Source organism: Neisseria mucosa, assembly GCA_003028315.1.
Lineage (GTDB): Bacteria > Pseudomonadota > Gammaproteobacteria > Burkholderiales > Neisseriaceae > Neisseria > Neisseria mucosa.
The window spans coordinates 1,038,086-1,094,578 of the sequence record CP028150.1 but is presented as its reverse complement, the minus strand read 5'-3'; the positions used below and the strand labels follow the sequence as shown (position 1 = coordinate 1,094,578).

At 49.0% G+C, this 56,493-nt stretch carries 58 protein-coding genes, 2 tRNA genes and 8 pseudogenes (2 of these 68 only partly in view); 34 read left to right on the top strand and 34 right to left on the bottom strand.

Features of this window, described 5'->3' with window-relative positions; genetic code table 11:
- From recA to NM96_05390, 6 genes and pseudogenes are all read right to left on the bottom strand, one after another.
- Positions 1-73: the start of a recombinase RecA gene (gene recA / locus NM96_05415; GenBank protein ID AVR78847.1), read on the bottom strand. Its footprint begins 974 nt before the window's first position; only the first 73 of its 1,047 coding nucleotides appear in the window; it begins with the start codon at positions 71-73; its stop codon lies beyond the left edge, outside the window.
- 234 nt (positions 74-307) lie between these two features.
- On the bottom strand, positions 308-1,120 hold the full coding sequence (gene pflA, locus NM96_05410) for a pyruvate formate lyase 1-activating protein (protein AVR78846.1): 813 nt from the start codon (positions 1,118-1,120) through the stop codon (positions 308-310).
- A gap of 292 nt (positions 1,121-1,412) precedes the next feature.
- Positions 1,413-3,698, bottom strand: coding sequence for a formate C-acetyltransferase (gene pflB / locus NM96_05405; GenBank protein AVR78845.1), 2,286 nt, complete (start codon positions 3,696-3,698; stop codon positions 1,413-1,415).
- Between the two features lie 417 nt (positions 3,699-4,115).
- On the bottom strand, positions 4,116-4,589 hold the full coding sequence (bfr, locus tag NM96_05400; protein ID AVR78844.1) for a bacterioferritin: 474 nt from the start codon (positions 4,587-4,589) through the stop codon (positions 4,116-4,118).
- A 22-nt stretch (positions 4,590-4,611) separates the two neighbouring features.
- Complete coding sequence (gene bfr / locus NM96_05395) at positions 4,612-5,076, bottom strand: bacterioferritin (GenBank protein ID AVR78843.1); 465 nt, start codon at positions 5,074-5,076, stop codon at positions 4,612-4,614.
- 333 nt (positions 5,077-5,409) lie between these two features.
- Positions 5,410-5,523 (bottom strand): annotated as a pseudogene (locus NM96_05390) (IS5/IS1182 family transposase).
- 187 nt (positions 5,524-5,710) lie between these two features.
- Between NM96_05390 and typA the strand changes: the two are divergent.
- On the top strand, positions 5,711-7,522 hold the full coding sequence (gene typA, locus NM96_05385; GenBank protein AVR78842.1) for a translational GTPase TypA: 1,812 nt from the start codon (positions 5,711-5,713) through the stop codon (positions 7,520-7,522).
- Between the two features lie 158 nt (positions 7,523-7,680).
- Here the strand turns inward: typA and lipA are convergent, their stop codons facing one another.
- The 3 genes from lipA to NM96_05370 are packed head-to-tail and all read right to left on the bottom strand — an operon-like array spanning position 7,681 to position 9,552.
- The gene (lipA, locus tag NM96_05380; protein ID AVR78841.1) at positions 7,681-8,667 is read right to left on the bottom strand and encodes a lipoyl synthase; all 987 of its coding nucleotides are present in this window, start codon (positions 8,665-8,667) and stop codon (positions 7,681-7,683) included.
- A complete protein-coding gene (locus tag NM96_05375; protein AVR78840.1) occupies positions 8,667-9,284 on the bottom strand; it encodes a lipoyl(octanoyl) transferase LipB in 618 nt (205 codons plus the stop codon). The genes lipA and NM96_05375 overlap by 1 nt, the downstream gene beginning before the upstream one ends.
- Before the next feature lies 1 nt (position 9,285).
- Positions 9,286-9,552 (bottom strand): DUF493 domain-containing protein, encoded by a 267-nt coding sequence (locus NM96_05370; GenBank protein AVR78839.1) that lies wholly within the window; start codon positions 9,550-9,552, stop codon positions 9,286-9,288.
- A 199-nt stretch (positions 9,553-9,751) separates the two neighbouring features.
- On the opposite strand from NM96_05370, the gene NM96_05365 reads away from it, so the two are divergent.
- On the top strand, positions 9,752-12,214 hold the full coding sequence (locus NM96_05365) for an endopeptidase La (protein AVR78838.1): 2,463 nt from the start codon (positions 9,752-9,754) through the stop codon (positions 12,212-12,214).
- Here NM96_05365 and NM96_05360 read toward each other — a convergent pair.
- Positions 12,188-12,370 (bottom strand): hypothetical protein, encoded by a 183-nt coding sequence (locus NM96_05360; GenBank protein AVR78837.1) that lies wholly within the window; start codon positions 12,368-12,370, stop codon positions 12,188-12,190. The genes NM96_05365 and NM96_05360 overlap by 27 nt on opposite strands.
- A 28-nt stretch (positions 12,371-12,398) precedes the next feature.
- On the opposite strand from NM96_05360, the gene NM96_05355 reads away from it, so the two are divergent.
- On the top strand, positions 12,399-12,668 hold the full coding sequence (locus NM96_05355) for an HU family DNA-binding protein (GenBank protein ID AVR78836.1): 270 nt from the start codon (positions 12,399-12,401) through the stop codon (positions 12,666-12,668).
- Between the two features lie 89 nt (positions 12,669-12,757).
- On the opposite strand, the gene NM96_05350 is transcribed toward NM96_05355, so the two are convergent.
- The 5 genes from NM96_05350 to NM96_05330 all read right to left on the bottom strand — a co-directional run bounded on the left by NM96_05350 (position 12,758) and on the right by NM96_05330 (position 14,716).
- Positions 12,758-13,141, bottom strand: coding sequence for a hypothetical protein (locus NM96_05350; protein ID AVR78835.1), 384 nt, complete (start codon positions 13,139-13,141; stop codon positions 12,758-12,760).
- Positions 13,138-13,344 (bottom strand): dioxygenase, encoded by a 207-nt coding sequence (locus tag NM96_05345; protein ID AVR78834.1) that lies wholly within the window; start codon positions 13,342-13,344, stop codon positions 13,138-13,140. The genes NM96_05350 and NM96_05345 overlap by 4 nt, the downstream gene beginning before the upstream one ends.
- 27 nt (positions 13,345-13,371) lie before the next feature.
- Entirely contained in the window at positions 13,372-13,950 is a 579-nt protein-coding gene (locus NM96_05340) for an aminoacyl-tRNA hydrolase (GenBank protein AVR78833.1), read from the bottom strand.
- A 66-nt stretch (positions 13,951-14,016) separates the two neighbouring features.
- Positions 14,017-14,292, bottom strand: coding sequence for an RnfH family protein (locus tag NM96_05335; protein ID AVR78832.1), 276 nt, complete (start codon positions 14,290-14,292; stop codon positions 14,017-14,019).
- The gene (locus tag NM96_05330; protein AVR78831.1) at positions 14,285-14,716 is read right to left on the bottom strand and encodes a type II toxin-antitoxin system RatA family toxin; all 432 of its coding nucleotides are present in this window, start codon (positions 14,714-14,716) and stop codon (positions 14,285-14,287) included. The genes NM96_05335 and NM96_05330 overlap by 8 nt, the downstream gene beginning before the upstream one ends.
- 227 nt (positions 14,717-14,943) lie before the next feature.
- On the opposite strand from NM96_05330, the gene NM96_05325 reads away from it, so the two are divergent.
- Complete coding sequence (locus tag NM96_05325) at positions 14,944-16,353, top strand: sel1 repeat family protein (protein AVR78830.1); 1,410 nt, start codon at positions 14,944-14,946, stop codon at positions 16,351-16,353.
- 317 nt (positions 16,354-16,670) lie between these two features.
- Here the strand turns inward: NM96_05325 and hpnC are convergent, their stop codons facing one another.
- On the bottom strand, positions 16,671-17,486 hold the full coding sequence (gene hpnC, locus NM96_05320; GenBank protein AVR78829.1) for a squalene synthase HpnC: 816 nt from the start codon (positions 17,484-17,486) through the stop codon (positions 16,671-16,673).
- Between the two features lie 104 nt (positions 17,487-17,590).
- Positions 17,591-18,154 carry a serine hydrolase family protein gene (locus NM96_05315; protein ID AVR78828.1) on the bottom strand — a complete coding sequence of 188 codons (564 nt, stop codon included), beginning with the start codon at positions 18,152-18,154 and terminating at the stop codon, positions 17,591-17,593.
- Between the two features lie 205 nt (positions 18,155-18,359).
- On the opposite strand from NM96_05315, the gene crcB reads away from it, so the two are divergent.
- Positions 18,360-18,722: a fluoride efflux transporter CrcB gene (gene crcB / locus NM96_05310; GenBank protein AVR78827.1), complete on the top strand. Its 363-nt coding sequence runs from the start codon at positions 18,360-18,362 to the stop codon at positions 18,720-18,722.
- Positions 18,723-18,897: 175 nt separating this feature from the next.
- Here crcB and NM96_05305 read toward each other — a convergent pair whose 3' ends face one another.
- The 3 genes from NM96_05305 to NM96_05295 form a co-directional block, all read right to left on the bottom strand.
- A complete protein-coding gene (locus NM96_05305) occupies positions 18,898-19,875 on the bottom strand; it encodes an IS30 family transposase (protein ID AVR78826.1) in 978 nt (325 codons plus the stop codon).
- 135 nt (positions 19,876-20,010) lie between these two features.
- Positions 20,011-20,742: a cytidine deaminase gene (locus tag NM96_05300; GenBank protein AVR78825.1), complete on the bottom strand. Its 732-nt coding sequence runs from the start codon at positions 20,740-20,742 to the stop codon at positions 20,011-20,013.
- Positions 20,743-20,748: 6 nt separating this feature from the next.
- Complete coding sequence (locus NM96_05295; GenBank protein ID AVR78824.1) at positions 20,749-21,690, bottom strand: tRNA (adenosine(37)-N6)-dimethylallyltransferase MiaA; 942 nt, start codon at positions 21,688-21,690, stop codon at positions 20,749-20,751.
- Positions 21,691-21,877: 187 nt separating this feature from the next.
- Between NM96_05295 and NM96_05290 the strand changes: the two are divergent.
- The 7 genes and pseudogenes from NM96_05290 to panB all read left to right on the top strand — a co-directional run bounded on the left by NM96_05290 (position 21,878) and on the right by panB (position 26,111).
- Positions 21,878-22,229 (top strand): annotated as a pseudogene (locus NM96_05290) (hypothetical protein).
- 25 nt (positions 22,230-22,254) lie between these two features.
- Positions 22,255-23,082: a phage baseplate protein gene (locus NM96_05285; GenBank protein AVR78823.1), complete on the top strand. Its 828-nt coding sequence runs from the start codon at positions 22,255-22,257 to the stop codon at positions 23,080-23,082.
- On the top strand, positions 23,079-24,059 hold the full coding sequence (locus NM96_05280; protein AVR78822.1) for a hypothetical protein: 981 nt from the start codon (positions 23,079-23,081) through the stop codon (positions 24,057-24,059). The genes NM96_05285 and NM96_05280 overlap by 4 nt, the downstream gene beginning before the upstream one ends.
- A gap of 420 nt (positions 24,060-24,479) precedes the next feature.
- Entirely contained in the window at positions 24,480-24,671 is a 192-nt protein-coding gene (locus NM96_05275) for a hypothetical protein (protein ID AVR78821.1), read from the top strand.
- Positions 24,672-25,002: 331 nt separating this feature from the next.
- Positions 25,003-25,078, top strand: a tRNA-Thr gene (locus NM96_05270).
- A 36-nt stretch (positions 25,079-25,114) separates the two neighbouring features.
- A tRNA-Thr gene (locus tag NM96_05265) sits at positions 25,115-25,190 on the top strand.
- 132 nt (positions 25,191-25,322) lie between these two features.
- A complete protein-coding gene (gene panB, locus NM96_05260) occupies positions 25,323-26,111 on the top strand; it encodes a 3-methyl-2-oxobutanoate hydroxymethyltransferase (GenBank protein ID AVR78820.1) in 789 nt (262 codons plus the stop codon).
- Here panB and NM96_05255 read toward each other — a convergent pair.
- On the bottom strand, positions 26,068-26,274 hold the full coding sequence (locus NM96_05255) for a choline transporter (protein ID AVR78819.1): 207 nt from the start codon (positions 26,272-26,274) through the stop codon (positions 26,068-26,070). The genes panB and NM96_05255 overlap by 44 nt on opposite strands.
- An 8-nt stretch (positions 26,275-26,282) precedes the next feature.
- Between NM96_05255 and NM96_05250 the strand changes: the two genes are divergently transcribed.
- Positions 26,283-27,119 carry a pantoate--beta-alanine ligase gene (locus NM96_05250; protein ID AVR78818.1) on the top strand — a complete coding sequence of 279 codons (837 nt, stop codon included), beginning with the start codon at positions 26,283-26,285 and terminating at the stop codon, positions 27,117-27,119.
- 284 nt (positions 27,120-27,403) lie between these two features.
- Here the strand turns inward: NM96_05250 and NM96_05245 are convergent, their stop codons facing one another.
- The 6 genes from NM96_05245 to NM96_05220 form a co-directional block, all read right to left on the bottom strand.
- A complete protein-coding gene (locus tag NM96_05245; protein ID AVR78817.1) occupies positions 27,404-28,096 on the bottom strand; it encodes an IS481 family transposase in 693 nt (230 codons plus the stop codon).
- Between the two features lie 233 nt (positions 28,097-28,329).
- A complete protein-coding gene (locus NM96_05240) occupies positions 28,330-29,169 on the bottom strand; it encodes an epimerase (GenBank protein ID AVR78816.1) in 840 nt (279 codons plus the stop codon).
- A 40-nt stretch (positions 29,170-29,209) separates the two neighbouring features.
- Positions 29,210-29,692 (bottom strand): DUF2269 domain-containing protein, encoded by a 483-nt coding sequence (locus NM96_05235; GenBank protein ID AVR78815.1) that lies wholly within the window; start codon positions 29,690-29,692, stop codon positions 29,210-29,212.
- Entirely contained in the window at positions 29,689-30,078 is a 390-nt protein-coding gene (locus NM96_05230) for an epimerase (GenBank protein ID AVR78814.1), read from the bottom strand. The genes NM96_05235 and NM96_05230 overlap by 4 nt, the downstream gene beginning before the upstream one ends.
- A 91-nt stretch (positions 30,079-30,169) precedes the next feature.
- The gene (locus NM96_05225; GenBank protein ID AVR78813.1) at positions 30,170-30,535 is read right to left on the bottom strand and encodes a hypothetical protein; all 366 of its coding nucleotides are present in this window, start codon (positions 30,533-30,535) and stop codon (positions 30,170-30,172) included.
- 63 nt (positions 30,536-30,598) lie between these two features.
- Positions 30,599-31,117: a MarR family transcriptional regulator gene (locus NM96_05220; GenBank protein ID AVR78812.1), complete on the bottom strand. Its 519-nt coding sequence runs from the start codon at positions 31,115-31,117 to the stop codon at positions 30,599-30,601.
- A 794-nt stretch (positions 31,118-31,911) separates the two neighbouring features.
- Here NM96_05220 and NM96_05215 point away from each other — a divergent pair.
- The 4 genes from NM96_05215 to NM96_05200 are packed head-to-tail and all read left to right on the top strand — an operon-like array spanning position 31,912 to position 36,737.
- Positions 31,912-34,077, top strand: a complete 2,166-nt coding sequence (locus NM96_05215; protein ID AVR78811.1) for a type VI secretion system tip protein VgrG — start codon at positions 31,912-31,914, stop codon at positions 34,075-34,077.
- Between the two features lies 1 nt (position 34,078).
- Positions 34,079-34,900, top strand: coding sequence for a hypothetical protein (locus tag NM96_05210; GenBank protein AVR78810.1), 822 nt, complete (start codon positions 34,079-34,081; stop codon positions 34,898-34,900).
- Positions 34,901-34,920: 20 nt separating this feature from the next.
- Complete coding sequence (locus NM96_05205; GenBank protein ID AVR78809.1) at positions 34,921-35,895, top strand: hypothetical protein; 975 nt, start codon at positions 34,921-34,923, stop codon at positions 35,893-35,895.
- 2 nt (positions 35,896-35,897) lie between these two features.
- Positions 35,898-36,737: a hypothetical protein gene (locus NM96_05200; GenBank protein AVR78808.1), complete on the top strand. Its 840-nt coding sequence runs from the start codon at positions 35,898-35,900 to the stop codon at positions 36,735-36,737.
- Positions 36,738-36,859: 122 nt separating this feature from the next.
- On the opposite strand, the gene NM96_05195 is transcribed toward NM96_05200, so the two are convergent.
- Positions 36,860-37,652, bottom strand: a protein-coding gene (locus NM96_05195; protein ID AVR78807.1) for an IS5/IS1182 family transposase whose coding sequence is annotated in 2 segments (ribosomal slippage) — positions 36,860-37,388 and positions 37,387-37,652 — 795 coding nt in all. Because the reading frame shifts where the segments join, the coding sequence is not laid out codon by codon here.
- Between the two features lie 29 nt (positions 37,653-37,681).
- On the opposite strand from NM96_05195, the gene NM96_05190 reads away from it, so the two are divergent.
- The 8 genes and pseudogenes from NM96_05190 (at position 37,682) to NM96_05155 (ending at position 43,536) form a co-directional block, all read left to right on the top strand.
- Positions 37,682-37,906, top strand: coding sequence for a hypothetical protein (locus tag NM96_05190; GenBank protein ID AVR78806.1), 225 nt, complete (start codon positions 37,682-37,684; stop codon positions 37,904-37,906).
- 4 nt (positions 37,907-37,910) lie between these two features.
- A complete protein-coding gene (locus NM96_05185; protein AVR78805.1) occupies positions 37,911-38,624 on the top strand; it encodes a hypothetical protein in 714 nt (237 codons plus the stop codon).
- Between the two features lies 1 nt (position 38,625).
- A complete protein-coding gene (locus NM96_05180; protein AVR78804.1) occupies positions 38,626-40,251 on the top strand; it encodes a hypothetical protein in 1,626 nt (541 codons plus the stop codon).
- Positions 40,252-40,535: 284 nt separating this feature from the next.
- A complete protein-coding gene (locus tag NM96_05175; GenBank protein ID AVR78803.1) occupies positions 40,536-40,721 on the top strand; it encodes a hypothetical protein in 186 nt (61 codons plus the stop codon).
- 16 nt (positions 40,722-40,737) lie between these two features.
- On the top strand, positions 40,738-41,847 hold the full coding sequence (locus NM96_05170; GenBank protein ID AVR78802.1) for a hypothetical protein: 1,110 nt from the start codon (positions 40,738-40,740) through the stop codon (positions 41,845-41,847).
- A gap of 304 nt (positions 41,848-42,151) precedes the next feature.
- A complete protein-coding gene (locus NM96_05165) occupies positions 42,152-42,502 on the top strand; it encodes a hypothetical protein (GenBank protein ID AVR78801.1) in 351 nt (116 codons plus the stop codon).
- The gene (locus NM96_05160) at positions 42,406-42,873 is read left to right on the top strand and encodes a hypothetical protein (protein ID AVR78800.1); all 468 of its coding nucleotides are present in this window, start codon (positions 42,406-42,408) and stop codon (positions 42,871-42,873) included. Before NM96_05165 ends, NM96_05160 begins: the two co-directional genes overlap by 97 nt.
- A pseudogene (locus NM96_05155) lies at positions 42,870-43,536 on the top strand (IS5/IS1182 family transposase). The gene NM96_05160 and the pseudogene NM96_05155 overlap by 4 nt, the downstream one beginning before the upstream one ends.
- A gap of 61 nt (positions 43,537-43,597) precedes the next feature.
- Here NM96_05155 and NM96_05150 read toward each other — a convergent pair.
- On the bottom strand, positions 43,598-43,858 hold the full coding sequence (locus NM96_05150; protein AVR78799.1) for a hypothetical protein: 261 nt from the start codon (positions 43,856-43,858) through the stop codon (positions 43,598-43,600).
- On the bottom strand, positions 43,794-44,762 hold the full coding sequence (locus NM96_05145) for an IS110 family transposase (protein ID AVR80272.1): 969 nt from the start codon (positions 44,760-44,762) through the stop codon (positions 43,794-43,796). Before NM96_05145 ends, NM96_05150 begins: the two co-directional genes overlap by 65 nt.
- Before the next feature lie 257 nt (positions 44,763-45,019).
- Between NM96_05145 and NM96_05140 the strand changes: the two genes are divergently transcribed.
- From NM96_05140 to NM96_05130, 3 genes and pseudogenes are all read left to right on the top strand, one after another.
- Positions 45,020-46,255 carry a hypothetical protein gene (locus NM96_05140; protein AVR78798.1) on the top strand — a complete coding sequence of 412 codons (1,236 nt, stop codon included), beginning with the start codon at positions 45,020-45,022 and terminating at the stop codon, positions 46,253-46,255.
- An 888-nt stretch (positions 46,256-47,143) separates the two neighbouring features.
- Positions 47,144-48,435: pseudogene (locus NM96_05135) on the top strand (type IV secretion protein Rhs).
- A gap of 3 nt (positions 48,436-48,438) precedes the next feature.
- Complete coding sequence (locus tag NM96_05130; protein AVR78797.1) at positions 48,439-49,695, top strand: hypothetical protein; 1,257 nt, start codon at positions 48,439-48,441, stop codon at positions 49,693-49,695.
- On the opposite strand, the gene NM96_05125 is transcribed toward NM96_05130, so the two are convergent.
- A protein-coding gene (locus NM96_05125; GenBank protein AVR78796.1) for an IS630 family transposase occupies positions 49,688-50,535 on the bottom strand; the annotation gives its coding sequence in 2 pieces (ribosomal slippage) (positions 49,688-50,220 and positions 50,220-50,535; 849 coding nt in all). The genes NM96_05130 and NM96_05125 overlap by 8 nt on opposite strands.
- Positions 50,536-50,855: 320 nt before the next feature.
- On the opposite strand from NM96_05125, the pseudogene NM96_05120 reads away from it, so the two are divergent.
- Positions 50,856-51,680 (top strand): annotated as a pseudogene (locus NM96_05120) (hypothetical protein).
- A 63-nt stretch (positions 51,681-51,743) separates the two neighbouring features.
- Here NM96_05120 and NM96_05115 read toward each other — a convergent pair.
- Complete coding sequence (locus NM96_05115) at positions 51,744-52,031, bottom strand: hypothetical protein (GenBank protein AVR78795.1); 288 nt, start codon at positions 52,029-52,031, stop codon at positions 51,744-51,746.
- A 27-nt stretch (positions 52,032-52,058) separates the two neighbouring features.
- On the opposite strand from NM96_05115, the gene NM96_05110 reads away from it, so the two are divergent.
- The 3 genes and pseudogenes from NM96_05110 to NM96_05100 all read left to right on the top strand — a co-directional run bounded on the left by NM96_05110 (position 52,059) and on the right by NM96_05100 (position 54,734).
- Positions 52,059-53,024, top strand: coding sequence for an IS30 family transposase (locus NM96_05110; GenBank protein AVR78794.1), 966 nt, complete (start codon positions 52,059-52,061; stop codon positions 53,022-53,024).
- Between the two features lie 296 nt (positions 53,025-53,320).
- A pseudogene (locus NM96_05105) lies at positions 53,321-53,824 on the top strand (hypothetical protein).
- Positions 53,825-54,014: 190 nt separating this feature from the next.
- Complete coding sequence (locus NM96_05100) at positions 54,015-54,734, top strand: glutamyl-tRNA amidotransferase (protein ID AVR78793.1); 720 nt, start codon at positions 54,015-54,017, stop codon at positions 54,732-54,734.
- Between the two features lie 60 nt (positions 54,735-54,794).
- Here the strand turns inward: NM96_05100 and NM96_05095 are convergent, their stop codons facing one another.
- Positions 54,795-55,691 carry a hypothetical protein gene (locus NM96_05095; GenBank protein ID AVR78792.1) on the bottom strand — a complete coding sequence of 299 codons (897 nt, stop codon included), beginning with the start codon at positions 55,689-55,691 and terminating at the stop codon, positions 54,795-54,797.
- A pseudogene (locus NM96_05090) lies at positions 55,660-55,945 on the bottom strand (helix-turn-helix domain-containing protein). Before NM96_05090 ends, NM96_05095 begins: the two are co-directional and overlap by 32 nt.
- Between NM96_05090 and NM96_05085 the strand changes: the two are divergent.
- Together NM96_05085 and NM96_05080 are read left to right on the top strand one after the other, a co-directional pair.
- Positions 55,938-56,021: pseudogene (locus tag NM96_05085) on the top strand (bifunctional heptose 7-phosphate kinase/heptose 1-phosphate adenyltransferase). The pseudogenes NM96_05090 and NM96_05085 overlap by 8 nt on opposite strands.
- Positions 56,022-56,266: 245 nt before the next feature.
- On the top strand, positions 56,267-56,493 hold the 5' portion of the coding sequence (locus tag NM96_05080; GenBank protein ID AVR78791.1) for a hypothetical protein. 409 nt of this gene lie beyond the right edge of the window; the window shows 227 of its 636 coding nt (coding positions 1-227); the start codon lies at positions 56,267-56,269; its stop codon lies off the right edge, out of view.

Here is a 56,493-nt window from a genome sequence, read left to right as displayed (position 1 = left end):
TGGAGCCTTTGCCAAAGTTTTTTTCAATTTGGGCAAGGGCGGCGGCTAGGGCTTTGCTTTTTTCGTCTGACATGGTGCTGTTCTCGTAAGGGATGTTATCAAAGTAGCTAAGAATTTGTTTAGCTATTATCGCATAAATTAAGAAAAAGTATAGTTTTATTTCGGTTTTATTTCATATTTTGGATAAATTGTTGTTAATTATCTGAATTATATGATTTATGAGTTGTATGTTTGGATGTATTAAGAGTGCTGAAAGGTCGTCTGAAAGCGAATATTTCATTTTCAGACGACCTTTTTGGATTTGAACTCAATAGATAATGTTTTTGCCGTAGCTTTCCAAAATCGATTTGATTTTGAGGATGGTTTCTTTGGGAGGCGGATGTACGCCGGTGAGTTTGTAGGTGTCGCCGCACAATGCCCATTTGTGCGCGCCCAGTTCGTGATAAGGAAGGAGTTCGACCATTTCGACGTTGTCCATGTCTGCGATGAATTCGCCGAGCAGGTGGGCGGAACGGTCGTCGTCGGTATAGCCCGGCACGACGACGTAGCGGACGCGGGCGGGCTGTTTGCGTTCGGCGAGGTAGTGGGCGAATTTGAGGGTTTTGGTGTTTGGGATGCCGACGAGGACTTTGTGGATTTCGGGGTCGATTTGTTTTAAATCGAGCATGACGAGGTTGGTGTGGTCGAGCAGGTCGTCAAGGATGGAATCGTAATGCAGGGCGTAGCCGTTGCTGTCGAGGCAGGTGTGGATGTCGTGTTCTTGGCAGGCGGTGAACCAGTCGCGTACGAATTCGTATTGCAGGAGCGGTTCGCCGCCTGTGGCGGTAACGCCGCCGCCTGTGGCGCGCAGGTAGTGTCGGTAGGACATGACTTGCTTCATGACTTCGGGCACGGTCATTTCTTGGGCTTGTTCGGTGTGCAAGTCCCATGTGTCGCGGTTGTGGCAGTAGAGGCAGCGCATGAGGCAGCCTTGCAGAAAGAGGACGTAGCGCAACCCGGGACCGTCCACTGCGCCGCAGGATTCTACGGAATGGACGATGCCTTTGCCGTTGTAATGGCGGTGTCCGAGGTCTTTGGCGGGGGCGGGTGTTTCGGGGTTGATGGCGATGGATGTCTGCATGGTGTCTGATGTACCGGATATTGGGGTCGTCTGAAAACTTGTTTTTGTGTTGCAGAGGGTTCTTCTTATTGGATTAATATGCGGGCATTGCGTTCCCTGTTGTGAGAAGTTTATGGGCTGTTTTTAAATAGGTAAACGCGTTTTAGTGATAGCTCTATTGTACTGTTTTCGGTCGTCTTGATTTAAAGTTAATCCACTGGATTTTGATATTATCAAACCATTACTTCAGGCAAAATCAAGCCGGGTTCCGGATAATCCGTCCCCCGGCTTGGTTTACTGTAAACCCTTTGCTTTACATGGTTTGTGTAAAGGTGCGGGTAATCACGTCAAGCTGCTGTTCGCGGGTCAGCGAGTTGAAGCGTACGGCGTAACCGGACACGCGGATGGTCAGTTGCGGATATTTGTCCGGATTGTTCATCGCGTCTTCCAGCGTTTCGCGGGTCAATACGTTGACGTTCAGGTGTTGGCCGCCTTCCACTTCTCCTTCTTCGTGGTGGAAGTAACCGTCCATCAGGCCTGCGAGGTTGCGTTCGCGGGAGTTTTCGTCTTTACCCAATGCGCCCGGCACGATGGAGAAGGTGTAGGAAATACCGTCTTTGGCAAACTCAAACGGCAGTTTGGCTACGGAAGTCAGCGAAGCGACGGCGCCATTGACATCGCGGCCGTGCATCGGGTTGGCGCCCGGACCGAACGGTGCGCCTGCGCGGCGGCCGTCCGGCGTGTTGCCGGTTTTTTTGCCGTACACGACGTTGGAGGTAATGGTCAACACGGACTGGGTCGGCGTTGCGTTGCGGTAAGTTTTGTGGGTTGCCACTTTTTTCATGAAGCGTTCCACCAAGTCGCAGGCAATGTCGTCCACGCGGTCGTCGTTGTTACCGAACTGCGGATATTCGCCTTCGATTTCAAAGTCGACGGCAATACCGTTTTCATCGCGAATCGGTTTGACTTTGGCGTATTTGATGGCGGACAGTGAGTCGGCGGCCACAGACAAACCGGCGATACCGCAGGCCATAGTGCGTTTCACGTCGCGGTCGTGCAGCGCCATCAGCGCGGCTTCGTAGCTGTATTTGTCGTGCATGTAATGGATGATGTTCAGCGCGGTAACGTATTGGGTTGCCAGCCAATCCATGAATTTGTCCATGCGCGCAAAGACAGTGTCGTAGTCCAAGACTTCGTCCATAATCGGTTCGGTTTTCGGACCGACCTGGTCTTTGGATTTTTCGTCCACGCCGCCGTTGATTGCGTACAGCAGGGTTTTCGCCAAGTTGGCGCGTGCGCCGAAGAACTGCATTTGTTTACCGACCACCATCGGGCTGACACAGCAGGCAATGGCGTAGTCGTCGCTGTTGAAGTCCGGACGCATCAAATCGTCGTTTTCGTATTGGATGGACGAAGTGTCGATGGACACTTTGGCGCAAAACTCTTTAAAGCCTTGCGGCAGCTGTTCGGACCACAACACGGTGATGTTCGGTTCGGGAGACGGACCCATGTTGTACAGGGTATGCAGCACGCGGAAGTTGGTGCGGGTTACCAGCGTGCGGCCGTCTAAACCCATACCGCCGATGGATTCGGTTGCCCAAATCGGGTCGCCGGAGAAGAGTTGGTCGTATTCGGGCGTACGCAGGAAACGAACCATACGCAGTTTCATCACCAAATGGTCGATAAATTCTTGCGCTTGGGTTTCGGTAATTACGCCGTTTTTCAGGTCGCGCTCGATGTAGATATCCAAGAATGAAGACACGCGACCGAACGACATGGCGGCGCCGTTTTGCGATTTAACGGCGGCAAGGTAGCCGAAGTAAGTCCATTGGATGGCTTCTTGTGCATTTCTCGCAGGACCGGAAATGTCGTAGCCGTAAGAGGCTGCCATTTCTTTCATTTGACCCAAGGCTTTGTATTGTTCGTTGATTTCTTCGCGGCGGCGGATAACTTCTTCCAAATCCACGCCGTTTTCCAAATCGGCTTGCAGCGAGTTGAACTGGTTGAGTTTGTCTTTCATCAAGAAGTCGATACCGTACAATGCCACGCGGCGGTAGTCGCCGATGATGCGACCACGACCGTAAGCATCCGGCAAACCGGTGATCACACCGGATTTGCGGCAACGGCGGATGTCGGGCGTATAAACGTCAAACACGCCTTGGTTGTGGGTTTTGCGGTATTTGGTGAAGATTTCGCTGACTTCGGGGTTCAACTCGACGTTGTACACTTTGCACGCGTCTTGTACCATTTTCAAACCGCCGAACGGCATGATCGAGCGTTTCAGAGGCTCATCTGTTTGCAGGCCGACGATGGTTTCCAAATCTTTATTGATATAACCCGGCGCATGGCTGGTAATGCCGGACACGACTTGCGCGTCGATTTTGTAAGGTTCGTGCGTGCGGTTTTCGACTTTGATGCCTTCCATCACGTCCGCCCACAGTTTGGTCGTCGCCTCGGTTGCAGGCGCGAGGAAAGACGCATCGCCTTCATAAGGCGTGTAGTTTTTCTGAATAAAATCGCGCACGTCGACATTGGTTTCCCAATTACCGCCGACAAAACCTTCCCAAGCGACAGGGCGTTGCTGTACATCGGTTGACATATCAAGCTCCTAATTTGTCAGATAGAATTTATAGGTAGAAGAAATTTACCTTTGCAGAATAGCACTTTAGCTCTATGAAGTGTAACGATTGGCGGAGATGTGAACGTTTACCCGATATTTTTTTGACTTACATCAATGAGAACAGTTATTACTTAAAACTACATTTTATTTTTCAATCCCTTAGCGTGTAAACAAGTGTAGAATATAAAATTAAGCCCTGAAAACTTGTCCGGTTTTCAGGGCTTTTGTATGGGGTTGGGGTTTCATGGGGTTACATATTCTTTAGAAGAAGGTAAGTCGTCTGAAAAACTGAAATACTGTTTTTCAGACGAGCTTGATGAAAAGAAAAACGGCATATCCGAAAAGATATGCCGTTTATGGGTGCAGGGACTGCTATATTTGGCAGTGGTTTGTGTTTTAGTCCTCTTGCGCCGCTGTTTGCAGGTAGTTCGGCAAACCGACTTTGCCGATTAGCTCCTGCTGGGTTTCGAGCCAGTCGATGTGTTCTTCGTTGATGTCTTTTTGTTTTTCCAACAAATCACGGCTGACGTAGTCTTGCTGTTGTTCCGCGATGGCGATGGCAGCGATGAGGGCATCGTGTTTTTCCTGTTCTTTCGTCAAATCGCAGGACAGGATTTCCTCAGTTGATTCGCCGATCAGCAGCTTGCCCAATTCTTGCAGGTTAGGCAGGCCTTCCAAGAACAAAATACGCTCGATTAAATCGTCTGCGGATTTCATTTCGCGGATGGACTGTTTGAAGAAATGTTCGCCCAATTCTTCAAAGCCCCAGTTTTTCAAAATGCGGGCATGCAGGAAGTATTGGTTGATGGTAACCAAGAGCAAGCCCAAGTTTTTGTTCAGCTCGCGGATAACTAAGCGATCGCCTTTCATTTTCAGCTCCTTATACGCTTAATTACAGTTGGCTTTGGTAGTAGTTGCCTTCGCCGACGAGCTCGATCAGACGCAGTTGTTGTTCCAGCCAGTGGGCGTGATCTTCTTCAGTGTCTTTCAACTGGGCAATCATCAAATCACGGGTAACGTAGTCTTGTGCTTCTTCGCACAGTTTGATGCCTTTTTTCAAAGCATCGCGTACTTCGTATTCGGTGTTCAAATCTGCTTTCAGGCAGGAAATCACGTCGGTACCGATGTTCAGTTCGGCACGGGTCATTTTAGGCGTACCGCCCAGCATCAGGATACGGCGGATGAAGTCTTCGGCGTGGGTGGTTTCTTCTTCCATCTCATGATTCAAACGTTCGAACAGTTTGTTGTAGCCCCATTCGGAGTACAGGCGTGAGTGGATGAAGTATTGATCGCGTGCAGCCAGCTCGCCGGACAACAGTTCGTTCATATAATCGATAACAGCTTGATTGCCTTGCATAATTCTTTCTCTTTCTTTGAAATTGTAAAGTGTCTGTAAAAAACATTGCGTGTTGTTTCTTGATGGCTGAATTGTATGCAAAAGCCTGACGCTTGACAAATTTTCTATTTAAAATACAAACAATTATCAAAAGAAACAGAAGCCTTAAAAGGTCATCTGAAAATTCAATATCTTGTTTTATATAGATATTTATTGTCATTGGTATTAAGAATCCATTTCAACATTCAAAAATATTTACACTCTTTAACCATAAATAAAAGCAAATAAATTACAAAACCCAATCAAATTTTATTATTAATTATTCTCAAATGCTTTTATAGTGGATTAACTTTAAATCAGGACAAGGCGACGAAGCCGCAGACAGTACAGATAGTACGGAACCGATTCACTTGGTGCTTCAGCACCTTAGAGAATCGTTCTCTTTGAGCTAAGGCGAGGTAACGCCATCCTGGTTTAAAGTTAATCCACTATATCGTCAAACTGTGCCGCAGTACGCATATAGTGAATGACGGTTGAACCAGGACAAACGCCGTACCGATTCAAATTTAATCTGCTCCCCCTCCGTTCGATAAGATGAACCGTGATATAATCGCGAGTTACTTTTTGATAAAAATCATTTGAAATACATATCACCATGAAACAAATTCGCAACATTGCCATCATCGCACACGTCGACCACGGCAAAACCACATTAGTTGACCAACTGCTGCGCCAATCCGGTACATTCCGCGCCAACCAGCAGGTTGACGAACGCGTGATGGACAGCAACGACCTTGAAAAAGAACGCGGCATTACCATCCTCGCCAAAAACACCGCCATCGATTACGAAGGCTACCACATCAACATCGTCGATACCCCGGGACACGCCGACTTCGGCGGCGAGGTGGAGCGCGTTTTGGGTATGGTGGACTGCGTCGTATTGTTGGTGGACGCGCAGGAAGGTCCGATGCCGCAAACCCGTTTCGTTACCAAAAAAGCCTTGGCTTTGGGACTGAAACCAATCGTCGTCATCAATAAAATCGACAAACCGTCCGCCCGTCCGAGCTGGGTCATCGACCAAACTTTCGAACTCTTCGACAACTTGGGCGCAACCGACGAGCAATTGGACTTCCCGATTGTCTACGCTTCCGGCCTGTCCGGTTTCGCCAAACTGGAAGAAACCGACGAGAGCAACGACATGCGTCCGCTGTTCGACACCATCTTAAAACACACACCCGCACCGAGCGGCAGCGCAGACGAAACGCTGCAACTGCAAATTTCCCAACTCGACTACGACAACTACACCGGCCGCCTCGGCATCGGCCGTATCCTGAACGGACGTATCAAACCCGGTCAAGTCGTTGCCGTGATGAACCACGATCAGCAAATCGCCCAAGGCCGTATCAACCAGCTTTTGGGTTTCAAAGGTTTGGAACGCGTGCCGCTTGAAGAAGCCGAAGCCGGCGACATCGTGATTATTTCCGGTATCGAAGACATCGGTATCGGCGTAACCATCACCGACAAAGACAACCCCAAAGGTTTGCCGATGTTGAGCGTGGACGAACCGACGCTGACCATGGACTTTATGGTAAACACCAGCCCGCTGGCGGGTACCGAAGGCAAATTCGTGACCAGCCGTCAAATCCGCGACCGCCTGCAAAAAGAATTGCTGACCAACGTCGCCCTGCGCGTGGAAGATACCGCCGATGCCGACGTGTTCCGCGTATCCGGACGCGGCGAACTGCACCTGACCATTTTGTTGGAAAACATGCGCCGCGAAGGCTTTGAACTGGCGGTCGGCAAGCCGCGCGTCGTTTACCGCGATATTGACGGTCAAAAATGCGAACCTTATGAAAACCTGACCGTGGACGTACCCGACGAAAACCAAGGCGCGGTAATGGAAGAACTCGGCCGCCGCCGCGGCGAACTGACCAATATGGAAAGCGACGGCAACGGCCGTACCCGCCTCGAATACCATATTCCCGCGCGCGGCTTAATCGGTTTCCAAGGCGAATTCATGACCCTGACGCGCGGTGTCGGCCTGATGAGCCATGTGTTTGACGACTACGCGCCCGTGAAACCCGATATGCCCGGCCGCCACAACGGCGTACTGATTTCCCAAGAGCAAGGCGAAGCCGTCGCTTATGCCTTATGGAATCTGGAAGACCGAGGCCGTATGTTCGTGTCGCCCAACGACAAAATCTACGAAGGCATGATTATCGGCATCCACAGCCGCGACAACGATTTGGTGGTCAACCCGCTCAAAGGTAAAAAACTCACCAACATCCGCGCCAGCGGCACTGACGAAGCCGTGCGCCTGACTACTCCAATCAAGCTGACGCTGGAAGGTGCGGTCGAGTTTATCGATGATGACGAGCTCGTTGAAATCACGCCGCAGTCCATCCGTCTGCGCAAGCGTTACCTGAGCGAACTGGAACGACGCCGTCACTTTAAAAAGCTGGATTGATTCCACTAGGCTGTTGATGAAATGAAAAAAGGTCGTCTGAAAATTTCAGACGACCTTTTTTACAGAAAATGATTAAGTTGTTAGAGCTTTTTAAAACAGTCATGCAAAAAAGCGAACAGTGTAAGCAATACTAAAATTACTTACGTCTTTTCCATTTATCAATGATGACCGCAACCGCCACCATGACTTTCGCGTAATGCTTCGGCAGCCTGCTCGTCGGCATGGTAGCTTGAGCGGACCATGGCGCCGATGGCGGCGTTGGTGAAGCCTAGTTCGTACGCTTCTTTTTCAAAGATTTTGAACTGGTCGGGCGTAACATAGCGTAAGACGGGCAGGTGTCCGTTTGAAGGCTGGAGGTACTGGCCGATGGTAATCATCTCGATATTGTGCGCCCGCATATCGCGCATGATTTCGCGCACGTCTTCGTCTGTCTCGCCCAAGCCGACCATGATGCCGGATTTGGTCGGGATGTGCGGCATCATTTCTTTGTAGCGGCGCAGCAGGTCGAGGGAGTGTTGATAGTTGGCACCCGGACGGGCTTTTTTGTACAGGCTCGGATGGGTTTCCAAATTGTGGTTCATCACGTCGGGCGGGGTTTCGGCAAGGATTTTCAGCGCGATGTCCAAGCGGCCGCGGAAGTCGGGAACGAGGATTTCGATTTTGGTGTTCGGACTGGTTTCGCGGATGGCTTTGATGCAGTCGGCGAAATGCTGTGCGCCGCCGTCGCGCAGGTCGTCGCGGTCAACGGAAGTGATGACGACGTAACGCAGGTTCATGGCTTTGACGGATTCTGCGAGGTTTTTCGGTTCGTCGGGGTCGAGCATATTCGGGCGGCCGTGTCCTACGTCGCAGAACGGACAGCGACGGGTACAAATGTCGCCCATAATCATGAAGGTCGCTGTGCCTTTGCTGAAGCATTCGCCGATGTTCGGGCAGGAGGCTTCTTCGCAAACGGTGTGCATTTTTTGTTCGCGCAAAATGTCTTTGATTTCAAAGAATTTACGTGACGGCAGCTTGGCGCGTATCCATTCGGGCTTTTTCAGTTTTTCCTGAAGGGGGACGACTTTGATGGGGATTCGGGCGGTTTTATCCGCGCCTTTGAGTTTGACGCCGCGTTTGGGATCGTCAACTTTGATTTCGCTCATTAATTGTTCGCTTTCGGTGTGAGTTGTGTCTCGAGGTGTGCGGTCAGTTTTTGTGCAACCTCGTCCAAGGTGGGACAGGGTTGGACAAAATCCGCGATTTGTGTCATTTCCATGCCGGCATAGCCGCAGGGGTTGATGTGGGTAAACGGGCTTAAGTCCATGTTTACGTTTAATGCCAGGCCGTGATAGACGGAACCGTCTTTGATGCGCAAGCCGAGTGAGGCGATTTTGCGCTCGCCGACATAAACGCCGGGGCGTTTCGGGTCTGCCGCCGCTTCGATTCCGTATTCCGCCAACGTGGCGATGATGCTGTTTTCAAGCGTGGAGACGATGTTGCGGACGCTGGTTTTGCGGCGTTTGAAGTTGATCATGGTGTAAATGACCAACTGGCCGGGACCGTGATAAGTGATTTGTCCGCCCCGGTCGATTTGGACGACGGGTATGTCGTCGCGGATCAGGAGGTGTTCCGGTTTGCCTGCCAGGCCTTGTGTGAAGACGGGCGGATGCTCGACCACCCATAATTCGTCTTCGGTATGTTCGTCGCGGGCTGCGTTGAACGCTTTCATGGCTTCGAAAGTCGGTTGGTACTCGACCATGCCTTTCTGCACGATTTTCATATCAGTACACCACTTTCACCATTTCGTGATCGGTCAGGGCGCGGTAGATTTTGTCCAGTTGCTCTTTGCTTTCGACGTTTACTTTGACGGTTGCGCCGGTATAGTTGCCCTTGCTGCTCTGGCGGGTGGTGATGTGGTGGGGTTCGGTATCGGGCGCGTGCTGGCGGACGGTTTCCAAGATATTTTTTTCAAATTCGGGATGCGCGTTGCCCATGACTTTGATGGGGAATTGGCAGGGGAATTCGATGAGTGAGGTTTGGTCGGTCATGGCTGACTCCTGATATGCTGTATGCCGAGAGGTCGTCTGAAAAGTTCCAGCCTTTCAGACGACCTCGAACGGCGTGTATTTTATCGCAAAAAGTTGCCGATAAAAATAGAAGCGTACATCGGCTTTTTCAAGTCTTGAAATACGCTTTTCCATCCCAATTTAGGCCACATTCCGAATTTATTACCAAGTAGAGAACAATATGCCGACAAAAGAAAAACATTTTGAGGAATACAGCGCACTGGCAACCTTGCCTTTACGCGATGTCGTCGTTTATCCGCACATGGTGTTGCCGCTGTTTGTGGGCCGCCCGAAATCCATTGCGGCATTGGAAGCGGCAATGGCGAATGACGATCCGGTATTTTTGCTGGCGCAAATCGACCCGAACACCGAAGATCCGACTGCGTCCGATTTGCACCGTACGGGTACGGTCGCGCAGGTTTTGCAGGTGTTGAAGCTGCCTGACGGCACGGTAAAAGTGTTGGTCGAAGGTATCCGGCGCGGCAGGGTGTTGACCATTGAAGAGAGCGGCGGGTTGTTCCTGTCACATGTTGAAGCTGTCAACGAGTATGCGGATGCGGACAATCCCGATATTGAAGCCATTCGTCGCACGCTGCTTACCCAGTTTGACCAATACGCCAAGTTAAATAAAAAAATCCCTGCCGAAATCATCAATACCATCAACGGTATCGATGATAACAGCCGTTTGGTGGACACGATTGCGGCGCATTTGCAGTTGAAACTGGAGCAGCGTCAGCAGATTTTGGAAACCTTCGGCATTATCGGCCGTATGGAGTTTCTGCTTGCCCAGTTGGAATCCGAACTGGACATCATGCAGGTCGAAAAACGCATCCGCGGCCGCGTCAAACGCCAGATGGAAAAATCCCAGCGCGAGTATTATCTGAACGAGCAAGTGAAAGCGATTCAGAAAGAATTGGGCGAAGAAGACGAACGCGGCGAATTGGATGCGTTGGAAGCAAAAATCAAAGAAGCGGGCATGACCAAAGAAGCCGAAGAGAAATGTCTGTCTGAACTGAAAAAACTCAAAATGATGCCGCCTATGTCTGCGGAATCCACCGTGGTACGCAACTACATCGATACTTTGCTTGAGCTGCCGTGGAAGAAAAAATCCCGTGTCAGCAAAGACATCGCCAAAGCCGATTTGGTGTTGAACGCCGACCACTATGGCTTGGAAAAAGTCAAAGAACGGATTTTGGAATACCTCGCCGTCCAAAAACGTATGGACAAACTCAAAGGTCCGATTCTGTGTTTGGTCGGTCCTCCGGGGGTGGGTAAAACCTCTTTGGGCGAATCCATTGCCAAAGCAACAGGCCGCCAATACGTCCGCATGGCTTTGGGCGGCGTGCGCGACGAAAGCGAAATCCGCGGCCACCGCCGTACCTATATCGGCTCTATGCCCGGCAAAATCCTGCAAAACATGGCTAAAGCAGGCGTGAAGAATCCGCTGTTCCTGCTCGACGAAATCGACAAATTGGGCAGCGACTTCCGAGGCGATCCCGCCAGCGCGTTGCTTGAGGTGCTCGATCCTGAGCAAAACAACAAGTTTGCCGATCATTATGCGGAAGTGGATTACGACTTGAGCGATGTGATGTTTATCGCCACATCTAATAGCTTGAACATCCCGACTCCGTTGCTCGACCGCATGGAAATCATCCGTTTGTCCGGCTATACCGAAGACGAGAAAATCAATATCGCCATGCAGTATCTCGTGCCGAAACAAATGAAACGCAACGGCGTGAAAGAAGGCGAATTGGTCGTCGAAGAAAGTGCGGTACGCGATATCATCCGTTATTACACCCGTGAAGCCGGTGTGCGTTCGCTCGATCGCGAGATTGCTAAAATCTGCCGCAAGGTGGTGATGCAGATTACCTTGAACGAAGATAAGAAGAGGTCGTCTGAAACCAAAAAAACCAGCAAAGCCAAGCCTAAGGCGGTTAAAGTCAATGAGAAAAACCTGCATGACTACTTGGGCGTGCGCCGCTTCGATTACGGCGTTGCCGAAAGTGAAAACCGTATCGGACAGGTTACCGGTTTGGCGTGGACGGAAGTCGGCGGCGAATTGCTGACTGTCGAAGCCGTGGCGTTGCCGGGCAAGGGCGTGATCCAGTGTACCGGCCAGTTGGGCGACGTGATGAAGGAATCTGTGTCCGCGGCATGGTCTGTTGTCCGTTCCCGTGCAGAATCAGTGGGTTTGGCTCCTGATTTTTACGAGAAAAAAGACATCCATGTTCACGTTCCCGAAGGTGCAACGCCGAAAGACGGCCCGAGCGCAGGTATCGCCATGACCTTGGCGATGGTATCTGCCTTTACCAAAATTCCGGTGCGCGCCGATGTGGCAATGACAGGCGAAATCACCCTGCGCGGCGAAGTTTTGCCAATCGGCGGTTTGAAGGAAAAACTGTTGGCTGCCTTGCGCGGCGGCATCAAACACGTCCTGATTCCGAAAGACAACGTCAAAGACTTGGAAGAAATCCCTGAAAACGTGAAAACCGGCCTGACCATCCATCCGGTCAAATGGATAGACGAAGTCCTCGCTTTGGGCTTGGAAAGCCAGCCGACACCTTGGGTTGCGCCTTTAAGTACCGAAGAGGCGCAGGTTGAAGCCTCCAAGCCTAAGTCAAGGGCGAAAGCGACCAAACACTGATTTTGTAAAAAATGTGTTGCAAAAGATGCGGGTTTGCCTTGAAAGCCTGTAAAATAGGGCAATTCCGCATTTTTTGCTTGACACGGTATTTTCAGAATTGCTATAAAGCGCAAAGGTACTCAAAAGTACGAAGCCCCGAGTATTCGGGCATTTCATTATTTTCAACGATAGGAAGGGACTGATTGTGAATAAGTCTGAATTGATCGAAGCAATTGCTCAAGAAGCCGGCATTTCTAAAGCTGCCGCCCAAAAAGCTCTGGATGCCACTACCAATGCTGTAACCAACGCTCTGAAAAAAGGCGACACCGTAACTCTGGTCGGTTTCGGTACTTTCTACGTTGGCGAACGCGCAGAACGTCAAGGCCGCAACCCTAAAACCGGCGAGCCTCTGACCATCGCTGCTGCTAAAACTCCTAAATTCCGTGCCGGTAAAGCATTGAAAGATGCCCTGTAATTTTCCCTTGTAAAAAACCGATTCCATATGGGGAATCGGTTTTTTATTTTATAGACTGCCTAAGAAGTTTTCAGTATTCGAATATGGCATCAGATAGGCTTTTGATTCTGTAATTTTGCAGTCTCTACCTTTTTGGCAAACCATAAGGCAGCCATTGTGCCAAGCATATCTGCTATTCCGTCTCCAAGTGAGCCTTCCCTTGTCGTTGTAAACGTTGCTTGAGCCCATTCGCTAAAGAAGGCAAACAATAAGGCGAATATCAATAGTTTTTTATAAGGCACGTGTTTTTGCTCGGCTAAAAAGATTTTGGCTATTAACCATGTTTGTGCAAAGAACGTAATGAAATGGGCAACCTTGTCGAAATTGGGAAAGGGAGGGGGCGCATTGCCGGACTCTTTGAAAAGTAATGCGTAAATACTTGCTGCAAACCAAGCTGCTGCTAACAAGGTAAACTTATTCAAAGGCAGTTTCATTGTGTTTCCTCATCCAGCCATTTTTGGCAGATGGCGGACAAACGGATAAATTTATCCCCCCGTTTGTCCAGTTCATCACGCCATAGTTTGACTTCTTCAATGGTCGGTGCTTCGTCCAAGCTGCATTCGTATAAGAAAAAGTCCAGTGTTTCTTCTACCGTTCCGACAGATTCTGTTTGAATTAATTCTAGAAGCTCATTCATTGTTTGCTCCCAAAGGTCGTCTGAAATTTATTTGCTGTGTAAAAAACGTACGGCTTCTTCCCATTCTCCGGCTAACAGCATGGGAACGGCTTTTAATGATTTATTGATGGCTTCATCAATTTGCTGCCTGTGTTCCGGGCTGGGTTTATTCAGGACATAGCCGACAACCAGATTTCGGTCTCCCGGATGATCGATACCCAAGCGCAGGCGGTAAAAATCAGGCGTTCCCAAGCGTGCCTGAATGTCTTTTAAGCCGTTATGACCGCCGTTTCCCCCACCCAATTTAAATTTTATCCTGCCGCACGGTATATCCAGTTCGTCATGGACGACCAGGATTTCTTCAGGCTTGATTTTGTAGAATTGCGCCAGCGCGGCTACTGCCTGACCGGAGCGGTTCATAAATGTTGAAGGTTTTAAAAGCCATAAGTCTGAGCCGGATATGCTGATGCGGGCTACTGAGCCGAAGAATTTTTTTTCTTCTTTTAAAGTAGCTTTATATTGCCATGCCAATTCGTCGATAAACCAGAATCCGGCATTGTGGCGCGTTTGTTCGTATTCCGAACCGGGATTTCCCAGTCCTACAATCATTTTGATTTTATTTGACATTGTGTTTCCTCAAAGAGAGGTCGTCTGAAAACAGCAAACGGTTTTCAGACGACCTTTTCAAGCATTTTATTTGGTTTTACCGACCCGTTTGCGTCTTGCTTCTTTCGGGTCAATCAGTAAAGGGCGGTATATCTCGATACGGTCTCGGTCGCGCAACAAAACGTCATCTTTGACTCTTTTCCCAAAAATACCCAAAGGGGCCGCATTCAAATCCAATTCAGGAAAATCTTTATCCAAGCCGCTTTGACGCACAGCCGTCCTTGCGGTTGCTCCTTGCTCAATACGGATTGAGCGCAATATCTGTTTTTCAGCCGTTCCGTAAACAATTTCGATTTCAAGCATAGCGTCTGTCTGCCTCTTTGACGAATGCATCGACCAGCGTACCGGAGAGGTGGTTGAATACGGGGGAAATGACGGTAGAAAGCAGCATATTGGAAAAATCATATTCCAAACGAAATTCGATTTTACACATATCACCGCCCAAATCGATAAACTTCCATGTACCGCGCAAGGTTTTGAAAGGGCCTTCCAGCAAGTCCATACGGATTTCCGAGCCGGGAATGTTGTGGTTGTGTGTCGCAAAAGATTGACGCACACCCATATAGTCCATGAACAGCCGCGCTTTGAGTTCCTTATCTTTGCGCTCTATGACTTCGGTTTTACTGTACCATGGGAGAAAGTTTGGATAGTCCTCAACTTTATCGACCAAGTCGAACATCTGTTTTGCGCTGTGCAGCACCAATACGTTTTTTTCAACCTTTTTCATGGTTAAAACGGCCTGAAAGAAAAATCGTATTATAAACGAGTTTACCGTCTTTTTCAGACGACACTTTACCGTATTATATATTTGAGAATAAAAGAATTATTATAATAGAATAAACAAGGGGGCAAAATTCTGATAAACTTGCGCGACTTGGCCGCCGGTTGGTTTGTATAGCATAAAACAAGAAAAATTAATTATCCGGCGCATTTTAGATAAATCGGATTATAAAAATGAATACCGCTGACACATTTTACAGGGAAGCAATTTCACATTTGGCTAGGACACCTCCTGATTTTGAAGCAGCCGTTCCTTTGTTGCGTCAGGCTGCGCAAGCCGGGCATGCGGAATCCGCATTTCAACTTGCAGGCTGTCTGTTGCAGGGCTTAGGGATTTCGGCGGATAGGCAGGCAGGTATCAGACTGATGCAGCAGGCGGCGGGAAGCGGGCATCCTTATGCTCGATACAATCTGCTCCAGATTCAAGAATCACAAGGCATGCCTTTCAATACATTGATGGCGGCTTACAAGGAGCTGGCTGAAGAAGGTATTATCCATGCCCAGCTTAAACTGATGCGGAGTTTGCATGACGGTGGGCGGCATGAAGAGGCGTTGCAATGGGCGTACATGGCTGCCGCTCAGCATCATCCGCAGGCATTATACTTTTTAGCGCAACACCATCAATATGCCTCGCCTCCCGATTTTGCTCAGGCACATTTGTTTTACCGACAAGCTGCGGAGCAAGATTTTCCTGCAGCACATTGGCAGCTTGGATTGCAATATAAATTGGGACAGGGAACCGAACCGAACAAGCAGCTTGCCGTCGTTCATCTGCGCCATGCAGCTGATAGCGGGATTGCTGCCGCACAAACCATGTTGGCGGATTTACTGCTGGAAACTGATCCGATAGAGGCCATACACCGTTTGAAGGCTGCGGCAAGAGGAGGCAGCAGCGACGCACAGGTAAGATTGGCAGAAATTTACCTATTGGGAAAATGGGTGGAACGCAATACCGGCAAGGCTCATGCGTATGCGGAAAAAGCGGCTGCACAGCAGCATTCCGAAGCCTTAAGGATTTTGGGCGATATTTACCGTTATGGTCTGGGTGTGCTTCCCGACCCTATGAAGGCACGGCGCTATTACCGTCAGGCAGCGGATAAAGGAAATATGCAGGCACATCAGAAACTACTTGCCGATATTGCCTTGGGCAATAAGTCTGAGGAATATGCTGAAGCAAAAGAAAAAGCTTTGAAGAAGCAGGAAGCAGAGCAACTTTATCAGCAGGCGTTTGCCGCGCATTATGGTTTGAACCGCCATCCCGATCATTCGGAAGCGTTGAGGCTGTATGAACGTTCGGCTTTATTGGGTCATGGGAAGGCGCAGACCAATTTGGGCATGATGTATTACAACGGACACGGTACGGCACAGAATTATGCCAAGGCGGCAGAATGGTTCGAAAAAGCGGCACTAAACCATGATGCAATGGCGCAATACAATCTTGCCTGCCTTTATTTTAACGGAACGGGCATAGCGCATGATGCAGATGAAGCGTGTAAATGGTTGGAAGCCGCTATCCGCAACGGACACGATCAGCCTGATGTATTGAAGCAGCTTTTGGCGCAATGGCGGCAGGCAGTGGCTTAAGCCGAATGTCGGCGTTTCAATAGATCATATATTAAACGTTGTCTGAAAACCGTCAGGCTTTCAGACAACGTTTGATTTATGTATATCCCAAGTAAATGAGTTTATGGCGGGTTTAACAAGTAGGACGTTGCCTTGCCAAGTTCAAAGAGAATAATTTTTACGATTTGAAATTATTGATTAGGTTGGCGATGTATTCTCACTACAAACGAGGATAAGGTAACTATTTTTCAAGATACATTTGATGAGAGGGCTGTGATGAGGTCGTCTGAAAACAGCCTTGAAGCTGAGTTTTCAGGCGACCTTTTGCGCCGGCCGGTTTATTTCTTCAAGAATGCCCGTTTCAAAATAATCAGCCAATCTTTTTTATCCAAAATAGGGCGTTGTGTAAACATATCGTATTTGCAGCCGTCCAGTTTCTGCAAAATCAGTTGTCCGCCGACAATAATCATCCGCAATTCAAATCCCAAACGGCCTTTCAGCGTTTTACCCAAGGGCGAACCGCCTTTGAGCATTTGGAACGCGCGGTTGCATTCATACGCCATCAGTCTTTGGAACGCAAAATCTGCTTTACCTTCGGCGATTTGCGCTTCGCTGACGTTAAATTTTTGCAAGTCGTCCTGCGGGATATAAACACGGCCTTTCTGCCAATCGACGGCAACGTCCTGCCAAAAGTTGATGAGTTGCAACGCGGTACAGATGCCATCGCTTTGGGCGATGCTGACTTCGTCGGTTTGTCCGTACAGGTGCAGCATAATGCGCCCGACCGGATTGGCGGAACGGCGGCAGTAATCGATCAGGTCGCCAAAATCCTGATAACGGGTTTTGACAACATCTTGACTGAATGCGGACAAAAGATCGTAAAACGGCTGCAGTGGCAGCTTGAAAGGCGCGATGGCTTCACGTTGCAAACGTTGCATTAGCGGGGTCAGCGGCGCTTCACCGCGCTGTATGCGGTCGAGTTCGGATTTGAGTTCGTCCAAAGCGCGCAAGCGTTCATCGGCCTCGGCATTGCCTTCATCGGCGAGGTCGTCCGCAGTGCGCGCAAAAGTGTAAACGGCATGGGTAGGCTTGCGCAGGCGGCGCGGCATGACAAGCGAGCCGACGGGGAAATTTTCGTAATGGTTGACGGACATGATGGATTCGGGATTCAGGTATTGCAGGTGATAGAATGTCGATTCGTTTTTTTGCGGGCAGATGCCCTGTAATGTGAAATTTGAAGTGCTTGACGGCTGATATTCTAGCCCGTAAGCATCGGTTTCAATACTTCCCAAGCTTGCGGCAGTTCTGTGAAGCCGTCGGATGCCATCAGGTGTCCGCCTTTGGCGATGTGGGTAACGGGGCTTTTGAGTTTTTCCGCCATACTCAAGGTCAATTCGGGCGGAACGTGGGTGTCGTTGTCGGAGACAATGCAGTGTTTAGGCATTTGGATTTTGCGCAGGATGTCGAATTCGGGCGCGGCCCCTTTTATGTAGGCATCAAGGACGGGCAGAGGGGGCAGTGGGTCAGCGAATCCTGCCGCCAGTACTAAGCCGCCGATTTTTTCGGGCTGCTGACGGCTGAGGAAGTGCAGAAGGGTGATGCAGCCTAGGCTGTGTCCGACTAAGAAGGTGCTTTCGTCGGGTTTGCCGATGTGTTGGTCGAGGGCGAACTGCCAAGAAGAAACGGTCGGCCGTTCGGGATTGGGCATCGCCAGCGAGTCGGCTTGGAAGCCTGCGGCGCGGACTTGTGCCGAGAGCCAGTCAAACCAGTTGCCGTGCGGATTGCCTTCAAAACCGTGTACGATAAAGACGCGTCGGGGCATGTCGATTACTCCTTTTCAGACGACCTACAATTTACTTATTATAACACTCATCGTTTATTTCAGTTTTATCGTTACCTTTGGTAAAAGTAATTTGAACTTTGGTTGCAATCTAAGCAAGTATGTCTGTAAAAAGCTTGAAGAAATCGGTATTTTTATTTTCAGACAACCTTGCGTACGGTAATTTCAGTTTGTTTTTAATTTGATTATGAACTTCTTAAATATTTTTCCGGTCACCCTAGGGGCGGTTGTCGGCGCGGTGTTGCGTTGGATACTTGGTCTACTGCTTCCCGTTGCGCCGCTTTTGGGCTGGGGGACGCTGGCTGCAAACTGGATAGGGGCTTTGCTTATCGGATTTTGTGCCGAATGGGTTGCAGATCCTCAATGGCGTTTGCTGTTGATTACCGGTTTCTTAGGCAGTCTGACCACATTGTCCTCTTTTTCCCTTGAGACGGTGGCTATGATGCAGGAGGGGCGGTGGGTGGCTGCTGCATTATCCGTATGCCTCCATGTCGGCGGTTCGTTTATATTGACGGCAGCGGGCATTTGGTTGGCCCATTGTTTGAAATGAGGCAAAACTATAGTGGATTAACTTTAAACCAGTACGGCGTTGCCTCGCCTTGCCGTACTATCTGTACTGTCTGCGGCTTCGTCGCCTTGTCCTGATTTAAATTTAATCCACTATATTTAGGGTTGTGCTAGCGTTGCTTTACTGCTTGCCGTAAAAAGTTCCTTGGATTCGGATTTCAAGTGCAACACCAGGGCACCGGTTGTTGGAACAGATTCAAGAATAAAACACTTGGCGTTTCGTAGCCAAGTGTTTTTCTCGGCCGGTGGTTCAACTCATCTTGAACCCTGCGTATCTCCCGATCGCTGATGTTTCGGAAATCGGTTTGTTTGGGGAAATATTGTTGGATGAGTCCGTTGGTGTTCTCATTCAGCCCTTTTTCCCACGAATGGTAAGGGCGGCAAAAATAGGTTTTCGCCTTCAATGCTTTGGCTATTTTGGTGTGTTGGTAGAACTCTTTGCCGTTATCCATGGTGATGGTGTGGACTCTGGCTTTATATGCCCTTAATACCCTAATGGCCGCCCGGGCAGTGTCTTCGGCTTTTAAGTTCTTTAATTTGCAGATGATGGTGTAGCGGGTAGTGCGTTCGACCAAGGTCAATAACGCGCTTTTCTGATTTTTGCCGACGATGGTGTCGGCCTCCCAATCGCCGATGCGGGTTTTCCGGTCGACGATAGCAGGTCGGTTTTCTATGCCGACGCGGTCGGGCACTTTGCCTCTGGTCCATGTGCTGCCGTAGCGTTTGCGGTAGGGTTTGCTGCATATTCTGAGGTGTTGCCACAAAGTGCCGCTGTTGCTTTTGTCTTGGCGAAGGTAGCGGTAAACGGTGCTGTGATGGAGTGTGATCCCGTGGTGTTTGCGTAAGTAAGCGCATACTTGTTCGGGACTGAGTTTGCGGCGGATAAGGGTGTCGATGTGTTGAACCAGCCGCGAATCGAGCTTATAGGGTTTTCGCCGGTGCTGTTTGGTCAGCCGGCTTTGCTTCTGTGCTTTTTCGGCGCTGTATTGCTGTCCTTGGATGCAGTGCCGCTTGATTTCTCGGCTGATGGTGCTTTTGTGGCGGTTAAGTTGTTTGGCGATTTCGGCGACGGTGCAGTAGCGGGACAGGTATTGGATATGGTATCGTTCATCTTGGGTCAGTTGTGTGTAGCTCATGGCAATCTTTCTTGCAGGAAAGGCCGTATGCTACCGCATACTGGCCTTTTTCTGTTATGGAAAGTTGCACTTCAAATGCGAATCCGCCGTCGTCTGAAATCTTGGATTTAAGTTTTCAGACGACCTTTTTTGCGCTTAATACTGTTTCCGCCTCGTCTGAAAAAACGCCTGTAAAACGGCTTTGCATTCGCCTTCCAAAATGCCGCCTTTGATTGCCGTGTGTTTGTTCAGCAGCGGGTTGGCAAACAGATTGACAACGCTGCCCGCCGCGCCGGTTTTGGGTTCTGCTGCGCCGTAGATGACACGGCGGACGCGGGCTTGGATGATGGCGGAGGCACACATGGCGCAGGGTTCGAGCGTGATGTAGAGGTCGCAGCCGTCGAGGCGGTAGTTTTGGAGGGCGGCACCTGCGGCGGCAAGGGCGCGGATTTCGGCGTGGCGGCTGATGTCGTGGTCGCTGACGCAGGTGTTGTGGGCGGCGGCGATAATTCGGTTGTTGGAAACGACGACCGCGCCGACGGGGATTTCGCCGATGCGGGCGGATTGTTCTGCCTGCATCAAGGCAGCGCGCATGAAGGTTTCCATTTCAGACGACGTGGGGAAAACGGCGACGGGCGGATGGTTTTTAAGGGCTTGTTCCAAAGCGGTTTTCTGCGTTTGCGGCAGCTCTTGCGGTTTGATGCCGAGCAGCAGGGCTTCGAGTTGCCAAAGCGTGCTGCGGGTGACGGTCAGTCCGGCAGCTTTGAGCAGCAGAAAGGCTTGGACGGAACCGATGTCACGCAGCTCCTCTACGCTGCGGATGCCGAGGGCTTGCAGGGCGGCTAAGGTTTGCGGGGCGACGGGCGGCGTGGTCAACAGGGTCGGCATAGCGTTTTAAATTTGGAAATGGCGGCGCACGAGTGCTAAGGTCGTCTGAACGTGGTTGCCGTCAGTGTAGGGGTCGATGCTGTGCGCCAATGGGATTTTGCGCAGCCAAGTGAGTTGGCGCTTGGCAAGCTGGCGGGTGGCGGCAATACCTTTTTCGACAAAGGTGTCGTAATCGGTCAAGCCTTCGAGGTAATCCCATGCCTGCCGGTAGCCGACGCAGCGCATGGCGGGCATATCGGCGGTCAGCTCGGGATATTTTTGGCGCAGGGCGCGCATTTCGTCGATGAAGCCTTGTTCCAGCATTTGCGTGAAACGGCAGGCGATATTTTCATGCAGCAAGGCGCGGTTTTCAGGAATCAGGGCGGTGGTGCAGAGGTCGAGCGGCGGGGTGTAGTCGGCTTTTTCGGCAAAATGCGCGCTCAAGGGCTTGCCGGTCAGGCGGTACACTTCCAAAGCACGTTCGATACGTTGGCTGTCGTTCGGTTTCAGACGACCTGCAGTTTCAGGGTCTATGGTTTGCAGGTTTTGATACAGATGCGCCAAGCCGTATCGTTGTTTTTCTTCCTGCAACCGGGCACGAATGGCGGCATCGGCTTCGGGCAGGTCGTTCAAGCCTTCGGTTAGCGCGTGGAAATACATCATCGTGCCACCGACTATCAAAGGCAGCCTGCCGCGCGCGCGGATTTCCTCCGCCAGCTGCACGCAATCGCCGACAAACTCCGCCGCGCTGTAAGACTCCGTCGGCGGGATGATGTCGATAAGGTGGTGCGGTACGGCATCAAGCTCGGCAGCCGTCGGCTTTGCCGTGCCGATGTCCATATCGCGGTACACCAGCGCGGAATCGAGGCTGATGATTTCGACCGGCAGGGCTTCGGCGATTTTCAAGGCAAGGGCGGTTTTCCCGCCGGCAGTCGGGCCGAGGATGGCAAAGGCTTTTGGGGTGTTCATATCAAAAGGGGCGTGGGGAAACGGACGGATTATAGCAAAAGGTCGTCTGAAAACGGTTCGGCGTTGGATTGAGGAACGATATTTTCAGACGACCTTATATATTGCCACCCGAAAGGGACGGCTTTTTGTTTAAGGGGTTGAAACACTTATGCTCCGATAGCCCGTCTGAAAACAGGACAATGCCAACATGGACAAGCAACTGGACACAAGCAGCGGCGACTACACAGGTCGCACGACCGACAACCTGCAAAACGCAGTTTATATCCGCCTGCTGACGCCTTTGGGGAGTTGGTGGGCGGAAGACAGTCGGCTCGCTGCTGCACCTGTTGCAGCGTGAGAAAGACTTGGAGCGCGTCCGCCTGTTGGCGGAGCAGTATGCGTCAGAAGCCTTACAGCCAATCGTCAACAGCGGCAGGGTTGACAGTATAGACGTCAGGGCTGAGCAACCAGAAAGCGGCGGTCTGATACTGCGTATCCGCGTCCAAACCTCCGCAGGAACGTTTGATTACACAGCCAGCCATAAAGTCCCCCTGATTTAAAACCGATTTAAAAGGCAATTGACCCGTGTTTAAAACCCCGACATTCGAGGAAATCCGCGAAGCGATACTGCGCGATACGAAGAGTATTTGGCCGTCGGCAGACGTCAGCGAGGACAGCGACCATTTCGTCCACGCCAGCCGTTTGGCTAGCTGCACGTCGGGGCAGTACGCACACCAGCACTGGATTGCGCGCCAGATTTTCCCGGATACGGCGGACAGCGATTATTTGGAGCGGCACGCCGCCATGCGCGGTATTTACCGACGAAATCCGACTACCACCACGGGTGAAGCGGTGTTGACAGGCATTGCGGGCAGCCGCATTGCTGCTGGAATGCAAATCAGAGCAGGCAATCGGATGTATCAGGTACGTTTCGCAGGCGAAATCGGCGCAAGTGGCATAGGCAGGGTCAGAATCACAGCATTGGAAGCAGGTGCGGCGGCGAACACCCGCGAAAAGGCTGCCGAGATGATGGCGGCTCCGGTTAGCGTGTCATCTGACTGCACCGTATCGGCTCAGGGCGGTACGGACGGCGAAACCGACGCCTCGCTCTTGGCGCGGCTGTTGGAAATTCTGCGCCGTCCGCCTGCAGGAGGCAACAAGTACGACTACCAAAATTGGGCATTGAGCGTTGACGGCGTTACGGCGGCTTATGTGCACCCGTTGCGCCGAGGCTTAGGGACTGTGGATGTGGTCATCACATCCGAAAACGGACTCCCTTCAGACGAGACGGTTAAAAAAGTACAGGACTACGTTGAGGACGCGCTGCCTGCGGATTTGAAAAACAAGGTGCGCACGCGCTGGTACGAAACCAATAAGCGGCCGGAAGAAGCCCTGAAAAAATTGTGCAGTTGATCCAGGCGTTTTTGGACAAGCTGCCGTCAAACGTATACATAAGCTCCCGCGGTGGCGTGTTCCCGACGACCAAAAATAAAGGCTATGCGCCGGATTTTTATGGAGAGGACAACCGTACGGTCAGCCGTGGCGTTAAGCTTAATGGTCAGCCTCATCCCATCACGATGACCCTGCATGGTGGTCAATCGTGTTTGTCGCTTCGACGATTTATGTTTAATACTATCGACTTCAGTAAGGCGTGGTTTATCGTCGAGGAGATGGGGCAAGACGTATTCCACTTGTGCGACGGGTCTGATGGTAACCGCATTATTCATGGCGGTAATATCCGCACCCGAGCATATCTCAAATATGGTTACGTTCGCGGGGCTGATTTAGATAAGATGCTGTTCCGCCCCATTGATGGGTGGACGAAGGAGCGTCCTCACATTGGTACCGGATTGGCCGAAAAAGGTACGGCGGAGGCCGGTCTGAACAGCACGACCTATCCGATAGTCGATAATGATTGCTATCTTAACAACAGCCTGATTACCGAACATATTACCCAGTTCCCCGGCTTTAATAAGGACAAAATTTTCGACCTGATTCGCTCCAAGTCGGGCGAACGGTATCTCAGCGCGGGCGGCCACTTCGATGCAAACGGAGAGTCAGCTAACCCACCGGCAAATAGCGATGGAGCCGTGCAAAGCCAGCCAGCCGCTAATCGATTTGCCAACCTCAAGCGCAGTATCAGCTTTTTTGGCGACTCGACAAATGCGCGCATTGGAGACCACGCAATAAAAGTAGCAAAAGACGATAACATCCCAGTTATCAACAATGCCCAAGGCGGCAGCTTGGCATCCTATGCGCTTATGTCGATGGATGGGTCTCCTGTTGATGTTAAATTTAATGTCGATACCATTCCAGCAAAAGGCCAGAATGTGTTTGTAGAGGGAGAATTGGTTTACGGCGAAAATGTGAATCCATTCATTTTGCATTAAAATTTTGTCATTATTGGGCGGAATTGAAGTCTCTATCGTAGGGCAGTCTGCAAATGTCAAAATCTACCTGCGCTACAACCAGTCCCATAGTGTCGTTGTAGGCGATAAATATCCCGTACGCCTAAAAATAGTGGCGGCATCGATGGCATTGGCGTCCTTGCCACTGGTAAAAACGATGTTAACGGCGCTAACTGGGGCAATTGGCAGGCGGAGTTAGAGCGTGTTAAAGGGTACATCCAAAAGTGTATCGCCCTTGTACAGCCAAAAGATACACCTCGATATATTGTCTTGCCTATTTGGGCTGATAACAAGGCGGAATGGTCTAAAGAAGAACATCCCTAACGCCATCAGCTTAAAGATGAGCTAAACAAGTGGATACGCACAACGTACGGCGAAAACGTATATGACATTGAGTCGTACATGTTGTCAGAGCAGATTTGGGCGGATACTGGAATCACGCCAAATGAGGCTGACAAACAGGCTCAAAAAGACGGGATTATGCCGTTATCTCTGCCTCATGACGGCGGTGCACATTTCTTGCCTGCTGTCGAGGCTGTTATCGCTGGCAAGATTATTGTCAAGGCAAAGAGTTACATTATTTGTAACTGGTAATAACAAAGCGGCGTTTCCGTCGCTTTGTTATTTTCTGCTATTCGATAGTGCAAAAGCTGCCGCAACTTTTAAAACGCACCGAGTGCAAAAGTTAATGTAACAAAGTGCAAAAGGTGGCGGCGGCTTACAAGTGTCGTCTGAAATGCTTTTTGTGCGGGTGTTTTTCAGACGACCTTTCGGCTATATGCCTGAGCGGCTTGGTTTATATATGGGGTAATCATTACGCTTGAAATAAATTTCTTTTTAAATCAGATATTTTTTATAAAAATTTACTTTGTGGGCAGTAAGCTATTGCCAAGTGGGGCAGTTAACGGCATAATTCGGCTTCTTTGCCGGTATAGCTCAGTTGGTAGAGCACCTGACTTGTAATCAGGGGGTCCCGAGTTCGACTCTTGGTGCCGGCACCAGTTTATCGCTGAAGGTGCCGCAAGGTATTTCAGTAAGCCGGTATAGCTCAGTTGGTAGAGCACCTGACTTGTAATCAGGGGGTCCCGAGTTCGACTCTTGGTGCCGGCACCAATCAAACAGCCCGATTGTGAAAGCAGTCGGGCTGTTTTGCGTTTGCCGTTCGGGTGGCAGGGCGGCGGCCATTTCACTATAATAGCCCGTTTTAATCTAAAAGGTCGTCTGAAAAAGGCGGAACACATTCTAATGATTACTGTGAACACACTGCAAAAGATGAAGGCAGAAGGCGAAAAAATCGCCATGCTGACCGCCTATGAATCCAGCTTTGCCGCGTTGATGGATAACGCCGGAGTCGATGTTTTGCTGGTGGGCGATTCCTTGGGCATGACCGTGCAGGGGCGAAAATCCACGCTGCCCGTCAGCCTGCGCGATATGTGTTACCACACCGAAAACGTCGCGCGCGGTACGGAAAACGCGATGATTGTCAGCGACTTGCCTTTCGGTGCGTATCAGCAGAGTAAAGAACAGGCGTTTGCCGCCGCTGCCGAACTGATGGCGGCAGGCGCGCATATGGTCAAACTTGAAGGCGGCGTTTGGATGGCGGAAACCACCGAATTCCTGCAAATGCGCGGCATTCCCGTCTGCGCCCATATCGGCTTGACCCCGCAGTCCGTGTTTGCGTTTGGCGGATATAAAGTGCAAGGGCGGGGCGATAAGGCGGAAGCCTTGTTGGCAGATGCGAAAGCACACGACCAAGCGGGTGCTGCCATCGTATTGATGGAATGCGTGCCGGCGGAATTGGCGAAAAAAGTAACCGAAACCGTCTCTTGCCCGACCATAGGCATCGGCGCAGGTGTGGATTGCGACGGACAAGTTTTGGTCATGCACGATATGCTCGGCATTTTTCCGGGCAAAACTGCCAAATTCGTCAAAAATTTCATGCAGGGCAAAGACAGCATCCAAGCCGCCGTTGAAGCCTATGTCCATGAAGTCAAAGCCAAAACCTTCCCCGCTGCGGAACATTCGTTTGCTTGATGTTTATAACTAAAAACGGTCGTCTGAAAAGGTTTTCATCGTGAAAACCGAATTTCAGACGACCTTTGTTTGTCCGTGTTCCCAGCGTATAATCGGCGCGTGATTTTCGGGCTGACAAAACATAGTGGCTGCGCGCCGCAATCCCGAAAAAGATAAAGGACATTTTCCACCATGCAAATCATTCATACCATTAAAGAATTACGCGAATGGCGCAAAAACGCAGGCAGCGTTGCCCTTGTGCCGACTATGGGCAATCTGCACGAAGGCCATCTCGCCCTTGTTCGCGAAGCCAAAAAACGCGCCGACAACGTCGTCGTCAGCATATTCGTCAACCGCCTACAATTCGGACAGGGCGAGGATTTCGACAAATACCCGCGCACCTTGCAGCAAGACGCCGACAAACTCGCCAACGAAGGCGTAGCTGTCGTGTTCGCGCCCGACGAAAAAGAGCTGTATCCCAATGTCGAGCAACGTTTCAACGTCGAACCGCCCAACCTCCAAAACGAATTGTGCGGCAAATTCCGCCCCGGTCATTTCCGCGGTGTCGCTACTGTCGTCAGCAAACTGTTCAACATCGTCCAACCCGATACCGCCTGCTTCGGCAAAAAAGACTACCAGCAGTTGGCGATTATCAAAGGCTTTGTCGAAGACCTGAATTTCAATATCGACATCGTTCCCGTCGATACCGGTCGCGCTCCCGACGGACTTGCACTTTCCAGCCGCAACCAATACCTCAGTGAAGCCGAGCGCGCCGAAGCCCCGCGTCTGTACCGCGAATTGCAGCGCGTCGCCGCCGAACTCAAAAACGGCAATCTCGATTATGTCGGACTGGAAACAGAAACCGTCCGCCGCCTGACCGAAGCCGGCTGGGTGGTTGATTACGTCGAAATCCGCCATGCCGAGAGCCTCGCCGTCGCACGCACCGGCGACAAAGCCCTCGTCGTCCTCGCCGCCGCCCGCTTGGGAACGACGCGTCTGATTGACAACTTGGAAGTCAGCTTGGCTTGATTGTTGGAATGGAAAAAGGTCGTCTGAAAACGGATTTTTGTTTTCAGACGACCTTTTTTATAGGTATTACAGATTAAAATCAGTAAACTTATGCCGCTACGTTTATTCCAGCATAGGAAGGGTAAGAATGACGAAGTAGATATTTTAATTGTAGGAAATCGTCGCATTGTTTACACAACAGGTTGAGAAAAATAAGCCTGCAAGACCTCAAACGGCGTATCACCGTTCAAACTTCGGTGCGGCTTCACCGTGTTATAAAAATTAACAAAGCAACACAACCCCTTTTACCGGTGTTCCGGACTCTCAAACGACTGTTTCTCATGCCACATCTCCATCAGGGTACGGATAACCCGCTCCGCCTTACCGTTGGTCTGCGGACGGGCAACCCGGGTAAACTTTTGACCAATCCCGTTCTCGTAACAGGCTACACCGAAAGCATGGTTGGCCGAGCCTTTGTATTCCGTACCGTTGTCGGAGTAAACGCACTCAATCAGGTATGGGCAGGGATCAATCAGGTGTTCGGTCAGAAACTTGGCGGCGCTGTCTGCGGTTTTGTCCGGCAAAATGGCGGCGTATAGCTCCCTTGAGAAATCGTCGATGGCGACAAACAGGTAATCCCGCTTATCGGTGGCTTTCTGCCCTTTGAGCAGCGGCAGCCGTTTGGTGTCGAGATGCACCAGCTCTCCGGGGTAGGATTTATTGTAGCGTTTGGCCTGCTTTTTGAGTTTTTCCTGAATGCTGCGTTCTACCTTGGCCAGGCGTTTCATTCCGTACTTTGCCTGTTTGAAACGGTTGTTGGTACTGGTTTGCGGTTTGAGCAGCTTGGCCCTTGCGGCTTTAAGGGCGCGGTAAATGGTGACGCGGCTGACTTGGTAGCGGCGTGCCAGAGAGGTGACGCTTTCCTTTTCCTGCGTGTAGGCCAGCCAAATGGCTTGGCGGTGGTGCGGTGTGAGGCGGGTGTTTTTGTGCATGTTCATGTTTCAGTATTCTCCTGGAAATACTGTAAACAACGTTACTGGTTTCTACAGTTTACGGTTGTCGTTGCTTCTTTACGTTTCGATTTGCACCAGTATTGCCACGTTAATGCTAAGTTTGTCCGTTATAGTACAAACACGCACGGTTTTCATAATGTCAAGAATAAAAAAGATGAATTGTAGCAGGTAAATCTCGTCTGAAATCTAATTTTCCGTTGCATATGTGTATGGCTGATTCAGCTTTGACGGGAAAAGTTTTCCGCAGCTAATGGCGCTCTCCCCAATAAAGCTTCAAAATCAGAATAATCGGCGCATGAACCTTGTTTGAGCAGGGCAAAGCTGTCACGGCTGATAATACCGTTGCTGAGGAGGTTTGCCAACGGCAGCACAGGGTCAATCAGGCGCAGGGGAACAGGTAGGATATGTTGTGGCGGTTTGTGGTGCAGGGTTTGGCGGAGGGTGGTCAGGTATTCCGCCAAGGTCAGCGTCTGGCTGCCGGTCATATTGATAATGCTGTGGCCGGTGTTGGTTTGGACGGCAAGTTTTGCCAAACCTTCGGCAACATCGGCAAGATGGACGGGCTGCAAATGAAAGCGGCCGCCTTCCGGCAGGGGAAGCAAAGGGAGGCGGGCTAATTTGATGAACAGTTCGCAGCTGGTTCCCCCTCGCCCGTAAACGACGGATGGTCGGGCTATGGCAATCGGGATGCCGCTTTGGGCGACGGCATCATCTCCACGTCCTTTGCTGCCGACAAAGTTGATGGATTGAGATGGGTCGGCACCCAGTGCGGATAGTTGCACCCAGCGTTTTATGCCCGCTGCTTTTGTCCATGCGGCGAGCTGTTTGGGCGTGCGGTGGTGTACGGTTTCGAGTATTTCTGCATGACGGCTCATGATGCCGATGCAGTTGATGAGGACGTCTTGCCCTTCCAATAAACGGCGTGCAGCGGTTTCATCGGGATGAAGAAAATCGAAGGCGCGGCGGTCGGGCGTGCAAACTTGGTGACCTTGTTCTTTTAAGATTTGGGCGGTACGGCTGCCGATGAAGCCGCTGCCTCCGAAAATGATGATGTTCATGGTTTTTCTTTATGGTATTGCTGAGGTCGTCTGAAAATCTTTAAATCGGTTTCATCACCATCAGGAAGTAAATCACGATAGTGGCGCAAAAGGCGGGATAGCCCAGCAATTCCCAGCGTCTGGCGTAACGCCAATAGGGTTCCGGAATGGTGTCTGCGTTTTCTTTATGCGCTTGTTCGGCAATCTTTGCCATACGGATTTGCAGCCAGACAACAGGCAGCCAGCAAATGCCTGCAAGGATGTATAAACCGAGCGTCATCCATACCCAATTTTGTTCCAGCATGGTGGAAACGGTATAGCCGCGTTCGTACAGCATCCATAAGCCGGACAAGGGTTGGAAAATGACGGCGGGGGTCGTAAACCACCAATCTGCTTTGATGACCCAATGCGATACGACCGACTGCGCGGCGACCGAACCGCTGCGGTTTGCCCAAAAGAGGTAAAACGCTGTACCAAAACCGGTGCCGACCATTAAGGTAGCCGAGATGATGTGCAGGGTTTTAACGATTAAATAGGTGTTCATTTTTTATCTCCTACGGATTGATACAGGAAAAATAAAGTAGCCATAATCGGCAGGTTTTTTACCAAAGGCGCAAATGGGTGCGCCCACATTTCGGGCAGCCTGAAAGCAATAATCAGGCTGTATGCCGCGACGGTCAGCAATTGCAGCAGCCATATTTCGGAACGGGCGCGAAAGCGGCTGAAGCATAAAAAGGCAAAACCGATGTCCAGCAGTGAAGCGGCGATTAATGTCGGCCACAGCAACGGATCGGGAATACCGACCGAATGCAGCAAATCCAATGACATTTCGGGCATGAAAAACAGAGGTTGGGTACCGCTCCACAGCCATAGCAGCCCCATCGAGTAAGACAGGTAGGCAGGGAGATTGCGTGTAGTTTTGTCGGACATATTGGTTTCCTAATTTCATTTCGGTTTATTTATATATTTAGCCTGTAATTTCTAAAATTTCTGTCAAAAGAGAAATATAAGGGTAAAAAAATTAGGCAGGTTCCTGAATATCATCCTCCCCCGGAGGATTGGGCAAGCTCAAAACGCCAACAATCAAAGAATAAGTACCGCCTATTACCACGCTTGCTAGGAGGCTGGTGACAAAATCTGCGCCAAACAGTAAAAGATATAGGCAACCGCATAAGCATAATGATCCGGTTATGATTGCCCGGATAAGGCCGCGTAAGTCCCTGTATGTAGACGTCAAGCTTAAGATCAAACCGCAAATTAGGGCCGGTACGGTAAAGAATAAAGCATAGTAGCCGATACTAAATGCAAAAAATACCGTAGATGCAGCATAAACGGTGATGACTCTGCCTCTCGGATAGTCGAAATAATCATCTGTTGAATGTGCCATAACACACCTATGATTGAGTAAGAGAAACCGGGGGTTGTGTCTTGTAAATCAATTGGGGAGGCATCATCGGAAAAATTTCTGTATTCCGGCGCCTATTTTTAAAATTTTCACCATGGTTGAGGTGGAAAGCTTCAGCATTTCATTTGCCCATATGGTCAGCGTATTGATGAAATCATGGGTTTGCCGGATTCGCTGTTTGGCGGTTTCATTTTCCTGACTAAATTCAGGACTATCGATCAGGCTTTGCAAAAATTGCCGCGTCGGTTCGATTTCGCGCTGCATGCGCATTTCTGCGATGGTGCGGAACAAAGTCCAGACGTCGTCTGAAGTTTCAAAATGATCGCGTCTGTCGCCCAAGATATGCACGGTATGCACCAGCCTCAGATTTTGCAGCTCTTTGATGCTGTTGCTGACATTGGAGCGCGCTACGCCGAGCGTTTCGGTAATTTCTTCGGCATTCATCGGTCTGCCTAAGATGTAGAGCAGGGCATGGATTTGTGCAACGGTACGGTTGACGCCCCATTTAGTGCCCATTTCGCCCCAGTGGAGGATAAATTTTTCAGTGGTCGGATTCAGTTTCATAGTAAGGGTATTTTATTTTTGTCTTTTATTTCTGTCAATACAGAAATATTTAAGGGCAAAGTTTTTATCAATTTAGGTACGAATTGATTGGCTGATGAACCAGCACCTGCTCCAACTTCAGCGGAGAAAGTGGTTAACATGTTTGGTAATTATAGCTTGTACGGTTTTGTTGGAAGAAAATACTTATGGGAAATCCCCTAAATTCTTGTATAGGAATTTAAGGGATTTGTGGTAATAATTAAAACTAAGAAAAGTAAAATGCAATAATTTTACATAATATAAATTAATTTCCTTTTCCCTATTCTTCTACAAATTCCACTTATTGTTCCTATATGTCAAATGAGAATTAATGATGCTCTGAGAGTATGCTCATAGTACTCCAATTTTTAGTATAAAATCAATAGGTTTTAAGAAAAATTTGGCTACTTAATTTACCACCTTTCCCCTGAATAGTGGAATAGGGCAGGGTAAAATGACTCTTTATCCCTTATTTCAACCGTTCAGACGGCCTTTTCCCTATTCATCCCATTCGCTTTATCATAGTCATTATCCAAGTTAACATACCAAATTCATTGTCATTCTAAAATTATCCTGTCATAACCGCCCGCCAATCCTACCACCTTACCTTCGCCCGATTCTCCCCATCACTCTCCGTCAAATCCTTCACCGCCTCCGAAGCCGCCAACACCGCCTACCGCGTCGAAATCACCGCCACCTCTACCGATTCCTCCCTGCCGCTGTCTTCCTACCTCAACCAGCGAGCAGCGTTTGAAATCCGTCCGCAGGAGGCCGTATTGTCCGAAGTCGCCGCCGCCTTTTCAGCCGGTTCGGACGAATCTCCGGCGAAACAATGGCAGGGCATTGTGACTTCATGCGAGAAGCTGTCCGTATCCAAGGATGAAACCGTTTACCGCTTTGTTTTAGAGCCGCGTTTCGCGGCTTTAAAACATTTCCAATCCTCCCGACTGTTTCAAAACCAAACCGTCCCCGACATCGTCGCTGCCGTCTTCAAGCATCACGGCTTCTCCGGTGTCGACTACCGTTTCCAAAAAAGCCGCAGCTACACCGTCCGCGAGTATGTGACCCAGTACCTCGAAAGCGACTTTGACTTTATCAACCGTCTGTGTGAGGAAGAAGGTATTTGGTACGCCTTCGAACAGCATGAACAACATGGCGACGTAGTCGTCTTCGGCGACAGTCCCGAACACTACTTCCGAGACCCAAGCCTGCCCGTTTCCTACCGTCCCCATGCCGGGCTGGAAAGCGTCGGTACCGAAGCGCTGTTCAACTTAAGCATCCGCCACAACCCCATCGTCGAAGGCATACGCAGTGCCGACTACAACTACCGCAGCGCCGATACCGACCTCTTTGCCGAAACCGACAACAAACAATCAGAAGAGTCAGCCGACAACACCGTCTTACTGGGCAAACAACAACACTGGGGCCTTCATCCCAAAACCCCCGACGAAGCCAAAGTTCAGACGACCCTGTTGAACGAAGCCGTCCTCTGCCGCCAAACCGTCGCCAACGGCAGCGGCAACGTCGTCTCCATGGCGCCGATGAAAGTGTTCCAAACCGATACCGCCTTCCCCGAAGCCCCCGACGGCTGGCTGGTACTCGGCATGGAACACAGCGGCAGCCGCGATACCGCCTACAGCCATACCTTTACCGCCATACCCGCCCAACACACCTTCCGCCCCGAACGCACCACACCGCGCCCCCACATCGCCGGCACACTGCCCGCACGGGTGACCGCGGCGGAGAACTGCACCTACGCCTACATCGACGACATGGGGCGCTACCGCGTCAAACTGCCGTTTGATTTGGACGAATGGAGTCCCGGCGGCGAAAGCCGTCCCGTCCGACTCGCCAAACCCTATGCCGGTCCCGAATACGGTATCCACTTCCCCTTACACGAAGGCACCGAAGTCATGCTGTCCTTCGTCCAAGGCAACCCCGACCGTCCGTATATCTCCGGCGTCATGCACGACAGCGCCCATCCCGACCACATCCCTGCCGATTGGAACACAAGGAACGTCATCCGTACCTGGGCGAACAACAAACTCAGGATGGAAGACCAAAAAGGTCAGGAACACATCAAACTCGCCACCGACTACCAAAAATCCCAACTCAACCTCGGCCACATCGTCGACAGCGGTAGGGAGAAACGCGGAGAGAACGGCGAAGGCTTCGAACTCAGAACCGACGGTTGGGGCGCAGTACGGGCGGGTAAAGGCATACTCGTCAGCGCACAAAACCAAGACGCCAACGGCAAAGTGCTGGATATGGACGATGCCATTTCCCAACTCGAACAGGCACTTTCCCTCGCCAAAAGCCTGAACAAAGCCGCCCAAACCGCCAACAACCACAATACCGATGAAGAAACCCAAAGGGGTCGTCTGAAAGACGCCCTCAAAGACCTGAAAGAGGCCGGTTTGATCCAAACCGCCCCTGCCGGCATCGCCACCGCAACCCAGCAAAGCCAACTGCACACCGCCAATGAAAACATCCACCTGGTCAGCGGCAACCATACCGACATCACCGCCGGCCAAAGCCTGACCGCCCATGCGGCAGAGAGCCTCAACCTGTTTGCGCAAAGCAGCGGCATCAAGGTGCAGGCCAATCAGGGCAAAGTGGAAGTGCAGGCACAGAATGACGAGTTGCAGTTGAATGCGCTGAAGGATGCAACGTTAACCAGTAGCGCAGGAAAGATTACCATTGCGGCGAAGGAAGAGATTCTGATTACCTGCAAAGGGGCGTATATCAAGTTGAGCAACGGGGAAGTTGAGATCGGGAGTCCGAAGGTGGTGAGGGTGAGGGCGCCGTTGGTGGTGGGTGGGGTGAATAGTCTGAATATACCCTTACCCGAATTTCCGCTCACTGTATGTGAGGAATGTCTGAAGCGTGCGGCGGAAAACGGTAGCCCTTTTGCAACATTAAACTCATTGCAAGGAGGATAAAATGGATTATCAAAATTTCATTCAAATTACCAATCAAACCTTGAATAAGGATTTTTCACAAAAACCTTATTTGTTGCTGGATTGCAGTCAACTGAAAAAAATGCAACGTACCGCAATGTTGGGCTATGGAGGCATTCCGTTATGGAGGAATGTACTGAAAATGGAAGATGAAACCGTTTCTCCCATTTTATTAGAGTTGGACAAACGGGATTTTGCGTGTCAGATTAAGCAGATTTGTGAAAAAATGCAGGATATACCGTTATACAGCATCATTCTTTCTCCTTTGGAGGCAAAAGAACTTGCTGAGCATTTGGGACAATATTCTTTGTGTCAAACTCAAGACGGTCAGCCTTTGATTTTGCGGTTTGGCGATACGCGTATCCTGCCTGTTTTGGAAAATACGTTTTCCAACGAGCATCGGATTCATTTTTTTGCTCCGATTGCAAAATGGTTTTATCCCGATATCGGTAACGAATGGCGTTTGATTGAAAATCCGAATGCGGCGGCGGTTTCAAAATTAAAAGGCATTTTAGAATTAAATGATGCCGAATATGAGGGCATAATGAACGGTTCGATACCTTATACTTTATTTGTCAAAGTGTATGAACATTTAATGCAGTCAGGAAATACAAATGAAAATATCCGATCTGATTTGTGGATGGATATTCGGGTAGAGGTGGAAAAAGAAGACATCGCTTCGCCATCTTTCTCAATGAATCGATTTATCGGCCGATATCTGCAATCACTGCCGGACAAGTTGGAAATATGGAAATCGGATGAAACCACGTTACCGGGCAGATTTGAGTATCAAGAGGCCGTCTGAAACCCCTTAAAGGATAAAACATGGATATTTTCCTTTTCGCTTTTGCCTTATTCCACTTATACATTCCGACATTGTTCGTTCTGATCATTATGATGAATCTGCCCAAATTTGCCCGTATCCGAAAAAAACTGGGCATTTCACTGGCCGCGCTTTTTGCAGGCGGACTGCTGTTTTTTACTCCCGTCTTTTTCTTTGAAGGCCTTGCCGCCGCTCTGGCGGGACCCAACGGCGGAACCGTGTGGGACGAGGGCTACCGTGAATTGGGAAATATGTTTAAAAGCAATCCGCCGCGCCCGCAGGGCAGGACGGATGGGGTTGATGTGGCGATGGACACGGTCAATTTCTATGCCGACCGAGGTATCCGTTATGCCCTGTACGATATCTCGGGCGCACCCGATCCCTCGATTGAAGCAGACCACCCGTTGGATTTGGCAGGGTATCACCCCGTAGGCGGCGGGATTGTCCGTTCGCTGTACGGAGGCGGTAGCAGGGAATGTTGCCTGAACCTGCCCAAAAACAGCAAGGAGGGACGTTATATGCTGAAATGGGAGGAAGTTGGGGAAGGTAAAGAGAAGCTTTACAGCCAGGAGTTGACACTGCCTGCCTACGACAGCCCGGATAACGTGTTCATCGTGTTTTTAGAAGGGCATAAGGCGGAGCTGGTGGTCGGAGGCGGCTATCCCGGTGAGCCTGGCTGGATGGGCAGCGTGAAAGGCGGGACGTTGGGTGCGTGCCTGAGGGCGCATGACAGGGCGCATTGTTATAAGAACCTGCCGCATTATGAAAACTCAACAGATAATATGGCTGAGGCAGATAGAATCAGATGTAGAAAAATCCAAAATATGAAAAATAGGGATACAGTGGAATTTGAATCTTGGACATATAATGATTGTTTAAAATTTGAACAAGAATGCAAAGAGGGTAGAATGTATTCTTCTATATCAAATAAAGAAATGTGTAAAATCGACTGGCGTTCGCCGATATTTGGAGAGTAAAAATGGCAACCTTGAAATTTGCAGACAAGTGTCCTAATAGTCCATTTGACTTAACACGAGAGGAACGAAAAATAGTTGATGATTTCCGCAAATCCCTCCAACCGCCGACCTGCGATGTCAAAGGCCGTGCTCTTCCTACCTGTGCCAACTACGCCCATATCGGCGTATTCTTCGACGGCACGAACAATAATAAATACTTCAGCACCAAAGAAAAAAGCCACAGCAATGTGGCCAGGCTGTACGACGTTTTCCCGGGGAAGGGCGTTCTAACCGAAGAGCAGATCAGGCAGACCGCTAGGGTTTATTACGACGGCGAATGGGAAAAACGCACCTTGCCCGTACCCTCAACATTTGCAGCAAAGGAAAAGGCCGAATACTTCTCCGAAGCGCAGGCGCGTAAAACTATGTACCGTAAAATCTATGTCCCCGGTGTTGGTACGCCGTTCAGGCAGGTAGGCGATGAGAATGACAATGAAAAAAGCAACCGGAAAGGGGAGGCATTGGCCAAATACGGCGATGCCCGCATTGTTTGGGCGATGCTGCAAGTGCTCAGCCTGCTGATGTCGATGAGCGGGCAAGGAGAGATTCCGTCAGAAGAATTGAACCAGATTGCCCGTCATTTAGGCAATCGGTATATGACTGAAAGTAATCTGAAGTATTTCTTCCAAAATACAATCAGACAACGCTATATCAATAGGCTGAAAAACAACAAATTGCCCCAAATCGAGGCTGTCAATCTTTATGTGTTCGGCTTTTCGCGCGGGGCGACGGCAGCACGTTCGTTCTGTACCCGTATGCGTACCTATCTAGCAAAGCTGGATATCAAATTTATAGTGGATTAACTTTAAACCAGTACGGCGTTACCTCGCCTTGCCGTACTATCTGTACTGTCTGCGGCTTCGTCGCCTTGTCCTGATTTAAATTTAATCCACTATAAAATCAACATAAAGTTCTTAGAGCGTGTTTATAGTCTTCGTAGCAGGACTCCCAAGAAAGCCAAAGCTACCATTTGCAGACTGGTACTCAACTTACGCTCGCAGTTTTTCCAAAGCCGCCTGTTCTTTTCCAACCAGGAAAAGCTGCGCTCTACTACCCATCGCTTCGGCAATACTGCAAAACGGTGCAATTCGTTTCGTTTGGCAATCTCTACCTGCGCACCAATCAACTCCTGTACCGACGAAGCAAATGCCTTACCCGTGTAACCACCGTCAGCAAGGATTTTTTGTATCGCACCAAAATTATCCCGCCCACGTTCCAATGCCACCAGGCAGCCTTTTCTATCCGTAACATCCGCCGTCGTTACCGCAAGGGCATGCGGCAAACCTTGCGTGTCAACCGCTATATGTCGCTTGATACCGCTAACCCTCTTGCCCGCATCGTAGCCTTTTTCCATGGCGGTATCCGTGTTCTTCACACTCTGCGCATCAATAATCAGAAAAGTAGTTGCTTCATGGCGCCCCTGCTTGCGGCGCTCCGCAACTACCTGATTTTTTTAATGCTTCCTCAAGGATGCTGATGCCACTCTCGCGTGGTTCGGTCCATCTCTGGAAGTAGGAATGCACGGTGCGCCATTTGGGGAAGTCGCCCGGCAAAGCGCGCCAGGAGCAGCCAGTGCGTTGCAGGTAGAGAATGGCACAAAAGACATCGTACAAGTCCACCTGGCGTGGCGCTGTGCGTTTACGGGCACTTTCCAGCAGGGGAAGGAGAGGCGCAAATTGCTCGCGACTGATATCGCTTGGGTAGGTTTTTCTGTTCATGCCGATAGTTTACAGCAGAGGCTGAGACAATGAACACGTTCTTAGGCAGGGTTGGAATTAGCATTTTTGCCGCAGGTGTTGGCATTGCTTTATCAAATATTGCATTGGCTGCGACAATGACATTTATGGCTATATTTGGGTTTACTCTTCCGGCTGCAGCAGTACTTCTTATCGGCCTTGCAGTAGTTATGGGAGTGGGCTATTTTGTAGCCGACCAGAGTAGCAAATTAAAAGATAAAATTTGGGGATCTTAAAAAAATGAAAGAACGACATGATTTTTCACTCCTAAAAGCAGATTACCGTCCTCTGAGGGACCTTGGACGGTTCTACTTGATTAAAATGGGTTTATTCGCATTTGTCCTGCAAGAACTTGGTGTGAGTGTTTTATCTCCGAGTGATTGGGGAGTAGGAAAACAAGCAATAGCTGGTTTGTTATTAACAATATTAATATTTGTTTATTTGTTAATATTCTATTATATTAGGAAACTATTATCTTCTAACCCACTTAGCCAAATGTTTTTTCAGTCTGTTTTTTTAAATATAGGTATATTCATACATTTTTTCTCTATTCCTTATATTATAAGTGCGTATCTTAAAGGGACAGAATTGTTTAACTATTATCTATATGGTTTAGCCATAATGTTTTTTCTGGCATTTTTATATGTTATTCAGTTAGATTGTAAACAGCTTATTGATAATAGTTTAAAATATAAAAAAAGTGGATCAACAATTTTTTTTGCCCCTGACTCGGTATTTTGGCCATTAAGTAAATTGCAATTATTCATATATACTCCATTTATTGTAGGCATAAGTTTTATGTTTTATGGATTTTCATTGCGAAGTGGTGCTAAAGCAGAATATTTTATGACTTCAGGAATGATAATCTTTTCTGTTTTATTATTATATACTGAATTTTGTTATTTTTGGGTGTGGGTTAAATATAGATTAATTAAAATGTCTGATAAGAAATAGTTTGTTAAAAGACAGCCATTTAGAGGGCAGAGAAATCCTGAGCACCCACTACCGCTACGACAAACTTAACCGTCTGATCCAAGCACATAACGCCCATAGTGAACTTCGTTTTAGTTATGATCACAACAGACTGGTTAAAGAGCAGCTCATACACTTGGATGGATCCCTTACATCCGGTATCAGCCGTTCACACTCCAAAGATGTCACTGCACAGATTACCGAACACCGTTACGACGTATTGGGTAACCGCATCCAAACCATCCTGCCTACAGGTGAAATTTTAAACCGCCTGTATTACGGCAGCGGGCACTTACACCACGTCAACCTCGACGGCACCACCCTTGCCGACATCGAGCGTGATGCCCTGCATCGCCCAGTCGAGCGGACTATCGGCAAGTTGAATACCCAATTTCAACTTGACCCATTAGGTCGTCTGAAACAACAAATTGCCCAACCGAACGGTCACAACAAAGCAGACCCTGCCGTCCTTATCGGTCGCCGTTACCAATACGACACTATTGGCAACCTCATCTGTACCGACGACCAAACCAACGGCAGCAGGGATTACACCTATGACGCACTAGGCAGAATTACCCAAAGCGCGGACGAGCACTATCGCTACGACCCTGCCCACAACCTTACCGACGAAAGCAGAATCGGTGGTAACCGTCTTACCCAATACAAAGGCATCAGTTACCGCTACGACCCGTTGGGCAACCTGATCGAAAAACAGCAGCATGACGGCGAAATCCAACATTACCGCTACAATGCCGATAACCAACTGACCGAAGCCGAAATCCATCGCCCCGGACAAAACACCGTCTTATATCGCTACCGCTACGACCCCATAGGTCGCCGCATAGCCAAGGTCCATCCAGATGGCAATGAAATCCAATACCTGTGGGACGGCAGCCGCTTATTACAGGAGTACCGTAAAGACCGCACCTACACCTACATTTATACCGAAGACCGAAACTATGAACCCCTTGCCCAAATCACCACCTACAATGGCTCGGATAAGGCACGAGAAATCCTGTATTACCACAACGATCAAATCGGCATCCCGCGAGAGATGACCGATGGGGAAGGCAAAATTGTTTGGAGCGGTGACTATAGCGGCTGGGGCAAACTGACCCAAGAAAGTCGTCTGAAACTGGATATACATCAACCCTTCCGTCTGCAGAATCAGTATTATGATGAAGAGACGGGGCTGCATTACAACTTCTTCCGCTACTATGATCCGGAAATTGGGCGGTTTACGCAGCAGGATCCGATTAAGCTATTGGGTGGGGAGAGTTTGTATCGGTTTGCAAATAATGTGCAAACTTGGACAGATGTATTTGGCTTATCTGGAATCCCAATTTTTGGTATTAGTGATAATGCAGCAAGGAATTTAGAGAATCAATTTCAAGCAGAACGTTTTAAACATATTAGGGCACAACGTCAAGCAGCACAAAAAAGTGGAAATAACCAATGTGCAACAGGTGTAGGTGTACTTTTTGGAAGACATATGGCGCAGCTAAGTAAAGATCCAAAATGTAAGAACGTACATCAATTCCAAGGTACTTTAGCGGATTCTAGAAACGCTACCTTAGCTGTAACGGGTGTAGGGGGGGGGCTGCAGTAGTAACAACGGCCGCAGCAGCTCCTGAACTTATTCCACTGGCAGCAAGAGGAGTTAATGTTCTATCAAAAAGTTCGGCTGCACAGGCATGGACTTCTTTATCCGCTGTTGAAAAAAGTGCAGGGATTTCTGCTGTGGTATCCGGTACAACTCAAATTATGCAAAATGGTCGAGTTAATGCTTGTGCGTTTGGAGTAGATATGGTAACTGGTGCAGCAGGATCAGGGTTAACTAAATTAGGTTCACAAGCCGGATTATCCGTTGGATCAGGAGCCATTTCTGATTATATGTGCCAAGGCAAATCAATAACAGAGACGTTGAAAGGAGTTCCAGGTAATGCATTGGGTACCGCTGCAGGATTTGGAGTAGGTAAAACTGGAGCTGGGGATATTAGTCAGGCTCTCATAAATGAGGCTACAAAACAGTCTATTAATACTGGTATGGATATGGTGGTTCCATCTAAGAAACCTTAATTAAAAGGAGATATCAATGATTAAAAGTATAAATTACTATCTTAATGTCATTATTTTATCTTTAATTGTTGGTTGCAGTGGGTCTAATCAGACGATTAGGGATACGCAATGCGATCCACAGGGTCCGTTTTTATATTTAGAGCAATGTGCTATCGAAGGAGATATTTCTAGTCAATATAACTTAGCTGTTAGATATATGGATGGATTAAATGCTCCGAAAGATCTAAAGCAAGCTTTTTATTGGATGGAACAGGCTGCAAAGAATGGAGATATCCGAGCACAATCTGACCTAGGTTTGCTCTATTATAATGGCTGGGGCATCTATAAAGATTATAAAAAAGCCTTTGAATGGACACAAAAAGCTGCAGAGCAGGGAAGTGTTCCAGCTAATAATAATATGGGCTTTTTTTACAGCCATGGAGTTGGTGTGTCGGTAGATTGGAAAAAAGGAGCAGAATATTATCAATTGGCTGCAAATCAAGGATATATTGATGCCTATCAAAATTTATCTACTATGTACTTTAGCGGGAAAGGTGTTGATATAGATATAAATAAAGCATTGGAATTTGCTAAAAGAGCTGCAGAGGATGGAGGTAATCAAATGGCCATTTATAACTTGGGTACAATTTATTCTTTAATAGGTAAAACAGAAGATGCTATTTTTTGGTTGAGAAAAGCAGCTGAATTAAATATGGCAGTAGGGCAGGCAGAATTGGCAGGTGTGTTAGCCCCAATAGCCAAAACAGAAGCCGAAAAACAGGAAGCTAAGCAATGGTTAGAAAAAGCTTTGGCTCAAAATGATCCTTATGCTTATACTGTAGCCGGTGTGTTGTATTCTGAAAAAAATAATGTTTTCCCTATTAATGAGAAAAAAGCTTATGAATATTATAAAAAAGCTGCCGAACTTGGTGAAGAAAAATCACAAACTATTTTGGCCTCATGGTATTGGGAAGGACGGTATGTACCAAAAGACGAGATAACAGCAGTGGAATGGTTCGAACGTGCGGCCAATAACGGTGAAATTAAAGCAGCCAAAAAATTGGTAGAAATCTATGGACAGGGTAGCAAAAATATTCCGAAAAATGAGGTAAGAAAGCAATATTGGCAGGATAAGCTTTCTGAGTAGAAAATTATTACCCTCAAGCCTATAAGCAGAGAAAGAATAAGGGAAAATACCCTATTGACAAGATAGAAGTAATAACCTACTTCTGCTACTCAAAGCCGGAACTTACGCACCTTTTACAGCAAGATGCGGCATCGATAACTTAAAGCCAAATCAGTCGAGGAGAGTCTCTGTCTGTCAGATTAGTGTAAAGTAAAAAAGGTCTAATTAAAGGCTGTCTGAAACTAAATTTAGCTTTTCAGACGGCCTTTGTTTTATAGTCAATTAAAAACAAAATGGTACAATACTCAACTTTGAAGGTTTAACCATGGCATACTCTGCGGACTTAAGAAACAAAGCTTTAAACTATTACGAACAATGCAAAAACATCAGCCAAACCGCAGCAACGTTTAACTTGTCAAGAAACACGCTTTACCTGTGGATTCGCCTTAAAAAGCAAACAGGCAGCCTAAAACATCAAGTTACCGGTCTGAATGCCGTCAAATTGGATAGGCAAAAACTGGCTCAATATGTTGGGCAACACCCGGATGCCTATCTGCATGAAATCGCCAAACATTTTGATTGTACGGCAGCCGCCGTTTGCTATGCACTCAAACAGATGGGGATGACGCGCAAAAAAAGACCACCACTTACAAAGAACAAGACCCGGCCAAAGTAACGCATTATTTGACACAGCTGGCCGAATTTTCCGACTACCAACGTGTTTATTTGGATGAAACAGGATTTGACCGCTACCTGTTCCGTCCCTATGCCCGCAGCCCGAAAGGGCAAATAGTGAAAGCGCAGATAAGTGGAAAAAGATACCGACGCTTATCTCTGGTGTCCGCACAAGTCGGCAACCGGCTGATTGCTCCGATGGTTTATCAAAATACGATGACCGGAGTTTTTTTTGAAGCGTGGTTTCAGCAATGCCTACTGCCCGCATTGACTCAAAAATCGGTGATTATTTTAGATAATGCGCGATTTCACCGTATGGGTGTCTTAGAACGTGTTCATTGTCTCAGCCTCTGCTGTAAACTATCGGCATGAACAGAAAAACCTACCCAAGCGATATCAGTCGCGAGCAATTTGCGCCTCTCCTTCCCCTGCTGGAAAGTGCCCGTAAACGCACAGCGCCACGCCAGGTGGACTTGTACGATGTCTTTTGTGCCATTCTCTACCTGCAACGCACTGGCTGCTCCTGGCGCGCTTTGCCGGGCGACTTCCCCAAATGGCGCACCGTGCATTCCTACTTCCAGAGATGGACCGAACCACGCGAGAGTGGCATCAGCATCCTTGAGGAAGCATTAAAAAAATCAGGTAGTTGCGGAGCGCCGCAAGCAGGGGCGCCATGAAGCAACTACTTTCCTGATTATTGATGCGCAGAGTGTGAAGAACACGGATACCGCCATGGAAAAAGGCTACGATGCGGGCAAGAAGGTTAGCGGTATCAAGCGACATATAGCGGTTGACACGCAAGGTTTGCCGCATGCCCTTGCGGTAACGACGGCGGATGTTACGGATAGAAAAGGCTGCCTGGTGGCATTGGAACGTGGGCGGGATAATCTTGAGGTATTGCCTCTTGCACCTTATTCACCTGAGCTCAACCCGATTGAGAAGGTGTGGGCGAATATTAAGCGGTATCTGCGAACCGTATTGTCTGATTACGCCCGATTTGACGATGCGCTACTGTCCTATTTTGATTTTAATTGACTATATTCATTGAATACAACAAGCAATTATAAAAGCAGTCGCTCTATCACTGATAGTGTGCTCAATCTGATAATGTGCTCAATGGAATAGGATGGGACAAAGATAAGGAATACCTGTTGTAGAAGGAAATACTTATACCATTGATCAAGTTGCATATATCAGAGATGCAAGCAAAGAAGAGTATGATGCCAGTCCTCATGTAACCATAGTAGCAACTGTATTTTTCACCCCGTCGGGCAAAAATACCAAAACTCAAATCAAGCCGTTCGGATGCTGTTTTCGGTGATACCGTTTTCGGCAAAGTAATCACGCATCCGGGCATTCAATATCGTCAGCAGTTTGCGCATACATGCCGTAACGGCAACCTTATACGGCTTACCCTTGGACAGCAGGCGTTGGTAAAAATCTCGAATAAGCGGTTCAAAACGTGTCGCTACCACGGTAGCCATATACAGTGCCTTACGCACCGCAGACCTTCCGCCAAAGCAGCGGCTTTTGAATTTGGTTTCCCCGCTCTCCCTCGGGTGCGGGGCAATGCCGACCAAACTCGCTATCCGTTTGTGCGACAGTCGTCCCAATTCGGGCAGCATCGCCATCAGCGTAGCCGTCGTTGTCGAACCGATGCCTTTGATTTGTTCCGCCACTTTGGCTTTGCCGTCAAAATGCGTGTGGGTGTGCTCGTCGATTTGTTTGTCCAATTCGTCAATCAGACGGTCAAAATGAGCAATCAGTTGTTTGACGCTTTCGACTTGCGTTTCGTGAACCTGATGCAGACGGTTTTTCTCGGCAGTCCGCATATCCACCAGTTGGTTGCGGCGGTTGACCAATGCTTCCAACACTTCTTCCGCTTCGGTGGGCGGTTGGTAGAGCATGGTTTGCCAATCTTCTTTCTGCATCATCATCTGTGCGAAGAAGGCGAGCATTTGGGCATCTTTGGCATCGGTTTTGGTCAGCGACTGCGATTGGGCAAACTGATGCGTCTGACGCGGGTTGGCGATGATCACGGCCATACCTGCGCGGTGGATGGCTTTGGCGGCGGGGATTTCGAGACCGCCGGTGCTTTCCATCACAACGAGGGCGACGTTGTGCTTTTTAAGGTATTCGATAGTATGGGCGATACCTTTGGGGTTGTTGGTTTCGGTTTTGGTTTTAGACAAAGACGAAACGGCGATGACGAAGTTTCGTTTGGCGATGTCGATGCCTGCACAGTTGTATTGGGTACTCATCATAAACCTGCCTTGCATTTGGTTGTGTTGTCTGGCAACTGTCCGGTTGTGTCGATGGGTTGCCCGACCGCTCCCTAAGCTACTCAACGGTTGTTTGCCTTGGGTGTGTACGGGTGGCGACCGGGCGGTTTGTTGCTATGATACGGGTGTTTCGATATACAAGGTTGTAATGGGGAAATTATCACCAGCAAAGAAGAAGCCCGCAACAGTTGCGCCGCCGAACGTAAGATTTCATTTTAATCAAGAAAGGATAATTCCTGAATGATACCGAAAAGAAACTCATCGCCATCCACTATACCGCCGACCGCACCAAACGCAACAACGAACATGGCTTTACCCTGTTGAAACTGGGCATACGCGGCGCAATCTATTTTAATACCCGTGATGATGTCGCCGATGCCTTAACCGGTTTGATGGATTTCTATTACGAATGGTCGAAAGACAAGCTGACAATAGCTAGGCACGAAAGAGGCCATAGGGATATTAAAAAAGTCAAACTGACCGAAAAATCATATCTGAAAGAACGGGATACAATCTACCGTTGGCTGGATAGTCGGAAGGAAAATCCGCCCAAAGTGATGTGGGGAATGCAAAGCGAGCATGCAGATACCAGCGCATCCTATTATTTCGACATTACCTCTTTTGCCGCCTACTTTGCAAACGATCCAGATATATCAAGAGGCACCCTGCTTTTTAACCTGCCACTGGAAATTTTGTCTTCCCCCCAAGATTTGGCAAAATTAGATGAATTTGTCGACAAGATTGCAGAGAAGCTGGATGTTTTCCATGGCTATATCGGTCTGGCAGCAATTCCACCGCATAATTATTACGACGGTGCACCGTACGAATACGGGGTGTGTCGCGAGAATTTGGGGCTGATTCCGGTCACGACCGATTATTTGGCAGATTTCTATGACTACAATATCCGCAGTATCAGTTGGTACACATTGATCGGCAGAGAACTTTACGGACAGCTTCCGGCAGGCAGGATAGAGCCTGTTTTGGCAAATCATCCCGATATTAAGATGCGTGATATAGCAGGTATCAAAGTTTTCAAAATTGGCAACTTGCCTGAAACCGGAGATATCCACGAAGATTTACCCTTGGACTACATTGCGCTAAACCGCGCTTTAGAACCGATACGCGAAAAATACCCCCGTGAAAATATGGGCGGCATTACCCGCGAACAGATGTATTATTGGTCGAGAAGATGGGACGGTTGGGAAGTGGAAGAAAAAGACGGCAAGAAGATCTACACCCAAGCACCGCAGGAAATCATCGGCGTCGAGGAAGAGCCTGTTCCGATTTCGGGCATATGGAAAATCACCAGCTTTGACGGCGAAACCCGTCATTTCAATAAAGGTGAAATTTTCCCTGAAGGAGAGGGGGTACGGACTCAAGATGTGCTACTCGGCCCCCAAATGGGTCTGACCATTTGGGAGCTTGTCAAAGGAGACCATGACGAGCCGTTGCGTAGAAAATCTATATGGTAAAGCCAGGCCATAAACAATCTGTCGACAGGTGGGTTCGGGAGATGCAGTAGTGATCTGCGGTACGCTGTTGGCTGCGTATGTGCAGGTAGTGGAGTACGGCTTGGTATTTGAAGTGTAATGTATATTTGCTCATAAAAAAACTGCACCTTGTGAGTTGGAGGGGATGTGTCCAACTTTTGGGGTGCAGTTCAGTCCTTTTCAAACGGCCTTTCCACCTCCAATCCCCCCAGCTTGCCCCCCCCCCGTTCAAACTACCATACCGACCCCATCGTCGAAGGCATACGCAGTGCCGACTACAACTACCGCAGTGCCGATACCGACCTCTTTGCCGAAACCGACAACAAACAGTCTGAAGAATCAGCCGACAACACCGTCTTATTGGGCAAACAGCAAAACTGGGGCCTTCATCCCAAAACCCCCGACGAAGCCAAAGTTCAGACGACCCTGTTGAACGAAGCCGTCCTCTGCCGCCAAACCGTCGCCAACGGCAGCGGCAACGTCGTTTCCATGGCGCCGATGAAAGTGTTCCAAACCGATACCGCCTTCCCCGAAGCACCCGACGGCTGGCTGGTACTCAGTATGGAACACAGCGGCAGCCGCGATACCGCCTACACCCATACCTTTACCGCCATACCCGCCCAACTCACCTTCCGTCCCGAACGTACCACACCGCGCCCCCATATCGCCGGCACACTGCCCGCACGGGTGACCGCGGCAGAGAACTGCACCTACGCCTACATCGACGACATGGGGCGCTACCGCGTCAAACTGCCGTTTGATTTGGACGAATGGAGTCCGGGCGGAGAAAGCCGTCCCGTCCGACTCGCCAAACCCTATGCCGGTCCCGAGTACGGCATCCACTTCCCCCTGCACGAAGGTACAGAAGTCATGCTGTCCTTCGTCCAAGGCAATCCCGACCGCCCGTATATCTCCGGCGTCATGCACGACAGCGTCCATCCCGACCACATCCCTGCCGACTGGAACACAAGGAACGTCATCCGTACCTGGGCGAACAACAAACTCAGGATGGAAGACCAAAAAGGTCAGGAACACATCAAACTCGCCACCGACTATCAGAAATCCCAACTCAACCTCGGCCACATCGTCGACTCAAGTCGGGAAAAACGCGGAGAAAACGGCGAAGGCTTCGAACTCAGAACCGACGGCTGGGGTGCCGTACGGGCGGGTAAAGGCATACTCGTCAGCGCACAAAACCAAGACGCCAACGGCAAAGTGCTGGATATGGACGATGCCGTCGCCCAACTCGAACAAGCACTCTCCCTGGCCAAAAGCCTGAACAAAGCCGCCCAAACCGCCAACAACCACCACACCGATGAAGCAACCCAAAAGGGTCGTCTGAAAGACGCCCTCAAAGACCTGAAAGAGGCAGGACTAATCCAAACCGCCCCGGCCGGCATTGCCACCGCAACCCAACAAAGCCAACTGCATACCGCCAATGAAAACATTCACCTCGTCAGCGGCAACCATACCGACATCACCGCCGGCCAAAGCCTGACCGCCCATGCGGCAGAGAGCCTCAACCTGTTTGCCCAAAGCAGCGGCATCAAGATGCAGGCGAATCAAGGTAAAGTAGAGAAGTACAGGCACAGAATGACGAATTGCAGCTGAATGCCTTAAAAGACGCCACCCTGACCAGCAGTGCGGGGAAAATCACCATTGCGGCGAAGGAAGAGGTCCTGATTACCTGCAAGGGGGCGTATATCAAGTTGAGCAACGGGGAGGTTGAGATTGGAAGTCCGAAGGTGGTAAGGGTGAGGGCGCCGTTGGTGGTGACTGGGGCGAATGCATGGGATTTGGATATAGCTGGCTTTTCCATGCATAAAAACGACTTTGAGATTTTTTATCACGATGCGAACCTGATGCCTATCGGTAACGCACCTTATAGAGTGGTGTTGGCAAATGGGAAGGAATATACGGGTAAGCTGGATACAAATGGAAGGGCAGTATTGAAAGATATCAATATCAGTCCCGCCAACGTTTATTTCGGCTATTCCGAAGATCCTGTTGATTTGCCTTCCATTGAAGATTTTGAACAGGATTTCTCCGCAAAGGCGGTTATTGGTCAATTGGCGGAGTTCGATTTACAAATACCGGAGGATAAAATTTCAGAAGTGATTGATTTGCTTCTAGATTCCGATTTAGATTACGAGGACGATTAAACCATGGGTATTACATTGACCAGACAGGAAGAAGAGGCAGTTAAAAACCTGCTTCTAGATATGGCGACAGCCTTCCCGCCATTGAATATGGTTGCGGGCATTCGGGACATTACATCAACAGGATGGGATTTATATCGCCAAAACTATAAAACCCCGGAAGAAGAAAATGAACTCAAACTACAGCTTATTCTGGGCATAGTCTGCCTGATACCCGGAGCAGGTGCTCCGGTTAGAACGACGTTCAGACAGTTGATACGTAATCCTGACTTTTACGGGCCGTTGATGTTTGAAATCATCACAAGGATTATTGAGAAGGCCAATGTATTGATGGTGAGAAACAATTTTCGTCCAATTCCCGTCAATCCCGAAGCCTTTTTGATGCAGCTTATCGATATCGGTAGGTTGGAGCGGGAGTTGGAAAGTGCGAGAAAAGCGGCATTGACTTCGGCAAAAGATAGTGTATTTGGGCGCTGGTTCGATGTATCCGGCACCATCAATGCCTGTTTTGATTTTGTAAAAAGGAATCTGTCTAGTTGCCTGATTCTACTTTCCCGCTATATCCGAAAAGCGATTACCAGAAGCAAGGATCGAAGCAACAATAGCGGTGCGCGACAAATACAGCCAAAGATTTCGTCGCAACCCAAGAATCTGCCGCCGAACCATCCTGCAGCAAAATCGCATCCGCCCAAGCCACCTAGATCAAACAAACCGAAGACAAATGGAGGAAAGGAAAACAACCGACCTTCCAAACACACTACTTCCGGGAAAATGGCGGAACAAGTGAAAGCAAGAGAACCCACAAGATGGAAGGCATTCGGCGGCGGGGTGGGCGAGCACATCGCCGACTACTACTGTTTGGAAAAACTTGGTTGGGGTAAAGGAAATTGGATAGCACACGACAAACATACGGCGGGAAGTTGGAAACCCGATGCGAAAGAGAGGAAGCTTAACGACAGGGGCAAACTGAAAAAGCTGACGATAGCAGGTAGCGACAAAGGCATAGACAGCTTTTGGCAAGCGAATCCGGCAACCAACGGCGGCAAACCCTATGCTGTAATCGAAGCGAAAGGGTCGTTTACAGCATTGGGTACGGACTCCCAGATTGCCAAGAGGCTGGGCGTATTGTCGGAGAAAGAAGGCGGAAGGCACGTGGTGCAAATGGATCATGTGTGGATTCAGGAACGGATTAATGATTTGTTTAAGAAAGGACAATTGCCAATATCAGTACAGGTCGATTTTCAAAAAATTATAGTCAATTAAAATCAAAATAGGACGGTAGCGCATCGTCAAATCGGGCGTAATCAGACAAAACGGTTCGCAGATACCGCTTAATATTCGCCCACACCTTCTCAATCGGATTGAGCTCAGGTGAATAAGGTGCAAGAGGCAATACCTTATGTCCCCATTTTTCCGCCATTTCCCGTAAGACACCCATACGGTGAAATCGCGCATTATCTAAAATAATCACCGATTTTTGAGTCAATGCGGGCAGTAGGCATTGCTGAAACCACGCTTCAAAAAAAACTCCGGTCATCGTATTTTGATAAACCATCGGAGCAATCAGCCGGTTGCCGACTTGTGCGGACACCGGAGATAAGCGTCGGTATCTTTTTCCACTTATCTGCGCTTTCACTATTTGCCCTTTCGGGCTGCGGGCATAGGGACGGAACAGGTAGCGGTCAAATCCTGTTTCATCCAAATAAACACGTTGGTAGTCGGAAAATTCGGCCAGCTGTGTCAAATAATGCGTTACTTTGGCCGGGTCTTGTTCTTTGTAAGTGGTGGTCTTTTTTTGCGCGTCATCCCCATCTGTTTGAGTGCATAGCAAACGGCGGCTGGCGTACAATCAAAATGTTTGGCGATTTCATGCAGATAGGCATCCGGGTGTTGCCCAACATATTGAGCCAGTTTTTGCCTATCCAATTTGACGGCATTTAGACCGGTAACTTGATGTTTTAGGCTGCCCGTTTGTTTTTTAAGGCGAATCCACAGGTAAAGCGTGTTTCTTGACAAATTAAACGTTGCTGCGGTTTGGCTGATGTTTTTGCATTGTTCGTAATAGTTTAAAGCTTTGTTTCTTAAGTCCGCAGAGTATGCCATGGTTAAACCTTCAAAGTTGAGTATTGTACCATTTTGTTTTTAATTGACTATATTGTTAGATCAAAATGGAAAGTTTTATACCGTCGCCACATCATCTATACTGCCCTGAATATCCTAGATACCGTCGGCTGGCAGCATGCAGACGCGTTATTGAACGGATACGAAGAAACCAAACACCGAAATCATAACGATATATCGGTTAGACATATCGACAACGAAAGGCATATCGACCGCATCATCGCCATCCGTCGGCGCGATGCCCGAAATGAGGAAAAACGCCATAACCAATCCAAACCCACCAACCGACCGAGAGGTAGAAAATGACAGAAAACACAATACAGTACGACCGCAATAAAGACCGCCAGGGATTGTTTAAAGAAGAGTTTTTTAGACAGTCATATCAAAATAATCTGTGGTTACTTAATGTAGCATTAGAAGGAATGCATGAATTTCCAACGTCACCACCAGAAACGGTTGTCGATTCATTATATGTATTGACCATAGCAGAATACACCGCAGGTTATCCGATAGAGATCGTCCGCGAACGCTTTGCCCAGGCAATCGAATACAGCCGCCTGTGTTTGGAAATCGATGAAAAATATCCCGTGGACGATCCCGAACTGATCGAAGAAGGTTGGACAATGTCCGTTTGGGGCGGAGGGGCGAGTGGCAGAGATTTTCTGGTGAACGCCATCGGCTTGTGCCTTCTGTTTGAACAGGCTGACTGGCTGGAAATTATCAAACGGTGCTATGAATTGGACGGCTTTATTGATACATCTTTTAATGCCTTGATCAATATGGTTATTCCGATGGATTTTGATCCGAAAGCCAAATTCCGGCGCGGTGGTCATAATTTCCGCAAACCCCTGCTACAAGCAATCATGGCGGAGAGCAAGGAAGAAACCCTGAAACACCTCAACGCCTATCTCGCCGGTTGGTACGACGGCAACCGAAAAATCGGCAATCCCCTCATAGACACTCATTTGGAGTAAGATCCCGAATACGGTGGCTATATCGGCTACTGGAGCTTCGAATCCGCTGCCATCGCCTATTTGAAAGACTTGGACGATACCTCCTTGCGGCAATACCTGTACTACCCCAAAGATATGGTGGATTGGGCGAGGGAGCAAAAACTCAAACGCGAACAGGGACAAGACTGCGACGGTAATCTCCCCCTGTTGCTCAACGCAGGCATACCTGCCCCGTTTTCAGGAAGATACGGCATCGATAATTTTATCGGACATGAAATTCAAATTAATCAGGGAGAGCTTCTGCCTGTCGGACAAGTCAGTGCGAAGAGGGATAAGAACGGTAATCCTATTTTTCGGGAAGATACCGTTTGGAGATTGCTCAAACGCGAAGACAAAGGCAAAGTCCGTTTCAGCGAAAAAGAGATGGAAGAGCTTCAAAAGTAAAAGAGGAATAATGAAAGGCCGGCGGATTCGCATTTGAAGTGCAACTTTCCATAACAGAAAAAGGCCAGTATGCGGTAGCATACGGCCTTTCCTGCAAGAAAGATTGCCATGAGCTACACACAACTGACCCAAGACGAACGATACCATATCCAATACCTGTCCCGCCACTGCACCATCGCCGAAATCGCCAAACAACTTAACCGCCACAAAAGCACCATCAGCCGAGAAATCAAGCGGCACTGCATCCAAGGACAGCAATACAGCGCCGAAAAAGCACAGAAGCAAAGCCGGCTGACCAAACAGCACCGGCGAAAACCCTATAAGCTCGATTCGCAGCTGGTTCAACACATCGACACCCTTATCCGCCGCAAACTCAGTCCCGAACAGGTATGCGCCTACCTGCGCAAACACCACGGTATCACACTCCATCACAGCACCGTTTACCGCTACCTTCGCCAAGACAAAAACAACGGCGGCACTTTGTGGCAACACCTCAGAATATGCAGCAAACCCTACCGCAAACGCTACGGCAGCACATGGACCAGAGGCAAAGTGCCCGACCGCGTCGGCATAGAAAACCGACCTGCTATCGTCGACCGGAAAACCCGCATCGGCGATTGGGAGGCCGACACCATCGTCGGCAAAAATCAGAAAAGCGCGTTATTGACCTTGGTCGAACGCGTTACCCGCTACACCATCATCTGCAAATTAAAGAACTTAAAAGCCGAAGACACTGCCCGGGCGGCCATTAGGGTATTAAAGGCACATAAAGCCAGAGTGCACACCATCACCATGGACAACGGCAAAGAGTTCTACCAGCACACCAAAATAGCCAAAGCATTAGCAGCGAAAACCTATTTTTGCCGCCCCTACCATTCTTGGGAGAAAGGGCTGAATGAGAACACCAACGGACTCATCCGCCAATATTTCCCCAAACAAACCGATTTCCGAAACATCAGCGATCGGGAGATACGCAGGGTTCAAGATGAGTTGAACCACCGGCCAAGAAAAACACTTGGCTACGAAACGCCAAGTGTTTTATTCTTGAATCTGTTCAAACCACTGATACACTAGTGTTGCACTTGAAATCCGAATCCAAGGCCGTCTGAAAAAGAGTCAACAAGTTTGGTTACCTTTCAGACGGCCTTTCCACCACCAATCCCCCCAGCTTGACCACCCATCCCCGTTCAAAAAATTACCCACTATGTCCCGTGGCAGGCTTGCGAGAAAAACGCCGATACTTCGCATCTGAAAGGCTGGGAAGAAAAAGTGCGCGAATTCGATGCCAGACACGGTAATCTGCCGAAAGAGTAAACAACAACCCCATGAAAGAAAAAGCATGACAACCAAACTATATGAATCCCTGCAAGCTGAAGACCTATAACGGCACCATGGTATTCAAAGCAGGAAAATTCCCCGATTTGGGAGATAAAACCAAACCGTTGCCTATTAATTACCTGGTAGTGAACAACCTGATGCGGCCGATACTGACGCAAAAGCTGAATGATTCGCTGCATACCGCCTTCGGCAACGGCAAAAACCGCTACTCAGCTTCCCAAGGCTATTACTGGCTGCATCGTTGGGATAATGCCAATTTTGAAAACGGGATTTTTAATCCCGAAGGGACGAAACAGGAACTGATGCCTGTTTACCGAGAACGTCCTTTGGAAGCACCTTATGCCGGGATGTGGATACCCGATGATCTCGAAAATGCGATAGAACGACATTTTGAAGAAGGAGAAGTCTTTCCTGATAGGGGAGAGTATTACAAGCACCTTCTAAACGGCACAACGGAAATTAGGAAAGGTTATTGTGTTTGGCGTTTGGTCAAGCGGGACGACGGAGGCAGTGTACTGGTAGCTTCGGAATTTTAGTCGATGACTATCAAAGGTCGTCTGAAACTTTCAGACGGCCTCTTTAGCAATGTTGATTGCCTTATTTGACAGTTTATGCGGCTATAGTCGTTATATTTGAGATATTTGATTACACATCAAATCTATTTGAAGCAGCTTGATGATTACGCCAATGAAATGAAGAAAAAGCATGGGGGAAATGTCAATATGAATGCAGAATTTAACCGTTGTCCGACATAGAAGGAGTAAACATATGAATCTATTCAAACAAACCGAAGGATCAGAATATTTTTTTGAAAAATTTGGAATGCCATTTGCTTCCACGCCGGTTTCAGCTGAAACCTTGGCCAAATATCGCGGTAAATTACCTGGCCGTTTACTGGAATATTGGCAGGAATTTGGTTTCTGCGGATTTAAGGACGGAATATTTTGGCTGACCAATCCGGAAGACTACGAGGATATTCTGGCAGAATGGTTGCCGGAAGATGAGTTGAAAAAGAAAAAACATTATGTGATTGCCCGTTCAGGATTTGGGGATCTGTTTGTATGGAATAGTGAATTAGGGGATGAATATAAGATTATCGGAATGTGGGGATGGATATTTAAAAGTGATCCTAATTTCAGCGATTGGATTCGGGACGGAAGAGCTGATGAGGTTATTGATATTTTTATAAGCATAAATGAATACGAAGAGTTGGATACGCAAGACAATGATGGCAATCCGCTCTTTCAACGCTGCGTCGAATTATGGGGTCCGCTGGCAGAAAATGAGATGTTCACCTTTGCGCCGTATCCTTTTATCAGCAACAGTATGACGCTGGATGCAATTCGCAAGGCAGATTTATTTATTAATTTTGACATTGTAAGGCAAATGATAGAACCGGAGATTTTAACGACAAGGGATTTGTTGAGAAAGGGCTGGGGCATTTGATAAAAGGCCGTCTGAAAAACTGAACTGGCCCTCAAATCTTGGACACTCATAAAAGCCTATTCAGGCGCTCTGTGTAAGCTGGGTTCTGTATGCGACAGGACTCAGCTTTTTCAATTTCAAACTGCAACGCTCCCGGTTGTAGTAATCCATATAGTCATCTATCTGCTTCATCAATTCATCTACCGTCAATTCACCTGCGTTATAGAAACACTCCGTCTTCAACACCGCAAAGAAGCTTTCCATCGGCGCATTGTCCCAACAGTTCGCCTTTCGCGACATGCTTTGAACCATGGAATGCTCCGCAAGCAATTCCCTATACCCCGCCGTACGGTACAGCACACCTTGGTCCGAATGAAGCATCGTTCCTTTAGCAGTCAGACGGGGGGCGGCTTTTTCGAGCATTTCCTTCACCATTTCGCTGTCGGCTCTGCGGCTCATGGCGTAGGCGACGATCTCGCGGTTGAACAAGTCCAAGATTGGCGAGAGGTACAGTTTGCCGTCCTTCCCTTTGAGTTCGGTAACATCGGTCAGCCATTTTTCGTTGGGCTTTCGGGCTTTGAACCGGCGTTTGAGGAGGTGTTCCGATATCTCGCCCATGGCGGGATGGCGGTAGGCTTTTTTCGCCCGTATGAGGGCTTTCAGTTCCAACTGCTTCATCAACCGCGCCACTTTTTTGCGGTTCCAACCCAATGCTGCGGCAATGCGCCTTTGCCCGTAGCGTCCTTTATGCCGCCGGTAGGTTTCGACAAGGAGGGCTTTGTCGGCTGCGTCGGGGTCGGGTCGGTCTTGGTGGTGGTAGTAAAAGCTGCTTTTGGGCAGGTTTGCGATGTGCAGCAGGTATTTGAGCGGGTGTTGCGCCCTCAGTGTTTGGACGGTTTGGCTTTGTCCTTTGCGGTCTGCTTTTGGCTGAGGGCTTTTAACTCCTTTAGGTAGGCGACCTCTGCGCGCATATAGCACAACTCTTCAATAAGCTCTGCCTGTGTTTTTTCTTGGTCGGGTTTATCTGCGATGAAGGGGTTTTTGCGGTGTTGGGGCATGGTTTTGGATTGGGGATGTTCGAGTGCGCCGATACCGCCTTCTTGATAGGCGCGTATCCATCGTCTCAGGTGGGTTCGGGAAATGCCGTAGTGGTCTGCGGTACGCTGTTGGCTGCGTATATGCAGGTAGTGGAGTACGGCTTGGTATTTGAAGTGTAATGTATATTTGCTCATAAAAAAACTGCACCTTGTGAGTTGGAGGGGATGTCCAACTTTTGGGGTGCAGTTCAAAACCTTTCAGACGACCTTTTCCAATAACGGTTGTTTTGTTTATATGGCTAAGCAGCTTGATGATTACGCCAGTGAAATAACGGTTACCGTGCCATGGCTGATTGGTGCAGGGATAAGGCAAAGTCTTTAGCGGTTCAAGACATTATCAATCGTTGGAAGGCTTTAAACAAAATACTTGCGGATGAGGTGATAGGAAAAGTCGAATATGCCCTGCCTAACGGAGCCATGTCCGATTTGCGCCACCTGCTTGCATAATCGCAACGTTTGCAAAATCAGGCAGTCAGACCGCTGCAAAGTGCCGTAGACGAAGTAAAGGTCACCCTGAACGGGATTGCGGATGCTTTGGAAAAAGAGGCAGGCGGTTTGCAGGCGGCAAGGGTGGGGAACAAAACGCCGGTTCGACTGAAGAGGCACGACCCGAATATCGTCCGCGGCTGGAATAATGCCAAAAAAGGACTGTACGGGGAATTGATCAGCGACGAATACATGGT

What these genes read in the sequence shown, in the direction of transcription:
- pflA (AVR78846.1), bottom strand. Translation starts at nt 1,120, where the DNA reads ATGCAGACATCCATCGCCATCAACCCCGAAACACCCGCCCCCGCCAAA.
- pflB (AVR78845.1), bottom strand. Translation starts at nt 3,698, where the DNA reads ATGTCAACCGATGTACAGCAACGCCCTGTCGCTTGGGAAGGTTTTGTC.
- bfr (AVR78844.1), bottom strand. Translation starts at nt 4,589, where the DNA reads ATGAAAGGCGATCGCTTAGTTATCCGCGAGCTGAACAAAAACTTGGGC.
- bfr (AVR78843.1), bottom strand. Translation starts at nt 5,076, where the DNA reads ATGCAAGGCAATCAAGCTGTTATCGATTATATGAACGAACTGTTGTCC.
- typA (AVR78842.1), top strand. Translation starts at nt 5,711, where the DNA reads ATGAAACAAATTCGCAACATTGCCATCATCGCACACGTCGACCACGGC.
- lipA (AVR78841.1), bottom strand. Translation starts at nt 8,667, where the DNA reads ATGAGCGAAATCAAAGTTGACGATCCCAAACGCGGCGTCAAACTCAAA.
- NM96_05375 (AVR78840.1), bottom strand. Translation starts at nt 9,284, where the DNA reads ATGAAAATCGTGCAGAAAGGCATGGTCGAGTACCAACCGACTTTCGAA.
- NM96_05370 (AVR78839.1), bottom strand. Translation starts at nt 9,552, where the DNA reads ATGACCGACCAAACCTCACTCATCGAATTCCCCTGCCAATTCCCCATC.
- NM96_05365 (AVR78838.1), top strand. Translation starts at nt 9,752, where the DNA reads ATGCCGACAAAAGAAAAACATTTTGAGGAATACAGCGCACTGGCAACC.
- NM96_05360 (AVR78837.1), bottom strand. Translation starts at nt 12,370, where the DNA reads ATGAAATGCCCGAATACTCGGGGCTTCGTACTTTTGAGTACCTTTGCG.
- NM96_05350 (AVR78835.1), bottom strand. Translation starts at nt 13,141, where the DNA reads ATGAAACTGCCTTTGAATAAGTTTACCTTGTTAGCAGCAGCTTGGTTT.
- NM96_05345 (AVR78834.1), bottom strand. Translation starts at nt 13,344, where the DNA reads ATGAATGAGCTTCTAGAATTAATTCAAACAGAATCTGTCGGAACGGTA.
- NM96_05340 (AVR78833.1), bottom strand. Translation starts at nt 13,950, where the DNA reads ATGTCAAATAAAATCAAAATGATTGTAGGACTGGGAAATCCCGGTTCG.
- NM96_05335 (AVR78832.1), bottom strand. Translation starts at nt 14,292, where the DNA reads ATGCTTGAAATCGAAATTGTTTACGGAACGGCTGAAAAACAGATATTG.
- NM96_05330 (AVR78831.1), bottom strand. Translation starts at nt 14,716, where the DNA reads ATGAAAAAGGTTGAAAAAAACGTATTGGTGCTGCACAGCGCAAAACAG.
- NM96_05325 (AVR78830.1), top strand. Translation starts at nt 14,944, where the DNA reads ATGAATACCGCTGACACATTTTACAGGGAAGCAATTTCACATTTGGCT.
- hpnC (AVR78829.1), bottom strand. Translation starts at nt 17,486, where the DNA reads ATGTCCGTCAACCATTACGAAAATTTCCCCGTCGGCTCGCTTGTCATG.
- NM96_05315 (AVR78828.1), bottom strand. Translation starts at nt 18,154, where the DNA reads ATGCCCCGACGCGTCTTTATCGTACACGGTTTTGAAGGCAATCCGCAC.
- crcB (AVR78827.1), top strand. Translation starts at nt 18,360, where the DNA reads ATGAACTTCTTAAATATTTTTCCGGTCACCCTAGGGGCGGTTGTCGGC.
- NM96_05305 (AVR78826.1), bottom strand. Translation starts at nt 19,875, where the DNA reads ATGAGCTACACACAACTGACCCAAGATGAACGATACCATATCCAATAC.
- NM96_05300 (AVR78825.1), bottom strand. Translation starts at nt 20,742, where the DNA reads ATGCCGACCCTGTTGACCACGCCGCCCGTCGCCCCGCAAACCTTAGCC.
- NM96_05295 (AVR78824.1), bottom strand. Translation starts at nt 21,690, where the DNA reads ATGAACACCCCAAAAGCCTTTGCCATCCTCGGCCCGACTGCCGGCGGG.
- NM96_05275 (AVR78821.1), top strand. Translation starts at nt 24,480, where the DNA reads ATGTTGTCAGAGCAGATTTGGGCGGATACTGGAATCACGCCAAATGAG.
- panB (AVR78820.1), top strand. Translation starts at nt 25,323, where the DNA reads ATGATTACTGTGAACACACTGCAAAAGATGAAGGCAGAAGGCGAAAAA.
- NM96_05255 (AVR78819.1), bottom strand. Translation starts at nt 26,274, where the DNA reads ATGTCCTTTATCTTTTTCGGGATTGCGGCGCGCAGCCACTATGTTTTG.
- NM96_05250 (AVR78818.1), top strand. Translation starts at nt 26,283, where the DNA reads ATGCAAATCATTCATACCATTAAAGAATTACGCGAATGGCGCAAAAAC.
- NM96_05245 (AVR78817.1), bottom strand. Translation starts at nt 28,096, where the DNA reads ATGAACATGCACAAAAACACCCGCCTCACACCGCACCACCGCCAAGCC.
- NM96_05240 (AVR78816.1), bottom strand. Translation starts at nt 29,169, where the DNA reads ATGAACATCATCATTTTCGGAGGCAGCGGCTTCATCGGCAGCCGTACC.
- NM96_05235 (AVR78815.1), bottom strand. Translation starts at nt 29,692, where the DNA reads ATGAACACCTATTTAATCGTTAAAACCCTGCACATCATCTCGGCTACC.
- NM96_05230 (AVR78814.1), bottom strand. Translation starts at nt 30,078, where the DNA reads ATGTCCGACAAAACTACACGCAATCTCCCTGCCTACCTGTCTTACTCG.
- NM96_05225 (AVR78813.1), bottom strand. Translation starts at nt 30,535, where the DNA reads ATGGCACATTCAACAGATGATTATTTCGACTATCCGAGAGGCAGAGTC.
- NM96_05220 (AVR78812.1), bottom strand. Translation starts at nt 31,117, where the DNA reads ATGAAACTGAATCCGACCACTGAAAAATTTATCCTCCACTGGGGCGAA.
- NM96_05210 (AVR78810.1), top strand. Translation starts at nt 34,079, where the DNA reads ATGGATTATCAAAATTTCATTCAAATTACCAATCAAACCTTGAATAAG.
- NM96_05205 (AVR78809.1), top strand. Translation starts at nt 34,921, where the DNA reads ATGGATATTTTCCTTTTCGCTTTTGCCTTATTCCACTTATACATTCCG.
- NM96_05200 (AVR78808.1), top strand. Translation starts at nt 35,898, where the DNA reads ATGGCAACCTTGAAATTTGCAGACAAGTGTCCTAATAGTCCATTTGAC.
- NM96_05190 (AVR78806.1), top strand. Translation starts at nt 37,682, where the DNA reads ATGAACACGTTCTTAGGCAGGGTTGGAATTAGCATTTTTGCCGCAGGT.
- NM96_05185 (AVR78805.1), top strand. Translation starts at nt 37,911, where the DNA reads ATGAAAGAACGACATGATTTTTCACTCCTAAAAGCAGATTACCGTCCT.
- NM96_05175 (AVR78803.1), top strand. Translation starts at nt 40,536, where the DNA reads ATGTGCCAAGGCAAATCAATAACAGAGACGTTGAAAGGAGTTCCAGGT.
- NM96_05170 (AVR78802.1), top strand. Translation starts at nt 40,738, where the DNA reads ATGATTAAAAGTATAAATTACTATCTTAATGTCATTATTTTATCTTTA.
- NM96_05165 (AVR78801.1), top strand. Translation starts at nt 42,152, where the DNA reads ATGGCATACTCTGCGGACTTAAGAAACAAAGCTTTAAACTATTACGAA.
- NM96_05150 (AVR78799.1), bottom strand. Translation starts at nt 43,858, where the DNA reads ATGCCCGGATGCGTGATTACTTTGCCGAAAACGGTATCACCGAAAACA.
- NM96_05145 (AVR80272.1), bottom strand. Translation starts at nt 44,762, where the DNA reads ATGAGTACCCAATACAACTGTGCAGGCATCGACATCGCCAAACGAAAC.
- NM96_05130 (AVR78797.1), top strand. Translation starts at nt 48,439, where the DNA reads ATGGGTATTACATTGACCAGACAGGAAGAAGAGGCAGTTAAAAACCTG.
- NM96_05115 (AVR78795.1), bottom strand. Translation starts at nt 52,031, where the DNA reads ATGCTACCGCATACTGGCCTTTTTCTGTTATGGAAAGTTGCACTTCAA.
- NM96_05110 (AVR78794.1), top strand. Translation starts at nt 52,059, where the DNA reads ATGAGCTACACACAACTGACCCAAGACGAACGATACCATATCCAATAC.
- NM96_05100 (AVR78793.1), top strand. Translation starts at nt 54,015, where the DNA reads ATGCAGAATTTAACCGTTGTCCGACATAGAAGGAGTAAACATATGAAT.